General features: G+C 59.7%; 49 protein-coding genes. 16 read left to right on the top strand and 33 right to left on the bottom strand.

Going from position 1 to position 57,671, the window contains the following annotated elements; genetic code table 11:
• Positions 1 to 11 precede the first annotated feature (11 nt).
• From DTF_RS0112755 to DTF_RS0112730, 6 genes are all read left to right on the top strand, one after another.
• Positions 12 to 983 (top strand): hypothetical protein, encoded by a 972-nt coding sequence (locus DTF_RS0112755; RefSeq protein ID WP_035057273.1) that lies wholly within the window; start codon positions 12 to 14, stop codon positions 981 to 983.
• A 12-nt stretch (positions 984 to 995) separates the two neighbouring features.
• Positions 996 to 1,487, top strand: a complete 492-nt coding sequence (locus DTF_RS25545; protein ID WP_051361279.1) for a DUF11 domain-containing protein — start codon at positions 996 to 998, stop codon at positions 1,485 to 1,487.
• Positions 1,488 to 1,624: 137 nt separating this feature from the next.
• Entirely contained in the window at positions 1,625 to 2,701 is a 1,077-nt protein-coding gene (locus DTF_RS0112745) for a DUF11 domain-containing protein (RefSeq protein ID WP_027715628.1), read from the top strand.
• A 21-nt stretch (positions 2,702 to 2,722) separates the two neighbouring features.
• Complete coding sequence (locus tag DTF_RS0112740) at positions 2,723 to 8,719, top strand: OmpA family protein (protein ID WP_081702955.1); 5,997 nt, start codon at positions 2,723 to 2,725, stop codon at positions 8,717 to 8,719.
• A 190-nt stretch (positions 8,720 to 8,909) separates the two neighbouring features.
• The gene (locus tag DTF_RS0112735) at positions 8,910 to 10,337 is read left to right on the top strand and encodes a sigma-54 dependent transcriptional regulator (RefSeq protein WP_027715626.1); all 1,428 of its coding nucleotides are present in this window, start codon (positions 8,910 to 8,912) and stop codon (positions 10,335 to 10,337) included.
• A gap of 260 nt (positions 10,338 to 10,597) precedes the next feature.
• Entirely contained in the window at positions 10,598 to 11,647 is a 1,050-nt protein-coding gene (locus DTF_RS0112730) for an HAF repeat-containing protein (protein ID WP_027715625.1), read from the top strand.
• A 107-nt stretch (positions 11,648 to 11,754) separates the two neighbouring features.
• Here the strand turns inward: DTF_RS0112730 and DTF_RS0112725 are convergent, their stop codons facing one another.
• Both DTF_RS0112725 and xerC read right to left on the bottom strand, forming a co-directional pair.
• Positions 11,755 to 12,282 (bottom strand): peroxiredoxin, encoded by a 528-nt coding sequence (locus DTF_RS0112725; protein ID WP_027715624.1) that lies wholly within the window; start codon positions 12,280 to 12,282, stop codon positions 11,755 to 11,757.
• 80 nt (positions 12,283 to 12,362) lie between these two features.
• The gene (gene xerC, locus DTF_RS0112720; RefSeq protein ID WP_027715623.1) at positions 12,363 to 13,262 is read right to left on the bottom strand and encodes a tyrosine recombinase XerC; all 900 of its coding nucleotides are present in this window, start codon (positions 13,260 to 13,262) and stop codon (positions 12,363 to 12,365) included.
• 315 nt (positions 13,263 to 13,577) lie between these two features.
• Between xerC and DTF_RS0112715 the strand changes: the two genes are divergently transcribed.
• The 3 genes from DTF_RS0112715 to DTF_RS0112705 are packed head-to-tail and all read left to right on the top strand — an operon-like array spanning position 13,578 to position 15,971.
• On the top strand, positions 13,578 to 14,411 hold the full coding sequence (locus DTF_RS0112715; RefSeq protein ID WP_027715622.1) for a triacylglycerol lipase: 834 nt from the start codon (positions 13,578 to 13,580) through the stop codon (positions 14,409 to 14,411).
• A gap of 25 nt (positions 14,412 to 14,436) precedes the next feature.
• The gene (locus tag DTF_RS0112710; protein WP_027715621.1) at positions 14,437 to 14,832 is read left to right on the top strand and encodes a secondary thiamine-phosphate synthase enzyme YjbQ; all 396 of its coding nucleotides are present in this window, start codon (positions 14,437 to 14,439) and stop codon (positions 14,830 to 14,832) included.
• Entirely contained in the window at positions 14,829 to 15,971 is a 1,143-nt protein-coding gene (locus tag DTF_RS0112705) for a DUF362 domain-containing protein (protein ID WP_027715620.1), read from the top strand. The genes DTF_RS0112710 and DTF_RS0112705 overlap by 4 nt, the downstream gene beginning before the upstream one ends.
• A gap of 228 nt (positions 15,972 to 16,199) precedes the next feature.
• Here the strand turns inward: DTF_RS0112705 and treY are convergent, their stop codons facing one another.
• From treY to DTF_RS0112680, 5 genes are all read right to left on the bottom strand, one after another.
• Positions 16,200 to 18,989, bottom strand: a complete 2,790-nt coding sequence (gene treY, locus DTF_RS0112700; protein WP_027715619.1) for a malto-oligosyltrehalose synthase — start codon at positions 18,987 to 18,989, stop codon at positions 16,200 to 16,202.
• Positions 18,989 to 21,415, bottom strand: coding sequence for a DUF3536 domain-containing protein (locus DTF_RS0112695; protein ID WP_027715618.1), 2,427 nt, complete (start codon positions 21,413 to 21,415; stop codon positions 18,989 to 18,991). The genes treY and DTF_RS0112695 overlap by 1 nt, the downstream gene beginning before the upstream one ends.
• Before the next feature lie 117 nt (positions 21,416 to 21,532).
• Complete coding sequence (treZ, locus tag DTF_RS0112690; RefSeq protein ID WP_027715617.1) at positions 21,533 to 23,377, bottom strand: malto-oligosyltrehalose trehalohydrolase; 1,845 nt, start codon at positions 23,375 to 23,377, stop codon at positions 21,533 to 21,535.
• 13 nt (positions 23,378 to 23,390) lie between these two features.
• A complete protein-coding gene (gene treS / locus DTF_RS0112685; protein WP_027715616.1) occupies positions 23,391 to 26,732 on the bottom strand; it encodes a maltose alpha-D-glucosyltransferase in 3,342 nt (1,113 codons plus the stop codon).
• Between the two features lie 22 nt (positions 26,733 to 26,754).
• Positions 26,755 to 28,746: an alpha-1,4-glucan--maltose-1-phosphate maltosyltransferase gene (locus DTF_RS0112680; protein ID WP_027715615.1), complete on the bottom strand. Its 1,992-nt coding sequence runs from the start codon at positions 28,744 to 28,746 to the stop codon at positions 26,755 to 26,757.
• Positions 28,747 to 29,183: 437 nt separating this feature from the next.
• Between DTF_RS0112680 and DTF_RS0112675 the strand changes: the two genes are divergently transcribed.
• Positions 29,184 to 30,479: a cyclopropane-fatty-acyl-phospholipid synthase family protein gene (locus tag DTF_RS0112675; protein ID WP_027715614.1), complete on the top strand. Its 1,296-nt coding sequence runs from the start codon at positions 29,184 to 29,186 to the stop codon at positions 30,477 to 30,479.
• Positions 30,480 to 30,622: 143 nt separating this feature from the next.
• Here DTF_RS0112675 and DTF_RS0112670 read toward each other — a convergent pair whose 3' ends face one another.
• The 8 genes from DTF_RS0112670 to DTF_RS26160 form a co-directional block, all read right to left on the bottom strand.
• The gene (locus DTF_RS0112670) at positions 30,623 to 31,123 is read right to left on the bottom strand and encodes a peptidoglycan-binding domain-containing protein (RefSeq protein ID WP_027715613.1); all 501 of its coding nucleotides are present in this window, start codon (positions 31,121 to 31,123) and stop codon (positions 30,623 to 30,625) included.
• A gap of 242 nt (positions 31,124 to 31,365) precedes the next feature.
• The gene (locus tag DTF_RS0112665) at positions 31,366 to 31,560 is read right to left on the bottom strand and encodes a hypothetical protein (protein ID WP_027715612.1); all 195 of its coding nucleotides are present in this window, start codon (positions 31,558 to 31,560) and stop codon (positions 31,366 to 31,368) included.
• Positions 31,561 to 31,584: 24 nt separating this feature from the next.
• Positions 31,585 to 31,806, bottom strand: coding sequence for a NifU family protein (locus DTF_RS0112660; RefSeq protein ID WP_027715611.1), 222 nt, complete (start codon positions 31,804 to 31,806; stop codon positions 31,585 to 31,587).
• 299 nt (positions 31,807 to 32,105) lie between these two features.
• Complete coding sequence (locus tag DTF_RS23440; protein ID WP_035056999.1) at positions 32,106 to 33,281, bottom strand: class I SAM-dependent methyltransferase; 1,176 nt, start codon at positions 33,279 to 33,281, stop codon at positions 32,106 to 32,108.
• 128 nt (positions 33,282 to 33,409) lie between these two features.
• Entirely contained in the window at positions 33,410 to 34,054 is a 645-nt protein-coding gene (locus DTF_RS23435) for an HAD family hydrolase (RefSeq protein WP_051361278.1), read from the bottom strand.
• 235 nt (positions 34,055 to 34,289) lie between these two features.
• Positions 34,290 to 35,015, bottom strand: a complete 726-nt coding sequence (locus DTF_RS0112645) for a glycerophosphodiester phosphodiesterase family protein (RefSeq protein WP_027715610.1) — start codon at positions 35,013 to 35,015, stop codon at positions 34,290 to 34,292.
• Complete coding sequence (locus DTF_RS0112640) at positions 35,012 to 35,398, bottom strand: rhodanese-like domain-containing protein (protein ID WP_027715609.1); 387 nt, start codon at positions 35,396 to 35,398, stop codon at positions 35,012 to 35,014. Before DTF_RS0112640 ends, DTF_RS0112645 begins: the two co-directional genes overlap by 4 nt.
• A 252-nt stretch (positions 35,399 to 35,650) precedes the next feature.
• Complete coding sequence (locus DTF_RS26160) at positions 35,651 to 35,800, bottom strand: nucleotidyltransferase substrate binding protein (protein ID WP_369798567.1); 150 nt, start codon at positions 35,798 to 35,800, stop codon at positions 35,651 to 35,653.
• Positions 35,801 to 35,962: 162 nt separating this feature from the next.
• Here DTF_RS26160 and DTF_RS0112630 point away from each other — a divergent pair, with 162 nt between their 5' ends.
• Both DTF_RS0112630 and DTF_RS0112625 read left to right on the top strand, forming a co-directional pair.
• On the top strand, positions 35,963 to 37,609 hold the full coding sequence (locus DTF_RS0112630; RefSeq protein WP_027715608.1) for a putative manganese-dependent inorganic diphosphatase: 1,647 nt from the start codon (positions 35,963 to 35,965) through the stop codon (positions 37,607 to 37,609).
• A 97-nt stretch (positions 37,610 to 37,706) separates the two neighbouring features.
• Positions 37,707 to 38,402, top strand: a complete 696-nt coding sequence (locus DTF_RS0112625; protein WP_027715607.1) for a pirin family protein — start codon at positions 37,707 to 37,709, stop codon at positions 38,400 to 38,402.
• Between the two features lie 29 nt (positions 38,403 to 38,431).
• Here the strand turns inward: DTF_RS0112625 and DTF_RS0112620 are convergent, their stop codons facing one another.
• The 11 genes from DTF_RS0112620 to DTF_RS23405 all read right to left on the bottom strand — a co-directional run bounded on the left by DTF_RS0112620 (position 38,432) and on the right by DTF_RS23405 (position 45,699).
• Complete coding sequence (locus tag DTF_RS0112620) at positions 38,432 to 38,650, bottom strand: DUF3820 family protein (RefSeq protein ID WP_027715606.1); 219 nt, start codon at positions 38,648 to 38,650, stop codon at positions 38,432 to 38,434.
• 2 nt (positions 38,651 to 38,652) lie between these two features.
• Positions 38,653 to 39,657, bottom strand: coding sequence for a tRNA-dihydrouridine synthase (locus DTF_RS0112615; protein ID WP_226989330.1), 1,005 nt, complete (start codon positions 39,655 to 39,657; stop codon positions 38,653 to 38,655).
• A gap of 489 nt (positions 39,658 to 40,146) precedes the next feature.
• Positions 40,147 to 40,674, bottom strand: coding sequence for a hypothetical protein (locus DTF_RS0112610; protein WP_051361277.1), 528 nt, complete (start codon positions 40,672 to 40,674; stop codon positions 40,147 to 40,149).
• Positions 40,595 to 41,506: a hypothetical protein gene (locus DTF_RS23425; RefSeq protein ID WP_051361276.1), complete on the bottom strand. Its 912-nt coding sequence runs from the start codon at positions 41,504 to 41,506 to the stop codon at positions 40,595 to 40,597. The genes DTF_RS0112610 and DTF_RS23425 overlap by 80 nt, the downstream gene beginning before the upstream one ends.
• A 94-nt stretch (positions 41,507 to 41,600) precedes the next feature.
• Complete coding sequence (locus tag DTF_RS27265) at positions 41,601 to 42,188, bottom strand: hypothetical protein (RefSeq protein ID WP_226989328.1); 588 nt, start codon at positions 42,186 to 42,188, stop codon at positions 41,601 to 41,603.
• A 757-nt stretch (positions 42,189 to 42,945) separates the two neighbouring features.
• A complete protein-coding gene (locus tag DTF_RS23415) occupies positions 42,946 to 43,881 on the bottom strand; it encodes a 4Fe-4S dicluster domain-containing protein (RefSeq protein WP_035057256.1) in 936 nt (311 codons plus the stop codon).
• Positions 43,882 to 43,938: 57 nt separating this feature from the next.
• Positions 43,939 to 44,490: a cytochrome c3 family protein gene (locus DTF_RS0112590; RefSeq protein ID WP_155890807.1), complete on the bottom strand. Its 552-nt coding sequence runs from the start codon at positions 44,488 to 44,490 to the stop codon at positions 43,939 to 43,941.
• A 5-nt stretch (positions 44,491 to 44,495) separates the two neighbouring features.
• Positions 44,496 to 44,681: a hypothetical protein gene (locus DTF_RS23410; RefSeq protein WP_035056995.1), complete on the bottom strand. Its 186-nt coding sequence runs from the start codon at positions 44,679 to 44,681 to the stop codon at positions 44,496 to 44,498.
• Between the two features lie 43 nt (positions 44,682 to 44,724).
• On the bottom strand, positions 44,725 to 44,967 hold the full coding sequence (locus DTF_RS0112580; RefSeq protein ID WP_027715602.1) for a hypothetical protein: 243 nt from the start codon (positions 44,965 to 44,967) through the stop codon (positions 44,725 to 44,727).
• A 53-nt stretch (positions 44,968 to 45,020) separates the two neighbouring features.
• Positions 45,021 to 45,410 carry a response regulator gene (locus tag DTF_RS0112575; protein ID WP_027715601.1) on the bottom strand — a complete coding sequence of 130 codons (390 nt, stop codon included), beginning with the start codon at positions 45,408 to 45,410 and terminating at the stop codon, positions 45,021 to 45,023.
• Positions 45,411 to 45,456: 46 nt separating this feature from the next.
• The gene (locus tag DTF_RS23405; RefSeq protein WP_035056992.1) at positions 45,457 to 45,699 is read right to left on the bottom strand and encodes a hypothetical protein; all 243 of its coding nucleotides are present in this window, start codon (positions 45,697 to 45,699) and stop codon (positions 45,457 to 45,459) included.
• 380 nt (positions 45,700 to 46,079) lie between these two features.
• Between DTF_RS23405 and DTF_RS0112565 the strand changes: the two genes are divergently transcribed.
• Positions 46,080 to 47,501, top strand: coding sequence for a sigma-54 dependent transcriptional regulator (locus DTF_RS0112565; protein WP_027715600.1), 1,422 nt, complete (start codon positions 46,080 to 46,082; stop codon positions 47,499 to 47,501).
• Between the two features lie 98 nt (positions 47,502 to 47,599).
• Here DTF_RS0112565 and DTF_RS0112560 read toward each other — a convergent pair whose 3' ends face one another.
• Positions 47,600 to 49,186 carry a sensor histidine kinase gene (locus DTF_RS0112560; RefSeq protein ID WP_027715599.1) on the bottom strand — a complete coding sequence of 529 codons (1,587 nt, stop codon included), beginning with the start codon at positions 49,184 to 49,186 and terminating at the stop codon, positions 47,600 to 47,602.
• Positions 49,187 to 49,346: 160 nt separating this feature from the next.
• On the opposite strand from DTF_RS0112560, the gene DTF_RS0112555 reads away from it, so the two are divergent.
• Positions 49,347 to 50,549 carry an amylo-alpha-1,6-glucosidase gene (locus tag DTF_RS0112555; RefSeq protein ID WP_051361275.1) on the top strand — a complete coding sequence of 401 codons (1,203 nt, stop codon included), beginning with the start codon at positions 49,347 to 49,349 and terminating at the stop codon, positions 50,547 to 50,549.
• A gap of 77 nt (positions 50,550 to 50,626) precedes the next feature.
• On the opposite strand, the gene DTF_RS0112550 is transcribed toward DTF_RS0112555, so the two are convergent.
• The 4 genes from DTF_RS0112550 to DTF_RS0112535 all read right to left on the bottom strand — a co-directional run bounded on the left by DTF_RS0112550 (position 50,627) and on the right by DTF_RS0112535 (position 53,301).
• The gene (locus tag DTF_RS0112550) at positions 50,627 to 50,821 is read right to left on the bottom strand and encodes a CsbD family protein (protein WP_027715597.1); all 195 of its coding nucleotides are present in this window, start codon (positions 50,819 to 50,821) and stop codon (positions 50,627 to 50,629) included.
• Between the two features lie 89 nt (positions 50,822 to 50,910).
• Positions 50,911 to 52,083, bottom strand: coding sequence for a M20/M25/M40 family metallo-hydrolase (locus DTF_RS0112545; protein WP_027715596.1), 1,173 nt, complete (start codon positions 52,081 to 52,083; stop codon positions 50,911 to 50,913).
• Positions 52,083 to 52,601 carry a GNAT family N-acetyltransferase gene (locus DTF_RS0112540; RefSeq protein WP_081702951.1) on the bottom strand — a complete coding sequence of 173 codons (519 nt, stop codon included), beginning with the start codon at positions 52,599 to 52,601 and terminating at the stop codon, positions 52,083 to 52,085. Before DTF_RS0112540 ends, DTF_RS0112545 begins: the two co-directional genes overlap by 1 nt.
• A 220-nt stretch (positions 52,602 to 52,821) precedes the next feature.
• Entirely contained in the window at positions 52,822 to 53,301 is a 480-nt protein-coding gene (locus DTF_RS0112535) for a peptidylprolyl isomerase (RefSeq protein WP_027715594.1), read from the bottom strand.
• 217 nt (positions 53,302 to 53,518) lie between these two features.
• Here DTF_RS0112535 and DTF_RS23400 point away from each other — a divergent pair, with 217 nt between their 5' ends.
• The gene (locus DTF_RS23400; RefSeq protein WP_051361274.1) at positions 53,519 to 54,514 is read left to right on the top strand and encodes a HAMP domain-containing sensor histidine kinase; all 996 of its coding nucleotides are present in this window, start codon (positions 53,519 to 53,521) and stop codon (positions 54,512 to 54,514) included.
• Positions 54,515 to 54,529: 15 nt separating this feature from the next.
• Here the strand turns inward: DTF_RS23400 and DTF_RS23395 are convergent, their stop codons facing one another.
• Entirely contained in the window at positions 54,530 to 56,362 is a 1,833-nt protein-coding gene (locus DTF_RS23395) for an acyl-CoA dehydrogenase family protein (RefSeq protein WP_051361273.1), read from the bottom strand.
• A gap of 341 nt (positions 56,363 to 56,703) precedes the next feature.
• Between DTF_RS23395 and DTF_RS23390 the strand changes: the two genes are divergently transcribed.
• A complete protein-coding gene (locus tag DTF_RS23390; RefSeq protein ID WP_155890806.1) occupies positions 56,704 to 57,237 on the top strand; it encodes a M48 family metallopeptidase in 534 nt (177 codons plus the stop codon).
• A 7-nt stretch (positions 57,238 to 57,244) separates the two neighbouring features.
• On the opposite strand, the gene DTF_RS0112515 is transcribed toward DTF_RS23390, so the two are convergent.
• Positions 57,245 to 57,671: tetratricopeptide repeat protein (locus DTF_RS0112515; protein ID WP_369798566.1), on the bottom strand; the 427-nt coding region annotated here is incomplete at its 5' end.

Genomic DNA, 57,671 nt, shown 5'->3' with positions numbered 1-57,671 from the left:
AAAGGAATGAAATGAGACGGATACTTCTACTGCTGATCGTGGCCTCGGCCCTCTGGCTGCTGCCGGCACTGCCGGCGCTCGCCGCGGGGACGGCGGCCGGAACCAACATCACCAACAAGGCGAGCGTTTCCTTCGTCGTCGATACCACGACGGTCAACCAGGATAGCAACGAGGTCACCCTCCAGGTCGCCGAGGTCCTCGACGTCACCCTGGCATGGCAGGACTCGTCAAACATCCTGGGCAAGGCGGGGGAGACCGGCAAGGTGGCCACCTTCCTGCTGACCAACACCGGCAACGGCGGCGAGGCGTTCACCCTGACGGTCGACAACGGCCTCGGCGGAGACCATTTCGACCCGACCCTCTCCGGGGTCTACCTCGACGCCAACGACAACGGCCAGTATGACGCCGGAACCGACACCCTGTACGGCGCCGGAGTCAACGATCCCGCGCTGGCCGCCGACGCCTCGATCGCCCTCTTCGTGGTCAATAACATCCCCGCCGGCGTCAACGACTCCGATCTGGGCAAGTCCGGTCTCACCGCAGTCGCCAAGACCGGGACCGGCGCTCCCGGAACCGCCTTCGCCGGGGCGGGAGACGGGGGAGTCAACGCCGTGGTCGGCGCCACCGGCGCCGGCGCGAGCGATGAGGCAACTCTCCAGATCTCCGCCGTCGATGTCACGGTCGTCAAGTCCCAGTCGGTCGTCGACCCCTACGGGGGGAGCGAGCCAATGCCCGCGGCGGTCGTCACCTACTCCATCGAGCTCACCGCCACCGGCAGCGGCACGGCCAAAACCGTCACCCTCACCGATCCCATCCCGGCCAGCACGACCTACGTCGACGACTCGCTCAAGGTCGATGGAGGCGCTCTCACCGACGCCACGGACGGCGACGCCGGCGAGGTGGCCGGGGACACGGTCACCGTCCGCCTCGGCGACCTGCAGGATACGGCGAAAACAGTCACTTTTCAGGTCACCATCGATTAAAGGAGTACACCCGTGAAACGAACCATTCCGGCTCTAATAACAATCCTCTTCCTGACCGCTTTCGCCGGCCCGGCCGCGGCGCAGGATGCCCCCATCGAGATCCAGTCCTCGGCTCTCGTCGAGAAGTCAGTGATCAACGAGAAGGGGGAAAAGGAATTGGTGCGGCAGCCCGCAACCAAGGTCCTCCCGGGGGAAGAGGTCATCTTCATCAACACATACATCAACAAGGGGGAGGCGCCCGCCGACGATGTCGTCATCAACAACGCCATCCCCGAGCACATGATCTATGTCGGCGCCTCGGCCGAAGGGAATGACGCCGTTGTCACCTACTCCGTGGACGGCGGACAAACCTTCGGGCCCCTGCTCGAGCTCATGGTCACCGAGCCCGACGGGACCAAACGCCCCGCCGCCTCCGTCGACGTCACCCACATCCGCTGGACGCGGACCACTCCCCTGCCGCCGAACGAGACGGCGCAGGTCGAGTTCCGCGCCCGGTTGAAATAGTCCACAGCCTTCATCGGGGCCACCGGCCGCGATGAACCGGATCCGCAGAAAGCGAAACAGCAGAAAAGGAGAAGCACATGAAACAGGCAAGAGGCAAGAATCAATCCGTAAACACTCACCCCCAAAGGAGGAAGACCATGAAACATCGATTCACCACTCACCTGACCGCCCTCGCGGCGGTCGCCCTGCTGCTCTTCGGGGCTTCGCAGGCGTTTGCCGGCGGCACCGATTCCGGAGAGACCATCAGCAACAGTGCCACCATCGACTACAAGATCGGCACCGTATCCCCCCCATCGATTTCCAGCACCCCCGCTGAATTCGTGGTCGACTACAAGATCGATCCGGTGGTGGCGAACAACGGTGGTGCCACCGTAGTCCCCAACGGTACCGGCTATGCCCTCACGTTCACAGTGACCAACAACAGCAATACCAAGGCTGCGGAATCCCTGCAGCTCAAGCTGACCACCGAAGAAGGCGCGAACACTTTCAACATGGATACCCCCGTCCAGGTCTGGGAAGACGATGGGGACGGCATCTTTAGCAGCGGCTCTGACACCAATATCAGCGCTACGCCTTACATAAGCCTGGCCAAGGATGCTGATCAAGTCATCTTCATCGTTGCGGATGCCCCGGGTACGGCCGCTGACACCCAGACTGACGTATACCACCTGATCGCCACGGCTTGGGACGGCAACGGCGCCGGTGGAATCGCCCTCGCAGAGACCGGCGGCAATACTGTCGGCCTTGAGGATATCATTTTTGTCGACGCCGCCGGCACCGCCACCGTCGACGCCGACGCCGTCACCGATGGTAAGCACTCGGATTCCGGAACCTACACTGTCGGCACTGCCCAGCTTTCCATCTCAAAGTCCTCGGCCGTCATCGGTGGCACCGGTTACTACATCCCCGGCGAGACGGTGGAATATACCATCACCATCAGCAACGGCGGCGGCGCTTCGGCCACCGCCACAGGCATCACGGTCAGTGACAGCTTGGACACCGAAATTACCGCCGGCACTGTCGCTTTCTCCACCGGTACCATCAAGGTGGACGCGCCAAACCTTTATGGGGGGGCAGAAACGACCCTCACCGACGCAGATGGTGATGACGAAGGGAATTGGAACATCACCGGCACCAACACCGTGACGGTGAACGGCATCGAACTGGATGCCGGCGAATCAGCAACCGTCAAGTTCCAGGTCGAAATTCAATAAATACAACGAGATTGGCTTTTCATGTTCAATGCGCTCCCCCCCATCCCGGCCACCAAGCCGCACCCGAAACCCGGCAAACCCGCCGGGATGGGGGACCTTTGCGCTCTACGTCATGAGTCAACTGCAATCCGCATGGCGGGCCGGTCTGCAGACCGGTCCGCCCGTCTTTCCGTGTCGGCCGCGTCCTTTGTCGGGCGGGGCCGCTACGGAAAGGCGCTGCTCCTCTCCCTGGCCGTCCTCCTGTACCTCCTCGGAGCCATCCCCGCTTTCGCCCTCACCCCCGCCGGGACGGCGATCGAGAACACGGCGGCGGTCTCCTTCGGAACGGACGCGCACACCGTCATTCCCTCCAACACGGTCCGCCTCCTCTCCGTGGCGGCGCCGCGCACCCCCTCGACCCTCGAGTTCCTGAAATACGCCCCCACCTCCACCGAGATGAAATACGTCCCCGTGCCGACCACCTCCTACCGGACCGCCGCCGCGGCCGAGAGCGACTTCCAGGTCCTTTCCGCACCGGTCCAGCCCCCTTCGGGGAACGCCATCGCCCTGGAGCAGGGGGATATCCCCCTCGCCGCTTCGTCCATCTATCACCGCGGCGAAGCGGTCTTCCTCCGTCTGAGCGATCCGGACCAGAACGTGAACCGGCAGATGGCCGAAACGGTCCTGGTGACGGTCACCGCCACCGGAACGGGTGACGTGGAGGTCCTGCGCCTGACCGAGACGGGGCCGGATACGGGCGTCTTCATCGGCTACATCCAGTCCACCGGCCAGCCGGGGGCACCCTACGACGGCCGTCTGGAGGTCCTGGAGGCAGGAACGGTGGAGGGGCGCTACGTCGACATCATGGACGGCAGTGACTCCTCGGTATCCTCCTCCCTTTTCGACCCCTTCGGCATCGTCTTCGACAGCCGGACGGGCCTGCCGGTGGACGGAGTGGTCGTCACCCTGGTGAACGCGGAAACGGGAGAGCCGGCCACGGTCTTCGGCGATGACGGCATCAGTCTCTATCCCTCCGTCCTCACTTCGGGAGGGACCGCGACCGACAGCGTCGGCAACGTGTACACTTTCAGTCGCGGCGCCTATCGTTTCCCCTTCGTGGCTCCGGGGAACTACCGCCTGGACATCAATACCCCGCCCGGTTACACCGCGCCCTCCGCCGTCTCCGATGCGGACCTGCAGGACCTCCCCGGAGCCCCCTTCGCCCTCGTTGCCGGATCCCGGAACGAGCCGTTTTCCCTCAACCCGGGGCCGGCCCTGCGCATCGACATTCCCGTCGACCCCGTGGCCGCCGACGGGGTCTGGCTCAGGAAGACCGCCGGCAAGGACAGGGCGGCCGTCGGCGATTTCGTCCCCTACCGCGTGGAAGTCGAAAACCCCGACACCATCCCCACCGCCGCGGCCACCGTGACCGACCGCCTGCCGAAGGGCTTCCGCTACCGGAGCGGCTCCGCTCGCCTGGACGGAAACCGGATCGCCGACCCGGCCATTTCCGCCGATGGCCGGACCCTGAACTTCGCCTTGGGAGCCCTTCCCGCGGCGGGCAGAAGGGAGCTTCGCTACGTGGCGGAGATAACCGCCGGCGCCCGTCCCGGGGAGGCGATCAACACCGCCGAGGCAGTGACCGCCTCGGGGACCGTTTCCAATACCGCCAGGGCCACGGTGATCGTCGAAGAAGACTTCTTCCGAAGCACCACCTTCCTGATGGGGCGTGTCTTCACCGGCGGTTGCGGCGAACCGGAGCCGGAGGAGACGGACGGACTCGCCGGAGCGCGCATCTACCTGGAGGACGGCACCTACGTCGTCTCCGACGAGAACGGGATGTTCCACTTCGAGGGGGTCCGACCCGGCGTCCACGTGGTCCAGCTCGACCTCGACTCCCTGCCGGAAAAATACGAGGCGGTCGCCTGCGAGAAGAACAGCCGCTTCGCCGGAAGGACCTACTCCCAGTTCGTCGACCTGCAGGGCGGGTCCATGTGGCGCACAGACTTCCACGTAGCGCTAAAGCCCCGGGCGCAAGGAGAGGTGAGTCTCGAACTGAACGGCTCCCTGGACGGGGATAAGGCGTCTTTCCGGCTGCCGATCCGCACCGGCGGCGTCCCAGTGGACAACCTGCGTCTCTCCCTCATCCTTCCCGAGGGGCTTCGGTACGTCCCGGGGTCCGGCGCTCTGGACAGCGCGCCCCTCGACGATCCTAAGGCCGGGTTCGGAAACATTTCGACCTTCGGTCTCGGCGACTTTGCCGCAGGCAGGGTGGCGGAGGTGTCTTTCCGCTGCGAGGTCGACCTGAAGGCTCCGGCGGAACTGCCGGTTCGGGCGCTTCTGACCTTCGACTCCCCGCAGAAGAAGAACCAGCGCACTCCGATGGCCGAAAACCTCCTGCGGGCCCGTTCGGACTACAGCCGGGACCTCCTCCCCGAGTTCATCGTGCGCCCCCATTTCCCCACACGGGGGACCGAGCTTTCCGAGCAGGACAACGCCGAGTTGGACGCACTCGTCGAGAAGCTCAGGAAGCTGGATGTTTGTCGGCTCTACGTCGTGGGACATACCGACAACATCCCCATCGCACAGCATAACCTTCATCTCTACACCGATAATTTCGCCCTTTCAGACGCCCGGGCGAAGAGCGTCGGCCGCTATCTCGGCGACGCCCTGGGGCTGCCCCCCTCCCAAATCGTCCTGTCCGGCATGGGTGAGACCAGACCCATCGCGGACAATTCCACCGCGGAGGGACGCGCCCTGAACCGCAGGGTGGAGGTGCGGTTCCAGTGCGAAAAGGTTTCCGAGACGCGCAGCCTTCAGATGCTGAAGGACCGGAGCGGCGAGCAGAAGACCGAAACCGAGGGACTGCGTCCGGGCGAAGGCTCTCTCGAAAACCTGAATCAGCCCCCGGTTCTCCCCGGCGACCGCATGCCCGAGATCGACAAAACCTGGGTCGAAAAAGCCCAGCCCGGCCGGGAGTGGATCTGGCCTCAACCCTCTTACGGACCGCCTATCCCCAGCATCAAGGCGGCCGTCAAGCACCATCCGAAAGAGAAGGTGGAACTCCTCCTCGACGGCAAGCCGGTGCACGCCCTTTCCTTCGAGGGAACCCTCGCGAACGGCGCCGGCACGGTGGCGGTCAGCCAATGGCGGGGGATCGGGATTCACGACGGGGACAACGCCTTCGAGCTGGTCGTCCGCAACGCCGACGCCGCCGTCATCCATCGTCTGAAGCGCAACGTGCATTATTCCGGCCCCCCGGTGAAGGTCGTCCTTTCCCCGGAGCATTCCGCCCTCATCGCCGACGGCAAGAATCCCTCCGTCATCGCCGTGCGCCTGACCGACAAGGACGGATACCCAGCCCGGGAAGGGGTGGTCGGCGACTTCGCGGTGGACCTACCCTACGCGGCCTGGGACCGGAAGGAGACCGTCGCCCGCAATGTCGAGGCGGAGGAGCAGGACTTCCGGCCCCACTTCCAGGTCGGCCCGGACGGCGTCGCCCTGATCCAACTGGAGCCGACCAGCCGCTCGGGTGAGGTGGTCCTTCGCTTCAAGCTGGCCGACCGCGATCAGGAGATCCGGGCCTGGCTCCAGCCCCAGCTCCGCGACTGGATCCTGGTCGGCTTGGCAGAAGGAACCGTGGGGTACAACGATGTGTCCGGCAACATGGAAAACCTGCCTTCGAACGTGGAGGAGGACCTTTACGAGGACGGCCGGGTGGCCTTCTTCGGCAAGGGACGGATTCTCGGCAAGTGGCTGCTGACTCTGGCCTACGACTCGGACAAGCCGGACCGCAAGGACGAGGAATTGCTCCAGATCATCGATCCGGACACCTACTACACCCTCTACGGCGACGCCAGCCAGCAGGCCTACGACGCCGCCAGCGCCGAGAAGCTCTACGTCAAGCTGGAGCGGGAGCAGTTCTATGCCCTCTTCGGCGACTACGACACCGGGCTGACCCAGACCGAGCTCTCCCGCTACAGCCGAAGACTGACCGGCTTCAAATCGGAGTACAACGGCAAGTACGCGACCTTCAACCTCTTCGCCAGCGACACCGAGCAGGGCTTCGTCAAGGACGAGATCCGCGGCGACGGCACCTCGGGGCTCTACCGCCTCTCCCGCAGGGACATCGTCCTCAACTCGGAGGAGGTAACCATCGAGGTGCGCGACCGGCTGCGCAGCGAGGTGATCGTCTCCTCCCGGGAGCTCACCCGCCATATCGACTACAACATCGACTACTCCGACGGCACTCTCTTCTTCAAGGAGCCGATCCCCAGCCGCGACGAGAACTTCAATCCCGTCACCATCGTGGTCGATTACGAGGTCATAGGGAAGGGTGAAGCCTCCCTCAACTACGGCGGCCGCGCCGCGCTGCGCTGGCCGGAGAAGGGGATCGAGGTCGGGGCCACCGCCATCCACGAGGAACAGGACAACGCCGAAGGCGACCTCTACGGGCTGGACGCCACCTGGGACATCACGGAGGAGACCCGGCTGAAGGCGGAGGTCTCCACCAGCGATTCGGAATCGCCGGGCGTCTCCCGGAATGGGAGCGCCTGGCTGGCCGAGGTGGAGCACCGCGCCGAGAAGATGGACGGAAGGCTCTACGTCCGCGAACTAGAGAACGGCTTCGGTCTCGGCCAGCAGAGCGGAAGCGAGGAAGGGACGCGCAAGTTCGGAGGTGAAGGGGTCTATCGCCTCACGAACGAGCTGGAGCTCGGAGGACAGCTCTACCGCCAGGTGAACCTGGAGACGGACGCGGTGCGGGACGTGGCCCAGACCGATCTCACCTGGCAGGCCAGACGCTACAGCCTGACCACCGGCCTGCGAATGGCGGTGGACGATTTCGAAGGAGGCGAGACGGAGCGCTCCACCCAGGCCCTCTTCGGCGGAACCTGGCAGGCCCATGAGCGCCTCCTGCTGCGCGCCGTCCACGAGCAGTCCCTCGGAGGCAAGAACGAAAGCGGGGACTTCCCCACCCGCACCACCCTGGGCGCCGACTTCAAGCTCACCCAGTCCACCACCCTCTTCGCGGCCCAGGAATTCACCCGGGACGACGATACCGAAACACAGACCACCCGCGTCGGCGTCAAGACCACTCCCTGGACCGGCGGCACCGTGAGCAGCTCCCTCGAGCAGCAGACGGGGGAATACGGCCCCAGGATGTTCGCCCTCTTCGGCCTGGGGCAGACCTGGCAGGTGAGCGAGCGCTGGAGCCTGGACGGCAGCTTCGACCGCAGCCACACCATGAGGGAGGCGGACGCCGAGGACTTCGACACGGACGTGCCTCCCGCCTCGGGGGAAACCGAGGATTTCACCGCCGTCTCCCTGGGGGCGACCTACAAGCTGGAGAAGTGGTCCTGGGCCAACCGGATCGAATACCGCGACGGCGAGACCGAGGACAAATGGGGTTTCTTCAGCGCCATCGTGGGTGAGGTCCACCGGGGGCTGGGCCTTTCGGCCCGGGCCCAGATCTTCACCACCGAATCCCGGACGGCGGAGCGGACGGACGGCGAACTCCGCTTCGGCCTCGCCTACCGCCCCCTGTACACCCGCTGGATCGTCCTCAACCGGCTGGATTACCGCTTCGAACAGGAGTCCTCCGAGGACTTCGGCTTCAACAACTGGCGCCTGGTCAACAACCTGAACGCCAACTACAAGCCGAACCGCAGGACCCAGCTCTCCCTGCAGTACGGGGCCAAGTATGTGCAGGAGAACATCGATGGCGACTCCTACGACGGCTTCACCGACCTGATCGGAGTGGAAGGGCGCTACGACCTCGACGAACGATGGGACATCGGCCTTCGGGGGGGGATGCTCCACTCCTGGGAGAGCGGGCAGATCGACTTCGGCACCGGCGTGTCCATCGGCTGCAACGTGGCGACGAATGCCTGGGTCAGCCTCGGATACAATTTCCTCGGCTTTGAGGACGAGGACTTCTCGAAAGCCGACTTCACGGCCCAGGGCCCCTTCGTCGCCTTCCGGCTCAAGTTCGACCAGGAGAGCGTCCGGGAAGCCGCCCGCCAGATGCAGAACCTCTGATCGCCTTCAAGCTTTCAAAATCCCTGCAGGTACGTTATAAAGAGATATTCAAAACAGAATCAGTCAGATTCTTCCGCAGATGACGCAGATGAACGCAGATTTTAAAACAATGAAAATTCAGGGTTTTTTATCTGTGACATCTGCGAAATCTGCGGATAGGATTTTTTTATTGCCTAAAAAGGAAAATTCCATGGCCAGCATCCTGCGCAGCATCCTGCTCGTGGAGAAAGATCCCGCCGCCAGGGAGGAGCTGGCCATGGCGCTGCGCAAGAATATCGACTGCGTGGTTGCCGAGGCCGCCACGGCCCTGGAGGTGTTGGATATCCTGGCCCAGGAGGATATCTGCGTCCTGATTGCGGGCAATCTCCATACCTCGGACGAACAGATCGATCTTCTGAAAAACGTTCATCGGAAGTTTTCCCATGTCATCACCATTCCCTGCGTCCCCCTCGGAAATCAGGAGGCCATCGTGCAGGCGTTGAAGATGGGCTGTTTCACCTATCTCAATTATCCCTATCACACAGGAGAAGCCATTATTGCCTCCGCCAGGGGCCTTTCTCACCATGACCTCATCAACCACAAGGAGACGCGCGGCTTCAAGGTCCGCAAGAGCGACGGCTTCTACGGCATCATCGGAAACACCCAGAACATGCGGACACTGTTCGAAATGATCGAAAGAGTCGCCGAGGATGCCGACAGCACGGTTCTTGTCCGGGGAGAAAGCGGCACCGGCAAGGAGCTGGTGGCCCGAGCCATCCACGCGTTCAGCGGCCGCAAGGGCAGAAACTTCGTTCCCGTCAACTGCGCGGCGATTCCCGACGAGCTGCTGGAGAGCGAGCTTTTCGGCCACCTCAAGGGGGCTTTCACCGGCGCGGTGAGCGCCAAAATGGGGCGCTTTCAATTCGCCGACGGGGGCACCATCTTTCTGGACGAGATCGGCGACATGAAACCCTCCCTGCAGGCCAAGCTCCTTCGCGTCCTTCAGGAGAAGACCTTCGAACCGGTGGGAGGATTGAAGCCGATCCCCGTCGACGTGCGGATCGTCGCCGCAACCCACCGGGACCTCGAACAGATGGTTGCCGAGGGCCGCTTCCGCGAGGATCTCTTTTACCGCCTCAATGTCATTCCCCTGACCATCCCCCCCCTGCGCGAGCGGAAAGAAGACATTCCACTGCTCATCGAAAATTTCGTGCGGGTCTACAATCGAAACCGCAAGTACCGGCTGCGCGGCTTCGAACCCGGAGCGGTGGCGGCACTGAAGAAATACTCCTGGCCTGGCAACGTCCGGGAGCTGGAAAATCTCGTCCAGCGCCTGGTCATCCTGCACGGCGGCGGTTCCATCGACTTGTCGGACCTGCCCGAGAAGTATGCGCCGGATGCGGTCAATCCCGCCCCGACCAGCGAGGAGGAGTATCGAGACGGCGTGACCGAATCCGGCCCCTCGTGGTCTTCGGCCGGCATCGACTTCAACGCCCTGGTGGACGAATTCGAGTCCAGGCTGATCCGTCAGGCTCTGAATCTGTCCAGCGGCAACAAGAAGGAGGCGGCCCGCCTGTTGAACCTCAATCGGACCACCCTCCTCGATAAGATCAAGAAAAAAGGTCTGGAGCTGTCCTGATCCGGCTGTCGGAATACCGACTCGCCCCTTATCACCCCCTTTTCCATTTCCCATATCGCCGAAGCCGCTTTCCAGGCCTAGTTAGACGAATAAACCCCTTCTTCCGCCGAGTCAACTTTTCGTCACACGCTCCGCCCTCAACCTCCCAGCAATGAATTTATATTGTAATATAAAGTAGTTACACTCATGGCACGTCTCTGGCAATCTATTCAGACAAAGACAACGCTCTGTTCTGAATGGGAACCACCAGGAGGTAAGCCATGAAAAAGATTCTTTGGATTACAGGCGCTTTATCCGCTCTGCTGCTCTCCGTTACCTTGACCGGCTGCGGCGGTGGCGGAGGCGGTGGCGGTGGCGGTGGCGGTGGGAAGGGAGTCAGCACTTCCGAATCGACGGCCGTCAGCACCACGTCTCCTGCGCAGAGCACCATATCCAGCTCGGCTTATCAGATGCAGCTGCTCGGCACCCTCGGGGAAGAGAGCTATGCCATTGCTATCAGCGATTCCGGACAGGTCCTCGGCAATTATCTGACAGCCGGAGGTGCCCAGCACATCTTCCGCTGGACCGAAGGCACCATGAAGCATCTGGTCGATTCGGCCCAGGCCATGGATCTGAATGATGCCGGAGAGGTGGTCGGCTGGCTGTTCACGGATACGGGGACCGAAGCTTTCATTTATACCGACCAGGTTTACCTGTTCGATTTGCCCGAGGGGCCGAGCAGAGCCTACGCCCTTGATTCCCAAGGGCGGGTCGTGGGCCGTCACACAGGAGAGACGGAACAGAGCTTTCTCGATGAGGAGGGGTCCCCTCTTTTTCTCGCTCCGGACCTCAACGCCTATGCCGTCGAGATGAACGATGCCGGACAGGTCCTCATCAAAGAGCTTCGACAGAACGGATTCCACACCCTGCTGGCACAAAGCGACGGCTCCATGGTCGATCTTGGAACCCTCGGGGGGGCGAGCACCCAGGGTACGGATATCAACGAATCGGGTCAGATCGTCGGCTGGTCCCAGACGGCCGACGGGAGATACCAGGCCTTTTCCTGGGAAAACGGCCGCATGACGGCGCTTGCCGAACAGGAATGGACCTACAGCAGCGCCGTGGCCATCAACGATGCCGGTGACATCCTGATCAAGGCCAGCGTGGGAACGGAGAAAGCCATTTACCTCCTGAAGGATGGCGAACTGATCGATCTGGAGCAGCTCGGCGGGGGATACGTGGAGGTTTCGGATATGAATAACAGCGGGCAGATCGTCGGCTGGACGGAGACCGCCGGCTGTTTCCGGGCTTTCTTGGCGAATCCCCGGTAGGAAGGAGGGAGTCGAAAAACCGACACCCCTGAACTTGAAAAAAAGGACACCGAAAAAAAGCGGCCGAAAGGCCGCTTTTTTTGTGCGAGATTGCCCAACTGGAGAGTCTACCCCTTCCCCAGAGTTTTCACTCCCTTTTTCCAGTTGATGGGGCAGAGTTCGCCGGTCTGCAGGGCCTCGAGGACCCTGAGAGTCTCATCGACACTGCGGCCGACTCCGAGATCATGCACGAGCTCATAGCGCAGAAGACCGTTGGGATCGATGATATAGAGGCCGCGCAGACTGATACCCTGCTGCTCGATCAGGATGCCGTACTTGCGCGCCACATCCTTGGTGATATCGGAGAGGAGGGGGTAATGGAGGTCGCCCAGTTCCTGGCTGATCCAGGCCAGATGAGAAAACTTGGAGTCGACGCTGGCACCGAGGATTTCCGCGTTCAGCTTCTGGAATTCCTTATATCGGTCATTGAACCCGACGATTTCGGTTGGGCAGACGAAGGTGAAATCGAGAGGGTAGAAGAAGAGCACCACCCACCGTCCATGAAAATCGGAGAGGGAAAACTCCTTGAATTCCTTGCCGGAAACCCCTTCCATGGTAAAGTCGGGCGCCGGTTGGCCCACCTGAAGAACAGACATGACAAATCCTCCTTTGCTGAAGTGTTTCCGAGTAGTTTAGCCTGCAAAGAAACCCTGTCAAGCATTTATGACTATTTTGGTTATTTTTTCCTGCTGCGAGGATGAGCCTTGTCGTAAACGGCGGTGAGGTGATCGACGCTCACCTGTGTGTATTTTTGAGTTGTTGAGAGGGACGCGTGGCCGAGCAGCTCCTGGATGGCCCTCAGGTCGGCTCCGCCGTCCAGGAGATGCGTCGCGAAGGAATGACGCAGGCTGTGGGGGGTGGCCTCCTTGAGAATGCCGGCCATGAGCAGATACTTTTTCAGGTGACGCTGAATGCTGCGCGGGGTCAGCCTCCCTCCCCGATGGTTGAGAAAGAGGGGCTCTCCATCGGGAGGCGCATTCCTCTCGTCAAGATAGAGCCTCAGGACCTCCCTAGCCTGGCGGCCGACCGGCACGATGCGCTCCTTGCTCCCTTTGCCGAGGACTCGGACCAGGCCCTCCTCAAGAGAAACGCTGCCGACGTCCAGAGCGGTCAGTTCGCTGACTCGCAGGCCGCAGGAGTACAGCATTTCGACGATGGCCCTGTCGCGCATGGCGAGCAGACCGGAGCCCTCGCCGCTTTCCATCAGAGCGAACGCCTCGTCTACGGACAGGGTCTTGGGCAGATACTTTTCCTGCCGGGGGGTGCTCACCATCTCACCGGGATTGGCCTTGACGACCCCCTCCCTCACCAGATAGCGAAAGAAGGTCCTGATGGCGGCCAGCTTGCGGCCGATGGTGGTCTTACGGTTGGTCCTGTGAAGCTGGGCCATATAGCGCCGCAGCGTGAGGTGATCCACCCGTCGGAGGAGTTCTTCGCCGCTATCCTTTCCCGGCAGGTTTTCAGCCAGGAACGTCCGGAAACCTTCCAGATCACGGAGGTAGGCACGGCGCGTATGGTCGGAAACGTTTCTCTCGACGACAAGATGCCTTTCAAAACTGGACATCAGCTTTTTCACGAACTCCTCCTTCAAATACAGGTACTGACAAATCTACTTCATTAAACAGCAGAAAGTTTAAAATGTCATAAGAAGACAAAATGGTGTAGAAATAAATGACGGTTTCGGCTGAATTTCAATGGGTGATCAAATTTGTATTGATACTATGTCTATTAAAACATAATCTGCCTTTTTCAAAAGCAGGAATCGGGCCAAAAGGTTTCATTTCTATTTTTCTTTATACTCTTTCCGATGCCTTGTATTTCTTCATCTCTGCCCGTCCATAGTTGACGGCTTCCAGGCAGCATGCCATACTATTCGGGATCAGGAGGAAATATGTGTATTCTTTTCGCCATCTTAGAACTTCTATTCGGCATTGTGGCAGCGGTCGTCATTCTCAGCTACGCCATTGCCTGGTACGAATATGCCAATCGTGAACCGGTCTTGATGCAGGAGCGTTTCGTCCCCGGGCGTCTCTGGTTTGCCGCGAAACTGATCACGACGGAGACGCTGCTTCTCTTCGTAACCGTACTGCTTCATCCCCTGGGCTGGTTCAGCTTCAAGGAGAAACCGGCGACGGATGGCGGCGACACTCCGGTTCTCCTTCTGCACGGACTCTTCCACAACCGCGCCTGCTGGCTCTGGGCCAGGTTCCGCCTTCGCAACCGGGGATACAAGGCTCTTTACGCGATCAATCTCCCCCCGTGGTATGATGTGGAAAGGTTGACCGAACGGGTATCAAAAAAGGTGGATGAACTGCGGCACTCCTCCGGAGTCGACAAGATCCACCTGGTGGGGCATTCCATGGGAGGAATGATCGCCCGCAACTACATTCAGCTCCGCGGAGGAGAGCAGAAAGTCGAAGCCTGCGTTCTGCTCTCCTGCCCGAACGGAGGCTCCAAACTCGTCCCTTTTGCCCTGACCCCCCTGGGGAAACACCTTTTGCCGGGCTCGGAGTTTCTCCAACGCCTCGCTGCAGCCCCCCTGCCCACGGAGGTGCGTCTGACCGCCATCGTCAACCGACACGACAACATGATTCTACCCTTTGAAAATGGTCGTCTTGCGGGGGTGCGAAATATCGAATTGACCGGGATGGGACACGCCTCTGTTCTGTACCGAAGCCGGGCGATAGAGGCGATCGCCCAAAGCATAAGGGAGCCAGAACCATGATGGCATCGCCATCTTCTGAGTAGCCATGAAGACCATCGAGATTTCCAGCCGGATGCAGGTAGAGATGATCGACGTCACCGGGGAGGTGCGCCGGGCTATCCGCGACTCAGGGGTACGGGTCGGAGTGGTTTTTCTGTTCGTCCCACATACCACCGCGGCGTTGACCATCAACGAGAACGCCGATCCCGATGTGGTTCGGGATATGATCATGGAGCTGAACAAGATCGTCCCTATGAATGACGGCTATCGGCACGGCGAGGGGAACAGCGCCGCTCACATCAAAAGCACCCTGGTGGGGGCAAGTGAAACTGTCCTGATCGAGGATGGGGAACCGGTGCTTGGGACCTGGCAGGGGATCTACTTCTGTGAGTTCGACGGGCCGCGGCGGCGCAAGCTTCACCTGAAAGTGATGAAAGGATGACGTATCGGGTTTCGCTGGCAGCCTGCTCCAATTACGTCCGGGAGGGGGTGAGGAACGCCATGGCTGAGGTGCTCGATCCCCTGGGAGGAATGACCGCCTTCGTCCGCCCGGGGCAGAAGGTTCTGATCAAACCCAACATGCTGTCGGGCAAAACACCGGACAAGGCGGTGACCACCCACCCGGAAATCGTCCGCGAGGTGATCCGCCTGGCCCAGAGGGCCGGAGGAATCGTCAGGGTCGGAGACTCCCCGGGCATCGGCACACCCCGTCAGGTGGCCCGAAGCTGCGGCATCATGACGGTCGTCGAAGAAACCGGGGCTTCCTTCGCTCCCTTCAGTGAGTCGGTTAAAGTACATTCGGGGAGGAGCACTTTTCACGAGATGGAAATCGCCCGGGATGTGCTGGAGGCCGACATCGTCATCAACCTCCCCAAACTCAAGACCCATCAGATGATGGGCCTGACCTGCGGCGTGAAGAACCTCTTCGGTGCGGTGGTGGGTATGCGCAAGCCCCGCCTTCATCTGCAGGCGGGGACCGACAAATCTTTCTTCGCCCTCATGCTGCTCGACCTGGCCGAAACCATCCGTCCGGCTCTCACCATCGTCGATGCCGTCACCGCCATGGAGGGCGACGGCCCCGGCAGCGGCGATCCGGTGCACATCGGCGCCCTTATCTCCGGGGACAGCCCCCTGGCGGTGGATACGGTCGCAGCGGAACTGGTCGGCATGCCCCCCTCGGCGATCTGGACCCAGAGAGTCGCCAGGGAAATCGCCCGTCCCGGCAGCCGCCTGGAAGAAATCGAACTGCTCGGAGCCGCGCTGGCCTCCTTGCGCCCCCGCCGCTTCCGACCGGCAAAATCGACCGACGTCAATTTCGGCCTTCCCCCCTTCCTCAAAAGACCACTCAAGCAGGCCCTCACCGCCCGACCTGAGCCGGACATGTCCTGCTGCGAACTGTGCGGCCTGTGCACCAGGCATTGTCCGCCCGAAGTCATGAAGATCGCCGACGGCCGGCTGCACATCGACTATGATCGCTGCATCCGCTGTTTCTGCTGCCAGGAACTCTGCCCGAAAGGCGCCCTGATCACCCGCCAGGGCCTCCTCCTCCGGCTTTCACGCTTTCTGCACGGCGAGGGATAAGTCTACTATACTCAAGCACAGGGTCATGTAGGCCGGGATAAGGCGCCAGCCGTTCCCGGCACGGCTCGAGGCATTCCTGTCCCCGTCGGGTTGCCTTATAACGATTAGCTCCGAAATCTTTTTTCATCCGCAGATTACGCAGATTCACGCAGAGAAATCAGGATGCGGGGTTTTACCGAGCTTATCTGCGGCATCTGCGGATGAAAATGTTTTTCGGGGATGCATGACTCAATGGTTCGTCAAAAGGGCCACGGGCAGGCGCCGCCATACTTTTTCCATCGGCAGTCTCCCCACGGCGCTCAGCTTCTCTCCGGTCAGGGCATCCCGCCAGTCGGCGCTGCACTCGGGGGGAAGAATAATGTGCGTATCCTCCCAGACATATTCCCCCAGAGGAAGGTCTCCCTCCCCCACCAGCCCGGTCAGGAACCGGGGTACGGCCGTAATCGACCAGGTGTCTCCGAGCCGTCGTGCAAAGGCGAAGATATGTTCGCCATGGGTTCCGCCGCTCTCCAGGGGGAGATAGTCCCCTGAGCCGAAGAGCTGAGGGTGTTCCATGCGTGCTTGCAGTCCCCTGTGGATCACAAAAAGCTTGATCCGTCCATCTCTGGGATTCTCCAGCAGTTCCCTGAACAGATGCTCTCTTCCGCTCTTCCATCCTGCCTTTAAATTTTCCAAAGCCTTCCGCCGCCGTTCGTAGTCCACCGCTCGACGATTGTCGGGATCGACAAGAGAGAGATCCCAGAACTCCGTCCCCTGATAGAAGTCCGGAACACCCGGAGCGGTGATCTTGATCAGAGTCTGGGCAAGGGAATTGTAGACGCCGAAACAGGCGATCTTGCGCTGGAAGGGGAGAAACTCCCGAAGAAAGGCGTTGTCGCGGCCGGGCTTCAGAATCTGCTCGGCAAAGCCCAGGTAAGCCTCTTCATAGTCCGAATCGGGCTTGAGCCAGGCGGTGTGCTCCTTGGCTTCCCGCACCGCCTTGACCAGGTAATCGCGCAGGCGCTCCTTTAACTCCGGCAACTCCGCCTCATCCCATGGCCAGACTCCCAGCAGGGTCTGATACAAAAAATACTCGTCATTGCGATCGGGAGCGCGCCGCCGCCGGACCGTTCGCTTCCGACCGCGGTTGAGACGGCTCCAGAGCTGAATCTGCTGGCGCCATTCCTGGGGGATTTCCGACAGGATATTGAGGCGGGCCCGCACATCTTCGCCCCGCTTGGTGTCGTGGGTGGCCGTGGCATTCAGGGCATGCGGCCACTTAGTATGCCGCTCACCGAGGAAGGAATGGAAGTTCTCCCCGGTCAGGCCGAACTCTTCGGGATTTCCCCCCACCTCGTTGAGAGAGAGCAGTCGGTTATAGACGTACAGCAGCGTGTCCTCGAAACCCTTGGCCATCAGCGGGCCGGTGTACTGCTGGAAGCGCTGAACGAAATGAAGCCACAGAGCACGCTCCTCCTCGACCGGCGCCTCGCCCATGTCGGCCAGGAGAATTTTTTCCAGAAAATCGAGTTCGTGAAGGAGAGCGGGATTGTTCTCCCGGGCACTCTCCAGCACCTTGGCAATGACTTTCCGGTCGTGCTCCCTGTTTTCCTTCTTCTCCAGATAGGACCGATAAACGGGAAAGAGGGCCATGACCTCGATGAGGGTCCGCTTCAGGCTGTCCATGGTGATATCGCTGCCGTCGCGGTGACGGCTGGCAATACCCTTCAGCAGGTGGGCAAGATTATTGACGTCGCCGAACATATGCTTTTCGATGATCAGCCTCTTTTTGGCATAAATCAGTTCGCCGCACGTCGTATCCAGGCCGGTAAAGCGGCGATACAGAGCTGAAAATGCCTCTTTTCCGGAAGGGCGGCAGAAAAAGCCGTTGAGCCGGCTGAGAAAATCATAGCCGCTCGTTCCGGCGACGGGCCAGGAGGGCAACTCCTCGCCGGTACCGAGAATCTTTTCCACCACCACATAAATATCTCCCGCCTTCTCCCGCAGCCGTTCCAGGTAGTCGCGCGGACTGTAGAGGCCGTCGATATGGTCGACGCGCAGACCGGTGACCCGTCCCTCCCTGACCAGGCGAAGAACCAGTTCGTGTACCCGGTCGAAGACTTCCGTCTCTTCCATGCGCAGAGAGATGAGGTCGTTTATGCTGAAGAAGCGCCGGTAATTGATCTCCTCGGTGGCGACCTTCCAGTAGGAAAGGCGGAATCGCTGTTCGGCGAGCAGGCTTTCCAGAGGATTGAAGCTTTCCGGGTTGCCGGGCTTACCCTGAAAAAAGGCGGTTGCCGCGTCGATCGCCTTCCGGACGATATCGTTGCGCCGGTAAAGGGTCCACAGGGTCTGCTTGATGAACTTGACCTGATCGTGGCGGTCATGGTTGCTGGCGCCGGCCCAGAGAGTCTTGATGACATAAAGAACGCCGAGAAACTGGATGTAATCGGGGTGTTCGTCGCCGAGGGCCTTACGCAGGCGGGACGCGACTTGACCGAGGACGCTCAGGTACGATTCGATGGCCAGAGGAAAGCGCAGGGCATAATAGAAGACGGCGAAACCCTCGCCATCAAAACTCAGCTTCAGTTCGCCGTTTTCCAGCGCGGTCCCGAAGAAACTGCCTAGAAAAGGAGCCAGGACCTTGCCGCGAATGCCTTCATAATAATGTTCCCAGTCGATATCGAAGAAGTGGAAGGCATCACCAGCGGGACCGTTCTCCAGGAGGTCGACCAGGAGCGGGTTCTGGCTGTCGAAGGCCATGTGGTTGGGAACGATATCCTGCAGCCACCCCATAGACCTTTTCCCTACTTCATCGGTGAGCGCCGTGAAATCATCCGCGGAGCCGAGCTCCGGATTGAGCTCGCCGTGATTCACGACATCGTAGCCGTGAGTGCTTCCCGTCCGAGAACGGAAAACAGGCGAAGCGTAAATGTCGGATATCCCCAGCTCCTGAAGATAGGGAAGGAGGACGCGGGCCTGTCGGAAACCGAATTCGGGCGTAAACTGAAGTCGATAACTGGAATTTGGAATACGCATCAGGTAATTCTCACCTCCAGCAGATCGCCGAGCCGTCGAAAGGCATCGTCCCACTCGGCGAAGGGCTTCTCCCCTTTTACTGCATCGCTTTCCGCCCGGCGGTTGCGATGGATTTCCCAATAGAGATTCTGCGCCTGCCATAGATCGAGGCGGATCGGCAGGGAGTGGAGCACCTCGAGGGTCTCGATCAGAGACAGCAGCAAGGCAAGATTGCCGGTGGGAAGGCCGAGCTTTTTCAACTGCCGGGCGATCTGTCGCCCGGCGGCCATTCCGAGCATGGGATCATCCAGCGAGAGTTCGAGAAGCTCGATCTCGTCGGCCAGTTGCCGGAGTTCCTCGGTCGGAGGCTGTCTTTTTTCCAGAAGGTCGCGGAGACGGGAAACCAGAACCACCTCCGCCGGAAGGGCGAGAGGCTTGGGGATCGGCATGCGGATCTCCCGCAGGAACCGCAGGAGGGTGAACTGGTTCTCGTAGAGGTTCCGGAACGTGCTCTCGATCTCTTCCAGGTTCTGGGCGATCACCTGGCCGACCACCCGGCGCCGTTCATCCCGGAAGAGATGCCACAGCGTATAGTTATGACTGCCGAAATGCCGGTCCATCTCCCGGATCACCGCCGGGATGTCGCTTCTTTCAAAAGCGTTGCTGACCGCTTCCTGCATGTCGGCAAAAGCCGCGTCACTTTCGAAAGGTCGAATCCCGGCGTTGAGATGGTGTCCGCCGAGGTGCAGGACGGCAAAGGTGAATTCCTCTTCGTTCCAGGTAATGGCGGAACGGATGTGGGCTCGGCCGACGGCCAGCTTCATCCTTCCTCCGGGGTAGACGGTGTGTTCGGACCTCTCGACCGCATAGCAGTAGATCGAATGGCCGCCCTCATCCGTTTCGCCACCTTCGTCGAATTCCGACGCAATGGCATGGTGGGCGGCCACCCGGATCAGGTCGAGCTCTTCCGGCTTTACCTCTCGCTCGAAAATGCGGGCGGCGTTTCCCACCCGGGGAAGGTTGCTGGGAGCCGACTCCAGCCGGTTCAGAAACGGCGTCTCCAGATCGATGCCGCAAGCCTCGCGGGCCAGTTGCACGACGCGGCCGGCATAGAAGAGGACCTGAGTGGACTCGATGCCTGAGATTTCGTCGAAGAACCAGCCGCAGCTCGTGTACATCAGCATGGCGTGCCGCTGCATCTCCAGCAGCCGCAGAGCCCGGGTCTGTTCCCCGGCCGAGAGATCCCGACCGGCTTGGCGGGCCAGGAAATCCTTCACCTTCTCCGGCGAACGGTCGAGAATCACCTCGATATAGGCATCCCGGGCGTCCCAGGGATCGCCGGCGAGAAGGGACATTTCCTTCTCATAGGGAGAGACAATTTCATCCCGCAGCCAGTCGAGGGCCTTCCGAAGGGGACCCCGCCATGCCTGGTTCCAGTCGTTGTCTCCGCCGATTCGGCACCCGCAGTCGGAACGCCAGCGCTCCACCCCGTGGGCGCAGCTCCAGGAAGTGTTTTCGATGATCTCGACCTCATGGGTCGGCGGATGCTTTGCGAGATATTCCGGGTATATGGTCAGTTGCGCCCGTTCTTCGTTCTCGATATGCCGAAGGCAATAGGCCAGGGCCATCTCGCCGAAGCGGTGATGGTGTCCGTAAGTTTCTCCGTCGGTGGCGATATGGAACATCTGCGGCTGACCGCCGCTGAAGCCGGCGAGGAGCCTCTCGGCAAAGCCGGCGCCGTCGCGGAGCAGCCCGCTGAAGGCCACGTCCCGGGAGGTCGGCCCGTCGTAGAAAAAGAGGACCATCCGTCGGCCCGAAGGAAGTTTGCAGAGATAGGGCATCCTGGGATCGATTCTGGAGCCGCTCACATCCCGCCAGTTTTCCTCGTCGATCCGGCGCACCTTCTCCGCCTGGCTGGGAGCCAGGATGGTGAAGCGGATGCCCTGCTCCGCCATGACATCGAGAGTCTCCAGATCGACCGCGGTCTCGGGGAGCCACATCCCCTCCGGCTCACGGCCGAAGCGGTGCCGGAAGTCGGCCACTCCCCAGAGAACCTGAGTCAGCTTGTCGCGCTGATTGGCCAGAGGCATGATGATGTGGTTGTACGCCTGTGCCAGGGCCGAACCGTGCCCGGAGAACCGCTTCCGGCTTCGCCGGTCGGCCTCGATGATCGCCTGATAAACTGTCGGTTGGGCCCGTTCCATCCAGGACAGCAGGGTCGGTCCGAAGTTGAAACTGATGCGGCCGTAATTGTTGATGATCTCGCAAATGCGCTTTTCGGAATCGAGGATGCGCGCCGCGGAATTGGGTGCATAGCATTCGGCGGAAATCCGCTCATTCCAGTCATGGAACGGGTAGGCCGAATCCTGCAGTTCGATCTCTTCCAGCCAGGGGTTTTCCCGGGGAGGCTGATAAAAATGACCGTGGATGCAGACATATTTATTCATACTTGATGCTCCAATAAAAATACAAATTTACCGCAGAGAACGCGGAGGTCGCGGAGGCAACCTATTTAAACAAGGGTTTCTCCGCGACCTCCGCGACCTCTGCGGTGAAAAAAGCCGCTATTGGACTTTATCATGCTTGGGCTCCAGCCGGTAAAGGGCACAACTCAGTGGCGGCAGAACGACCGCTTCGGAGCCGGTCAGGTGTTGGGGCAGAAGCGAGCCGGGTCCCTGCCATAGCTCTTCCGCTGAATCGAGAAGCTTTTTCCAGCTGCCGGAGGCTGCCGGGAAATTCAGGGAGACCTTTTCCCCTCCGAGATTGAACAGGGCGATTACCCGATCGACGCCTTTCCAGCGGCTCAGCCACAATACCGACGTACCCGCCTGGGTTCCCGCCTCGAGATTTTCCTTGTCCGGATGGCGCAGCGCCGGAAGTTCCTTGCGCAGGCGCAGCAATTGCCGATAGAAATCGAACATCGTCCGGTTGCGACCGTGATGGCGCTGTTCCCGCTTCAATCGGGAGCGGCGGAAGGTTTCGGGATCCTGCGGATCGGGAGGCTCGCCTTTCCATGAGAAGGCCCTGAATTCCTCCCGGCGGCCGCTCCGCACCGCCTCGGCAAGGTCCGGATCGGGGAAACTTACGAAAAAAAGGAAAGGAGCTTCCTCCCCATATTCCTCGCCCATGAAAAGGAGCGGGATATAGGGAGATAAGAGGACTGCCGCGGCTGCTGTTTTAGCGGCCGCGAAACCGGCCACCGTAATCAGCCGCTCCCCCTGCATCCGGTTTCCGATCTGATCATGGTTCTGCGAACAGACCACGAACTGCCTTGCGGGCTGCTCCCGCGAGGAGCTGCCGTGGCGCCTCTGCCGGTACGGTGAATAGCGCCAGTCATAGACGAAGCCTTCGCGAAAGGCCTTGCAGAGGTCCGCGGTCGACCCGAAATCCTGATAATAGGCTTCCCTGTCCTCGGTCAGAAGAGTGTGCAGGGCATGATGAAAATCGTCATGCCACTGGGCATGAAGGCCGTATCCGCCCTGCTCCGCCGTGCGGATGAGACGCACATCGTCAAGATCGCTTTCGGCGATCAGGAGATGCGGCCGTCCCGCTTCCTGCGAGTACTCACCGGTTCTCTCCGCCAACTCCTGCAGAAAATTTCTGGCGGAAAAATCGAAGATCGCATGGACGGCATCGAGACGCAGGGCATCGACATGGTAATCCCGGAACCAGGCAAGGGCGTTCTCGATGAAATAGGCGCGAACCTCGTCGCTGCCGGGTCCGTCGAAGTTGATCGCCTCCCCCCAGGGGGTGCGGTATCGGTCGGTGAAGTAGGGAGCGAATTCCCGCAGGTAATTCCCCTCGGGCCCCAGATGGTTGTAAACGACATCGAGAATGAGAGAGAGGCCTTCCCGGTGGCAGGCATCCACCAGGGCCTTGAATCCGGACGGGCCGCCGTAGCTCGTCTGTACGGCGAAAGGGTAAGCTCCGTCGTACCCCCAGTTGCGCTCGCCGGGGAACTGGGCGACAGGCATGATTTCAATGGCGGTCACTCCCATTTCGTGCAGTTCCGGCAGATGGGGGATGACGGCTGCGAAGGTCCCCTCCGGGGTGAATGTCCCGACGTGCAGCTCGTAGATGACGAAATCTTCAAGGGGGATGCCGCCCCAGTTGTGATCCGACCAGGGAAAGGCACTCTGGTCGATAATTTCCGAAGGGCCGTGAACTCCTTCAGGCTGATACCGGGAAGCCGGATCGGGTCGGTCGTGTTCACCATTCAGGCGGAAGAAATACCGGCTTCCGGGGCTCACCCCGGTAACGACATCCTCCCAGTATCCCAGCTCCCCGGCCTTCAGCGGTACCAGCCGCTCGGGAGATCCCGGGAGATGAACCTCCACCGAATCCGCCCTGGGAGCCCAGACGGTGAACCGGCAGCTTCCGTTTCCGAGATAGCTTGCACCGACTTCCATGATCACATCCCGATCATTTCTCCGACGCACCGGTCGAGGCGCCGAGAATTATTTCGATCCCGTTCATGGGAATCGCCACCCAGTCGGGACGGTTGTTGAGTTCATAGCCGAGTTCGTAGACCGCTTTTTCCAGAAGGTAAGCATTCAGCATCAGCTCCACATCCGCGCTCTCCGCCGGCAGCAGCTCGGTCTCTCCCAGCTGCTGCCGGTAGGCGTCCAGAAAAGCCCCGGCGACATAAGTGTACCAGGTCTTCAGCCAGGGCTCGAGAATCATCTGATCGTTCGAATGATTCCGGACATGCCGATGCAAGGCGGTGAAGGCGGCATAATGGAACGAGCGGATCATCCCGGCCACATCCCTCAGGGGCGAACGCTTCAGGCGCCGCTCGCTCAGGGTGCGCGCCGGCTCCCCCTCGAAGTCGATGATGATGAAATCCTTGCCGGTGAACAGGACCTGACCCAGATGGTAATCCCCATGGATGCGAATCTTGCTTGCCGAAAGCTTGCGTTCGCGGATCCTTCCAAAGCGCAGGAGGATCTCCTTTTCCATCGTCAGAATGCCCTCGGCCGCCGCCCGATTCTTCTCCGTCAGCCGGTCAAGATTCTGGGCCAGAGCCTGGAAAGAGCGCCGGCAAAGGCTGCGCATCGACTGGTAGACGGAGCGCTGGTAGAGAAGCGAGAACTCCTCCGGCCGCCAGACCGGGCCGGCGGTGTTTACCGCCAGGGCCCGATGCATTTCCGCGGTCCTGCGGCCCAGCAGCGCCGCCATCTCCAGGTAAAACGTCCCGATCAGTTCATGCATCTTCTCCGGCAGTTCGGCATAATCGCAGTCGAAAAGGGAAGGACAGGGCTCAGGTGAAGACGGCATAGTGTGATGGAGGGTCAATACCCGTTCGATATAACGGGAGAGAACATCGAGGGTGAACCCCCAGGCATCCCCCTGATTGGAGACATACCCCTGCAGCAGTCCGATGGTCATGGGATCTTTTCCCGGGAGGTGGTACTCGAGCAGACCGGCAAAGGGAGGAATTCGGGGGAATCGAGCTTTTTCGGTAAGAAAGCGCGTGATTTCCGGGTCGGGGTTGATGCCGGTGTCAGGCTGCCTGTAGAGCTTGAGGAAAAAGCGGTCGCCGTACTGCACCGAGCTGTTGCTCTGTTCGGTCTTCAACACGCGGGAAGGAAGGAGGGTTCCCGCTCCTCCTCTCAGTTCGCGAAAGCGGCTTCCTGGAGCCGCGGCAAGCTCACCCCGTTCTCCTTTCAGCTTCCGGCGGCGGGCGATCAGTTGCAGCAGACTGTCCCGGAAATTTTCGTCATGGACTGCATCGAAGAGCATCCCCTCTTCGTCTCCCAGGTTCAGGAAAGCGATGCGGGCCCGGGGCTCTTCCTCCAGAAGGCGTTCGGCCTGCTCCCGGGGCAGCCAGGCCAGGGGAAGAAGGTAGGTTTCCGCCAGGCCTTCCGTATAGCTCACCTTGAAAAGAACCAGCCGGCTGGCTCTTGATTCGGTCCCGAGGGGAAGGCTGTCCACCAGTTCGACCTGGCTGACGAGGCGGGCTTTGCTCCGGAACCAGCGGCAGCGGGGAAGATAATCGGCGATCAGGTCGGCGAAGCGCTCTCCCGTCTTCCCCTTAAGGACAGCCTCCCAGGGGCTACCGCTCCTGAGGGAGAGTCGCGGCAGTTCGGTCTCCAGCATCTGTTCCCGGGTCGGGCGCAGATGGAACCAGTAGTAGTCATGAACGCCAAGGGTCAGGATATAGGGCTCCTTGCGAATGACCGGATAGAGGTTGCGGCTGAACACCTCTTCCGGAACCAGTCCGGCATAACCGGAGAGATCGAGCCGGGCCACCTGAGCGAAGCGGGAGAGATTGACCACCACCAGAAGGATTTCGTCGCCCTGGCTGCGAATGAACGCCAGAACCTTGGGGTTGTCCGGGAGCAGCATCTCCATGGTGCCGCTGCCGAGAGCCTTGAGCCGTTTGCGCATGGAGATGACGCGCCGCATCCACCAGAGGAGGGAGGTGGTATTGCTGACCTGGTTTTCCACATTCACCGACTCGTAATGATACTCCGGCTCGATGACCACCGGCATATAAAGTCTCTGAGGATTGACGCGGGAGAAGCCGGCGTTGCGGTCCGGGCTCCATTGCATCGGAGTGCGCACCCCGTCCCGGTCCCCGAGGTAATAATTGTCTCCCATTCCGATCTCGTCGCCGTAATAAATAATGGGCGTTCCCGGCAGACTGAAGAGAAGGAAATTCATCAATTCGATCCGCCGCCGGCTGTTTGCCAGCAGGGGCGCCAGCCGCCGGCGGATCCCCAGATTGATGCGGGCCCGCGGATCGCTGGCGTAGACCCGGTACATATAGTCGCGCTCCTCATCGGTGACCATCTCCAGGGTCAGCTCGTCATGATTGCGAAGAAAGATGGCCCACTGACAGGAGTCAGGAATGGCGGGAGTCTGTTCCAGAATGTCGATGAGGGGAAACCGGTCTTCCATCTGCAGCGCCATGTACATACGGGGCATGATCGGAAAATGAAAAGCCATGTGGCACTCATCCCCCTCCCCGAAGTACGCGACGGCGTCTTCGGGCCACTGGTTGGCCTCAGCCAGCAGCATGCGGTCCTTGAAACCGGCATCGACATGGGCGCGCAGCTTCTTGAGAAAAGCATGGGTTTCCGGAAGGTTCTCGCAGTTGGTCCCCTCCCGTTCAAACAGATAGGGGACGGCGTCGAGGCGGACTCCGTCCACCCCCATCCCGAACCAGAAATCGATGACGCGAAACATCTCCCTTTGCACCGCCGGGCTCTCGAAGTTGAGATCGGGCTGATGGGCGTAGAAACGGTGCCAGTAATAGGCTTTTGCCACCGGATCCCAGCTCCAGTTGGAGGTTTCGAAATCCTGAAAGATGATCCGAGCGTCGCGGTACTTCTCCGGCGTGTCGCTCCAGACATAGTAATTGCGGTGGACCGAACCGGGGCGCGCCCGGCGGGCCCGCTGGAACCAGGGGTGCTGATCCGACGTGTGGTTGAGAACGAGCTCGGTGATCACCCGGATGCCGCGAGCGTGGGCCGCCTTGAGAAAACGCTTGAAATCGGCAAGTGTGTTGTAGCTGGGATTGACCCTGTAGTAATCGGCGATGTCGTAGCCGTCGTCCCGCAGGGGCGATGGATAGAAAGGCAGAAGCCAGACCGCGGTGATGCCGAGGTCATGCAGATAATCCAGCTTCTCCATCAGCCCGCGGAAATCGCCGATTCCGTTGCCGTCCGAATCGTGAAAGGCCTTGACGTGGAGCTGATAGATCAGCGCGTCGCGGTACCACTGCGGATTGTCGTCGGGCAGGGCATCCTTTGAGGGCATGTCCAGGTCCATCTCCTCATTTTCACATAAAATAATCGAAATCCTGCTCCCGCCGCAGACGGCGGTGCAGACGGAAAATTTTCGCCGGAATCGCCCCGGGATCGAGCTCCACTTCGTTCCAGTCCCTGTGCCAGATGCCCCGGCTGTCGCTGAGCAGTTCATGGACCAGGTAAGGTTGACCGGCTGGGATGGCGAGATCTTCCAGTGGGACCTTGATTTTGGCCGAACGCCGGCTGAAGGGATCGAGGCTGACCGTGATCAGCAGCAGGTTCGTTCCGTCTTCGCTTGCTTTGGTATAGCAGAGGACTTCGTCGCTGTCCGTTTCGCAGAAGCGGACATTCCAGGTGGTCTGCAGGGCGGCATTCTCGCGGCGGATGCGGTTGACCTGGGCAATCAGCTCACGCATGTGCCTCGGATTGCTCCAGTCCCAACATTTGATTTCGTATTTTTCCGAATCGAAATACTCCTCTTTGCCGGGCAGCGCCTCGTTGACGAAGAGTTCGAAAGGTGGACCGTATATTCCGTAATTGCTGGAAAGGGTGGCCGCCAAGATGTAGCGGATGATGAAAGCCGGCCGCCCCCCGTACTGGAGAAACTCGGGGAGGATGTCCGGAGTATTGGGCCAGAAATTCGGCCGGAAAAACTCTCGCACAGGGGGGCGGCACAGCTCGGTGAGATACTGCTCCAGCTCCCATTTGGTATTGCGCCAGGAGAAATAGGTATAAGACTGGCTGAATCCGCCCTTTGCCAGACGGTACATGACTTTGGGCCGGGTGAACGCCTCGGAGAGGAAGATGGCCTCGGGCCTGTCCCGCTTGATCTCCGCGATCACCCATTCCCAGAAAGGAAAGGGCTTGGTATGGGGGTTGTCGACCCGGAAGATGGTGACGCCCCGCTCAATCCAGAAGTCAAAGACGCTCTTCAGCTCCCGCCACAAGTCCTGCCAGGCATCGGTCTCGAAATCGAAGGGAATGATGTCCTCATATCTCTTCGGCGGGTTTTCCGCAAACTGCACGGTCCCGTCCGGCCGCCATCGGAACCAGGCCGGATGCTCCCGCACATAGGGATGGTCGGGGGAGCACTGAAAAGCGACATCCAGAGCGATCCGGATCCCCAGTTCCCGGGCCCGGAGGACGAACCGCTCGAAATCCTCCAAGGGACCTAATTGCGGATGGACCTCCAGGTGGCCTCCATCCGCGGCGCCAATGGCCCATGGGGAGCCGGGATCTTCCTCACCAGCGACCACGGCATTGTTTTTCCCCTTGCGGTTTGTTCGTCCGATCGGGTGAATAGGCGGGAAATAGACGACATCGAACCCCATCCGAGCGATCTCCGGCAGGAGCCGTTCGCATTCCCGGAATGTCCCGTGGCCGTTTTCTTCGGCGCAGCAGGAACGGGGAAAGATTTCGTACCAGGCGCTGAACAGGGCTTCGACGGGCTCTACCGTCACCGCCAGGGTTTTTTCGTAAAAAGCGGCGAGCTCCGGATCGTAATGGATATCCATCAACTCGGCCAGTTCTTCCCTGCCGGCCAGGGCCAGCACCTGGGAATCATCCTCGGCCTGACGTATTCGAACGGCCCAGGATTTGAGCATCTGCGCATCCTCGCTGCCGGCCCGTTCAACTGCCGCGTCGATAAGTTCACCGCCGATGATCCGGTCGATTTCGAGATCCTGCCCCGCCTCGAATTTTTTTGTCAGGTCCTTTCGCCAGGTGCGGAAATGGTCGATGCGGCCCTCGATGGTATAATGCCATGTTCCCAATTCCTCTGCCGTAAAGCTTGCTTCCCAGCGATCGTTGACCAGAGGAACCATGGGAATCTTATGCCACTGGTATTCCTTCCGGCTTCGGTAAAGGAGAAAGGCGCTCACCGAATCATGACCGTCTCCGAACAGGTCGGCCTGGACGACGACTTTCTCCCCGACGACTCTCTTGATGGGGAAGCGGCCGCCATCGATTTCGGGCGCAACCCCTTCGATAACCACCCGGCGGCGGCCGTCGCCGTCTGCTTTCATGCCGTCTTCTTCAGTTCGAACGAGTTGGATAGGTTCTTCCTTGCCGAAGGCCATTGGTAATCCTTTTCAATGCACTGATTCACATAGGGGGAAACCGGTTCCGGAAGTTTCCGGATTCCCGGACATTCAATGAATTCCAAGGAGGGTGTCGGACTATACGGGCCGAAGCGAAAATTTGGAAGCTTGAGACCAGATATTGGCTCGTTTGAGAGCTCATAGCCATAGCTATGGGCCGAAAAAGAGCTGAAATATGGGCCAAGCAGCCGAATTTGCAGCCGGCTCAATGGATAGTCCGACAGCCTCCTAGAGATTACTCTATCAAGGATCGGCGTCCAGGCAAGTCGAGGGAGATTTGAAACAAGCGGCAGTTCCGGCAGTTGCGAAAAGAGGAAAACCTTTTATATATAATTAACAAACAACAAAGGGGGAAGATGAACATGCTGGTTCATGCAATAAGGCATCAGGAGCGCGCCGCAATAGGCGCCTTATCCTTTCTCCAGAACCTGCTGGAGAAGCACAGGAAATGCCCTTTTGCCGTTCGCCTCTGGGAAGGGACAACCTGGAGTCCGACTCCGGAACTCCGTCCGCGGTTCACCCTGGTTCTCAAGCACCCGGGCGCCCTGCGGCGGATGTTTCTGCCGCCGAATCAGCTCACCCTGGGGGAAGCCTATATCTATGACGATTTCGATCTCGAGGGAGATCTCGAAGCGGCCTTCAGCCTGGTCGATTATATTCTTGAGCAGCGCCCTTCCCTGTTCGAAAATCTGCGCCGGGCGCTCTATCTGCTGAGTCTCCCGGCGCAGGAACGGCCAGGGTCCCTGCGTCGGCCGGCCAGGCTCAGGGGCGCTGTCCACTCCGCGGGGCGGGATTCGCTGGCCGTCACCTATCATTACAACGTCTCCAACGATTTCTACCGCTTGTGGCTGGACCAGCAGATGGTCTACTCCTGTGCCTACTTCTCCGCTCCCGATGAAACTCTGGAGGCGGCGCAGGAGCGCAAGCTCGACTACCTCTGCCGGAAACTGCGTCTGAAGAAGGGCGACCGTCTCCTCGATATCGGCTGCGGCTGGGGCGGCCTGATCATCCATGCCGCCAGGCATTACGGGGTGGAGGCGCACGGGATCACTCTAAGCCGGCCGCAAGCTGAACTGGCGAACCAGCGTATCAGGGAGCTGGGGCTGGGGGACCGATGCCGGGCTGAGGTCTGCGATTATCGGGAAGTGGCTGAAACAAGTCGATACGACAAGCTGGTCAGCGTGGGAATGTTCGAGCACGTGGGCGAATCGCGGTTGGGAGATTATTTTGCCAAAGCCTGGCGCCTGTTGCGCCCCGGCGGGGCCTTTCTCAATCATGGCATCGCCTCCACCCTTGCTCAACCTCTTCAGGAAGGCCCTTCCTTCATCAATCGATACGTCTTTCCCGACGGCGAATGCCTTCCGATCGCTACCACTCTGCGCACGGCGGAGGGCTGCGGATTCGAGATTCGCGACGTGGAGAGCCTGCGCGAACATTACGCCATGACCCTGCGCCGCTGGGTGCGGCGATTGGAGGGACGCCGCGAACAGATTCTCCGATTCACTGACGAAGTGACTTATCGGGTCTGGAGGATCTACATGGCCGGGTCGGCCTATGGATTCGGCGTAGGTCGTCTCAATCTTTACCAGACGCTGCTGGTCCGACCGGAGAACGGCGACAGCGGGCTGCCGCTGAGCCGCGCGGACTGGTACGCCTGAGCCCTGAGTGAGGGCCGGAACGAAACGGCGGCATGCATGATGCTAGGATAGAAAGGGTAATCAGATAATCAGAGTACGGAATGGAAAAAGCCGGGAGATGGCTCCCGGCCGGAACGTGGGTGGTGGTTATGGGACGACCTCGGTCAGTCGATGGCCCTTGGGGTTTCCTGAATCCGCTCTTCCATCGGTGCCTGTTCCAATGTTTCACCTTCTTCCAACGACTCTACTCCTTCGCTCGTGCTCTCCTCCTCGCCGAATTCCGGCGACAGTCCGAAGAACTCCTGCTCCTCGGCGGTGGGCGCCAGAGCCCTCAGGGTATTCTCGTCCGGCTCGCCGGTAACGACCAGACCTTCGGAACGTTGGAACTCTTCAAGAGCACTGATTGTATCCGAGTCGAGCTCGCCGCTGATCGCTACATCATACCCTTCGTCCTGCAGGATCTGCTGCACTTCACTGATCTGCTCTTCGTTCAACTGGAAGGATGTTACACTTCCCGTAATGCCCGTTTCGGGAACGTCAGTATGCCGTTCTTCCACTGTCCCCCTCTCACTGCCTGAATATGACTCCCCGGCCGCGAGGGCCAGCCCGGACGAGAACAGTCCGGCGATGAATGCTGTCGCTGTATATAGAACGATTCGTTTCATCTTCTATTCTCCTTCGGCAGTCCACCCACGGTGCCGAAAAAATTCCATCAGGTCCCCTTGAATTCATTTTTAAACACGTTCCCATGGAGTGTCAATGGGGGTAGCTGAGTCTTTGATGCGTGAGGAGTGATCCGGCCCTTATCCTCCTGCTGACGCGGCATTCAAGTCTGCCTCCGGCACCAAAAAAGGAGCCCGCAGGCTCCTTTTTTTCTCTTTACGATGTGTCGTCCCGGTCAGGGGGGTTAATCCTCATAAACAAGCACCCGGATCAGCCCAATGGTCGACCCTTCCTCCATGGTGGTCGAGTCGCTGACCGAAACCACCCTGGTAACCTTGTTTTCCCTGATGAAAGAGTTGATCCGCTCGTCGAGTTCATGCAACTCCCTCTGGGCCTTGAAGGGGGCGAGGGGTTCACCGAAGGTCTTGACCTTGATCATGACAACCTCCCTGAACTGGCTGGTTTACACCTGGACGACCTCTTTGACTTCGGGAACCTTTTCCTTGAGAGTTCTTTCGATTCCCATCTTAAGCGTCATGGTGGACATGGGGCAGGACCCGCAGGCGCCGGTCAGGCGAACGCTGACCACTCCGTCGTCGGAGACGTCCACCAGCTCGACATCGCCGCCGTCAGCCTGCAGAGCGGGACGGACCATATTCAGAACTTCCTGAACTCGCGTTTTCATGAGTAACCTCCTCTATTGTGGTTAAGTATAGCCGCCCCTGCAGTTGAGTGCAACCCGGGCGGCCGTGACAAATCCTATAATTCCCAAAACTCTCCGTATGGTCCGGAGTCCGGAAAATCCCAGCAGGGAAATTCCAGGGCTGATCAAAAATGATGGCGTCGCAAAAACTCAGAGGATGGCTAAGCAAAAATTTCGTCCTACAAGGCCTGGTGGTTTTTCAGGGGCGCAGGCATACATCAGGTATGTCGAGATCCTGAAAAAACGCCGTAACGCCGTAGGGCGGACTTTTTGCGACGCCATCAAACGAAACCGGCCAAGGGCAGGTGAATGTCCCGTATGCGCCGCGCGCACATCAGCTCCGGCCTTCCAATCCCCTTGCCCTGCACCAGAACCTTGAAGGTTTCTCCCATTCCCCCCTCGGGAAGAATAAGGTTCTTGAGGGTCAGGCGAAGAGCACGGGCCCGGTTCTCATCCGCCTCACGGGCCTGCAGCTCGATCAGCCCCTCGACAAAGCCGAGTCCCATGAGGAAGCGATACTGCTCGCCGAAGTAGAGAGGGGTCAGACCCGTCTTTTCACCGGAAATCTGCAGAGAAGAAAAGTCGACATGGGCGGTAATATCCTGACAGCCGAGGTTTCGATAAGGATTGTCGCTGGAGGTGTGCCGATGATAGCACATCAGAGTTCCCTGCCGGCGGAAGGGAGCATACAGCTCTGCGGCCGGATAACCGTAGTCAATAGTGATGACGAAGCCGCGGTTGAGCAGACGACCGACCTGCTCCATCCATCTTCCCGCGTCCAGGTTGACTTCAGCGCGATTCCCTTCGACGGGAGCCACCCCGAGTTCGCGAAAGTGCAGGTCGATTTCCTCCGTGGAAAGGGCTCTCAGTTCTTCGGCAAACTCGTCGCCGCGAGTCACCACAAAAACTTCTCGCAGCTCCCCGCCGCGCTTCTCCACCAGATGAACGGGAAAGGCATCCACCAGTTCATTGCTGAGGAAACAACCTTCCATCCCGGCCAGCTCTTCCAGGGAGCACCAGTCGATGCGATCCAGGTGTCTTTCCAGCAGCTTCCGCTGACGGTGGCGGTTGTCGGGACTGAGTTCCACCAAGCGGTAGCGCAGAGCACGGTAAAAATCAGGATTCTCGTCGCGGACCGCATTGAGAATGTCCAGACAGAGGTGACCTTCTCCGGCGCCCTGCTCGGCCGCCGTAAAAGTCCCTTTCCCCATCAGCTCCCACATCTGACCCATCTGGCGGGCGACCAGACGGCCGAAGAGGGAATGGACGCTGGAGGAGGTGAAAAAGTCTCCCTGCTTGCCGATGCGGGTACGAGGAGCCATATAATAGCCGTACTCCTCATGGTAGAGACAGAGTCTCATGTATTCGGCAAAGGAGATTCCTCCCGCTTCCGCGATGCGGTGACGGACGAATTGTTCAAGTTCCGGTTTGGATTCCGGATGCGGCTGTTCGGTCATAGCTGATCCAGGCGATATCGGCGGACGAGAACCCGTAAAATGAAGCGGCGATTTTAACTCAGCGGAGGCGGGATAGCAAGAACTACATGACAGAACTACATGGACCCATGAAGTGCAGAGGACTGATTTCAGGGGATCAGCCCAAGGACTTTATGTATCTGCAGCAGGTCCTCGGGATCGCTGATAAAGATGGTTGGAATTTGGAGGGATTCGGCGATTTTCAGGTCCACCTGCGGGCGATCCCCGACGAAAAGAAAGCTTTCCGGAGGCCCTCCGATATCCTCGAGCACGTGATGGAAAGACTCCGGATCGGGTTTGGGAGACCAAGTGAACTCGATGGTGTAGAGACGCCTGAAAAGCTCCTCGATGCCGAGCAGCGCCAGAATCTTCTGAGCCAGCGGGAGGCTGTTATTCGTATAAAGATAGAGATCGTAACGGTCTTGGAGGGAATCGAGCAGAGCGTACAGAATGGGGTCCGCCTCGAGATAACGCTCGGGACGCACCTTCTTCAGCAAGGCATGGTGAAACGAGCGGATGTCGATTCCTAGTTCCTGGCAGGTGTGGGTCAGGGTGGGCGTCTCTTCCAGAGTTTCGGTCAGTCGCTGCCGAGCCCGGCGCAGCATCTGCTTCGCCTCCGTTATCGAGATGCCCCTGCTTTCGGAAACAAGCCCTGCGGCAGCCGTGAAGATTTCCTCGCCCACCTCCGGGCGAAGATACAAAGTGCCGTCGAGATCGAAGACAATGGAACGGATATCGTTTGGGCTGTGCAGCATGGCAGGGTCCACATCCGGTGTTTTCTTAGCAAGACGACGTTCCGAAGCCTATGGCGACTTGATGACTTCAAGACAGTCTAACACCGAACGGATGGATGTCAAAGTCGTTTCGGAAATTTTCAACGCAATTCTAGCCACTTATGCCGATTGACGAATCCCGGAGCTATGATAAATTGGATGGCCAGTCGAACTTGATGCCTCCGCAAAATTCAGAGGAATGGCTAAGCATCAAACCTCACCGATGCCGGCGAGCAACGATTTCATAGGGCAGGTTGCTGAAAACTCCGTTCACACCCAGACGAAGGAGATCATCCAATCGGCCCGGATCGTCTACTGTGTATGGCGTGACGGCCAGACCGAGGCGGTGACTGGCCGCAATCATCGCTCGGGAGACTCGGTCCTGTCGAGGGTTGAGGCTCTCGGCCCCGCATTCCGCGGCCTTCTTCAGAGGCAGGCGCCAGAAGGGGGAATCGAGCAGAAAAGCCAGGGGCAGGAGGGGATCGGCCCGGCGCAGCCGGAACAGGATTTCATGGTCGAAAGAAGAAATCAGCGCCCTGGAACGGGGATAGGACCGGAGCAGTTCAAGGACTGGGGCTCCGGCATCGGGATCCTTGATCTCCAAGTTCAGACGCAGGCCTTCCCCCGCCCAGAGCAGCACTTCTTCCACTGTCGGCAGGCGCTCGCCGGTAAAACCGGAACCGAACCACCTCCCCGCATCCAGGCTCTGCAGTTCACTGACCGACATCCGGTTCACCCGCCCCTGTCCGTCGGTGGTCCGGTCCACCGTGTCATCGTGAATGACAACAGGCACACCATCCCGGCTTAACCGCACATCGAATTCAATGCCGTCCGCGCCGGCGGACTCCGCCGCCCGGAAGGCGGCCATGGTATTCTCTGGAGCCGACGCAGAAGCTCCCCGATGGGCCCAGAGGAAAAAAATATCCATAAATCCAGCACTCATGGGCTTCCCTTGAGAACCGGGAACCCGCGCAGCTGCCAACCCCAGATGCCACCTTCCATATTGTAGACTTCGGAATAGCCCTGCCGAACAAGATAGGCTGCCACCTGGGAACTGCGTGAGCCCACCGCGCAGTAGACCAGAATCGGACGGTCCCCGGGGACTTCAGACAGACGACGCAAGAACTGATCGGTCGGGATTAGGCGTGCTCCCTCGATCCGGACCTGCAGGTACTCTTCGGGACTCCGTACGTCCAGCAGAAAAATCCGACCATTCTCTTGCAGAAGAGCTCGGGATTCGGCTGCCGAAATATTTCGGGATCCCGCGGCAGCAGGGAGAACGGAAAGAAACACCAGGATAAAAACAAAGAGGGAACGTCTGAACATGAATTTTTCCGCCTTCTTTTATCGGTTTTTTTAATATCATAGTCTTTTCCATATATAGTTTCCAGCACTTTTGCTTCACGAGAAAACAAATGATCTCATTTCACAAGGGGCAGCCCCCCTGAGATTGCCCGGAAGGGACTAGGAGGGTGTCGGACTATACGGGCCGAAGCGCGCCCGCCTCCTTCGGACACTTCCCTCGCGCCAAAACGGAACGGATGCTCTCGACAGTCTTTTCTTTAAATCCGTAACGCATCAATGATTCCCGGCATTTTCCGCCAGATCGTCGAACGTCCTGATCATCTGCTCAAAGGCCGGATGGAACCGGCTGCGAATATCTTCGACTATTTTTTCGGCGGTTTCGGGATTGTAGGTGTGAGAACTGAGGTTTCGTGCTCTGATCATCTCCATCCAGGTTTCGCCATCTTCGATCAGGCCGTTTCTGAAGCAGGAATATAAGAGAAAAACAATCGGAGCAGCGGTAATATGACTTTAGCTCCGCGAGGCATCTGTGTTAAAAAGACCGCTGAAAACCGGACTTAATTGATCCCCTTTGGAGAATATACGATGCGCAACGAAATCATCTACGTCGTCGGACATCGCAACCCCGATACCGACTCCGTCTGCAGCGCCATGGCCTACGCCGAGTTGCGCCGGCGGCAGGGAATGACCGACGTACGCCCCGCCCGGGCGGGGAACCTGAACCGGCAGACGGAATTCGTACTCAACGAGCTCTCCCTGCCCTTGCCGGAACTGATCAACGACGTGCACCCCCGGGTACGCGACGTGATCGCCGAGCAGGTAGTCACGATAACGGCCGATACGCCCCTGTCCCAGGCGATGGAACTCTTTCACCGGCACGACATCCGTCAGGTGCCGGTGGTCGATGCCGACCGGCGGCCTCTGGGACTGCTGGTCCTCAAGCGCCTCACCGAGCATATTCTGATTCCGCGCCGCGAAGCAGAGATCCGCCGCGTGCTCGCCTCCCCGCGGTCGGTGCAGGCCTGCCTGCAGGCCAGGGTCCTGACCGAACACCAGGCCGACAGCGTGGAGGAGCTCAAACTCTATGTCGGGGCGATGGCCTCGGGGACGTTTCGTGACAAGATCCAGGGGCTCGACCCCCGCACCATGGTCCTGCTCACCGGCAACCGGGAGAATATTCAGAGCGAAGCGGTGGACATCGGCGTGCGCGTCCTCGTGGTCACCGGAGGCCTGCCGGTTTCCGCTGCCATTCTGGAGAGGGCCCGGGAGAAAAGGGTGACGGTCCTGTCGACTCCCTTCGACACGGCCACCAGCGCCTGGCTGACCCGGCTGGCGACGCCGGTGGGCAAACTGGTCGTCGATTCGTTCCCCCGCATCGGCCTGGGAGATCGGGTGGACGATCTGCGGTTCAAGCTACTCCACAGCAGCGACCCCGGAGCCATCGTTCTAGATCGGGACGGCCGGGTCGCCGGCATGGCCACCAAGAGCAATCTGCTGGCGCCGTCGCCGGTCAAGTTGATCCTGGTCGATCACAACGAACTCTCCCAGGCCGTTTCCGGCGCCGAGAAGGTCGAGATCCTCGAAATCGTCGATCACCACCGCCTCGGCAACTTTCATACCGATCAGCCGATCCGCTTCATCAATCAGCCTCTCGGCAGCACCTGCACCGTCGTCGCCACCCTCTACCGGCAGTCCGGCATCGTCCCGGAGCCTTCGTGCGCCGCCCTGATGCTTGCCGGTCTCCTCTCCGATACGGTCATCCTCAAGTCGCCGACCACCACCGATATCGACCGGGAGATCGCCGTCTGGCTGGGGAGTCTCGCCGCGCTCGACCCCGAGGAGTTCGGCCGCCGCATTTTTCAGGCCGGCAGCGCCCTGGCCGCCTACCCTTCCCGCAGAGAACTGGTCCTTTCCGACTTCAAAGAGTTTTCCGCCGGCGACAAGAAATTCGGCATCGGTCAGGTCGAAGTGGTCAGTTTTCAGGAATTCCATGAGCTGAGAGAGGAAATCGAAGCGGCCCTGGAAGCGGTGAAGGAGGAGAAGAGGCTCGGCACCGTCGGGCTTCTGGTCACCGACATCGTCCAGGAAACCAGTCTGCTGCTGGCGCTCGGCAGCAGAGAACTCCCCTACATCATCGGCTATCCCCAGGCCGGGGAAAATCTCTACGAGCTCAAGGGCGTCCTCTCCCGCAAGAAACAGCTGGTGCCGCATCTGCTGAAGGTCCTCAAGTAAGATGGCGCCATCCTCCCCAATTACCTTCTCACTTGCCTATTTGAAATCCCTATCGGCGGCGATATCATTAAACGCAACCCGAACAGGGAGCTTCGTCATGATCACTGTACGCAAATCGCAGGAGCGCGGCCATGTTCAGGAAGACTGGCTGGACAGCCGCCATACCTTTTCCTTCGGCGAATATCACGATCCCGGCCACATGGGTTTCCGCGCCCTGCGGGTCATCAACGAGGATCGGGTGCAGCCCGGCAGGGGCTTCCCCCTGCATCCCCACCACGACATGGAGATCATCACCTTCATCATCGAAGGGGCGCTGGAACACCGGGACGACATGGGAAACCGTGAGATCATCCGCGCCGGGGAAATCCAGCGCATCACCGCCGGCGCCGGCATCCGCCACAGCGAGGCGAACCCTTCCGACCACGAGCCCGTCCATCTGCTGCAGATCTGGATCTTTCCGGAGAAGAAAGGTCTTCCCCCCGGCTATGAGATGAAGCGCTTCGCCTCGGCCCCAGCCAACGAGCTGAGCCTCCTCATTTCCCGGGACGGGCGGAAAGGGTCGGCCCTCCTTCATCAGGATGCCGCCGTTTACTTCGCGAAACTGGAGGCCGGCAGGAACCTGGAATGGTCTCTACCCACCGGCCGCCATGCCTGGCTGCAGGTGATCGACGGGGCACTCGATCTGAACGGGACGAGGCTGGAGAGCGGCGACGGCGCCGCCGTGAGTGATGAGGAGATGCTGAAGCTGGCGGGACGGGAGGCTTCCCGGTTCATCCTTTTCGACCTGCAGTAGAGACGTGAGCGGGAAAGTTTCCAGGGTTTTCAGCGCAGCGGATCGAACAGGAACTCCAGCCCGTTGACCTTGATTTCGTAGACCGCCCGCAGCATCGTACCGAGTTTCCCCTCGGGGAAACCTTGCTGGGCGAACCAGACGACATAAGGTTCAGGCAGATCGATGAGAAGCCATCCCTGATGCTTGCCGAAAGGCATGCGCGCCCCCGCCAGCTCCAGCAGCGCCGCGTGATCCAAGGAAAATTCCATTTTTACGCCAGTTCCTCGATCAGAGCGGCAAAGGTGTCCACCCTCCTGGCCTTCTTCATCTGTCTGATCTCCCCGCCGAAGTCGGGATCGTCCATGAAGGCCAGAACTTCCTTGACCTTGCCCAGCACCTGGGCCTCGCCGCAGAACAGCTCGCCGTAGCGCTCCAGGGTCTGCCCCAGATACCTCCTCAGCATTGCCGCCCGCTCCCGCCGCTCAGGCTCGGCGGGCTCCCGCCCGCGCAGGCGCTCGAACAGCAGAGGATCGGCGACGGCGCCGCGGCCGAGCATGAGCCCGGCGGCGCCGGTTTCCCGCAAGATCCGCAGACCCTCGACCGCGCTGCGGATGTCGCCGTTGGCGATCACCGGCAGGCGCGTCCGGCGCACCACCTCTGCAGTCACGGCATGGTCCGCCCGCCCGGTATACTGCTGGATCACCGTGCGGGGATGCAGCACCAGGAAATCGACCCCGGCGCCCTCGAGCAGAGGAATAAGAGAGTGCACCAGCGCGGAGTCCTCGTAGCCGGCCCGCATCTTCACCGAAAAGGTCCCTGAAATCGCCCCGCGGAGAGCGGGGATGATTTCCGCCAGTTTCTCCGGTTCGCGCAGCATCCCGCCGCCGGTGAGGCCTTTGGTCATGCGTCCGTAAGGACATCCCATATTGAGGTTGATATGCCGGGCTCCGGCCGCCTCGGCGGCCCGCGCCGCTGAGACCAGGGCCTCGCGGCCATGGCCGATCAGCTGTACCACCAGGGGAACGCCCCCTTCAGCGGCAGCGGCCTCGCGCAGATCGCCGGCGGAGAGGCGGCGCCGGGCACTCTCCGAGTGAACCCGCATGAACTCGGTGAAGACGACATCGGGGCGCACCCACTCGATAAAGAGGGAGCGCAAGGCACGATTAGTCACCCCCTGCATGGGAGCCAGCATCAGGGGGGAGAGCCCCGAGGGCCAGGGGAGCTCCCGGAGTGCTTCGGCTGTTCCATTTTTGACCCGTTCGAAACGGTCAGACATCCTGTCCATCTCTCTCTATAAGTATGGCAAAGCCGGACCAATGGGGGTCCGGCGGAGGTGATAAACATGGTGAGGCGATCGTTGTTCCTTTACGCCCATTATGTACTAATCCCCCTCTGATTGCCTCAGAAAAATTTCCTTCTCCCATGGACGAAGCAGGAGTTGGAGTTCTCGCGGCCGATCATCCCGCCCTGTCGGGAGCCCTAAATTAAAGAGCCCCGGCGGCAACCGGGGCTCTTTCGTTATCACTGATGTCGAATCTTTCAGTATCCCCTTTGGGGATTTCATCTGGATCTACCAGATATTTTTTCAGTGTTATTGATTATGGGGGGTGGTTCCTACGCGGCCCGGCGGCTCGGAGACGGTCATGCTGTCTTCCTCCTTTATGAGGGGTAATATCAGCTTACCATGCAGCGGCATGCTGTAAAGCCCCACCGGAAGAGAAAAGCCGTGGACTCATGGAGAAGGTCTGCGGATCTGTGGTTTTTGTCATTCAGGAGTCAGCCTGTTCCTGATGCGCCGATCCAGGTCTTGAAGCATCTCTTCTTCCTGGCGGATCTGCGAAGTGCAGTAGGACCAGCCCTGGAAAGCCGCCAGCCCCAGAACGGTTCCTCCGGCAACCAGCACAGCCCAGAAATTGTCGCTGAGGGCTTGGGCGTAGTGAAAAAATCCATAAAATGCCGTCAGATACAGGACATGGGTGTAATTCCTTCCATGCGGCTCCCCCCTGGCCATCCGCGACAGGATCAGGACCGAGGCGCTGAAGGCATAGATGACCAGCGCCAGCTGAATCATGCGCACCGGAGGCGCCGCGCCGAGCCATTGCCGGGCTCCGGCGGAAAGCTCGGGGAGCAGATCGAAACCTCGCGAGGCGGCAATACTGAGCGCCAGGAAAGCGGCGATCAGCCAGATCCCCCGGTTGGCTCGGGCTTGCAGACTATGGATTCTGTCCAGGATCTCCTGCCGAAGCCGGTCGGAATTCTGGTTCGATATCCCTTGGATAGGCTTTTGAATCATAGTCCTTCTCAGGCTCTGCGCCGTGACCTGCAGCACTTTCCGAAGACTCGTTCCGGGCGACCGCGATCCTGTGCAGGTGGCCGGCAAGTCGCTCAAGTTCCCCGCAGCCCCGGGGAAATTCCTCGTCTAAAATACCATTAGAAAGATTTTCAGTAAAGTCCGTCAGGCGCCGGATCGGAAGAAATACCTGATGGTTCAGCAGCGCCGCGACTCCACCGACGGTCAGCACCAGGATCATCAGGCTGAACAGGATCATTCGCAAACGTAAGGTGGCCAGGGCCGCCTTCTGCGGCGCCTGGTCGAGACCGATATCGAGCATGCCGAGCACCTTGCGCCGGCTGAGAGCCTCATGGCAGGCGCCGCCGACGCACGCCGGCTCGTTGTAGACGGGCGCCGTCACCGCCAGGATCTCCACTCCGCCGCCGTTGACGAAGCGCCGGGTCATCCGCGACAGTTCGGGATTGGCAACGGGAATCGGCCCGGAATGGCATCCGACACATCCTTCAGCGTTTTTGTCAAGGGTATGGGCCACTTCCTCGCTGTGCGCGGAAAACATCACCCGACCTTCCTTGTTGAAGATCCGGGCATGTTCGACGCCGCCTTGCGACCCGATATTCTGCAGAATATTGCGCAGGGTTTCACGATCGTCCCGCAGCATGGCGTAGCGGGTCGACTTCAGGACCGTCCCCGCCAGAGCCGCGGACTGCTCGGCGGCATGGTCGGCGAGATCTGATTTGACGACGGTATAGAAGAGAATGCAGCACATGACGACGAAGCCTGTAACCGCCAGGGCGACAGGCAAGATGGCCCTGGTACAAAGATTCTTTAACATGGCGACCTCTCTTGACGGAACTTCCCCCGACCCTTCCGTCCTCGCCGGCCCATCGCCGGCCCGCCCCCACGGCGAGCCGGCTCATCGGCCCCGGTCATTCGACATCAGCAATGCGATAAGCGCCCGAGGGGGCGGCAATCCCTTCCCGCAAGCCGCCAGGTTCCTCGGCCAGTTCGGTTTCGGTGGCCACCTCCTTGAGATCCTTAAGGCGATACAGGATCGGCAGCCGATAGAGGATGAAGCGGTAAGTCACGATGTACAGGGCAAAGATGGTAACGCTGACCATCACTTCCTTCCAGTGGGGAATCTCCTGGTAAAGATTCCAGTTGAAGGAGATCAGCGCGGTGTTCAGACGGTTCAGAACAATGCCGAAGACCGTCATAAAGGCCGCGAACCGCGCCAATCCTACCCGGTTATGATGGATGGCCCTGGCGAACAGGATCAGCGGAAGGATAACCCCGATACCAATTTCCAGCATGAACCACTGCCCCCAGCCGGTAGCCAGGTACGCCCATTCGTTGTCGTGGGCAACGCCGACCAGCTTGATGACCAGGTAGGTTATCAGCCCCATGCTCGCTCCCTTGGCCAGGGCGATGGTCAGGCGGTCGAGGTTCTCCTGAAAGGCCTCTCCGCAGCGCCAGCCCATGGTCTTCCTGGCGATGGTGCTGACCGCGATCACCATGCACAGGCCGCCGGGAATCGACGAGCAGAAAAAGAAGATCCACTGGAAGGACGACGAGTACCACAGGGGATGGACCTTGCCCGGTGCATAGGTGAAGAGCGCCCCCAGGGCTCCCTGGTGAAGAGTGGAAAGGATGATGGCCGGACACCGTCAGGCCAAGAGTGATGCGCCGGATGAAGCGCTTGCCCCACAGCCACCCCATCCACTCGAAAAAGGAGGAGGAAACCTCCGCGACCTGAACCGACAGATAGGTTGCCACATGCCAGCCGACCAGGAACAGGACGGCCGCTGGTCCGAAGGCGACCGTCATCGGGTACGGCAGGCGCCAGGGCTGGCCGAGGTCGACCAGCAGGTAGACGACGGCAAAGAGATAACCGAGCAGGCCGTTGAGCAGGGCCAGCCGCTCTATCGGCTCGAAATCGTGCCGGCCGAAAACCTCCACCGTGGTGCCGAGCATGAAGCCGGAGGCCGAGAGGGGCACCATGCGTTAAGAGGCCGAAACCGAGGAACAGCCCCCAGGGATAATCGTTTGAGCTGTGGGTCACCCAACCGAGACCGAAAAAGAAACGGCCGGCGATCAGCGGCAGCCCGACGACGAAGATCAGCCCCAGGATCCAGTTGAAGGGATTGCGCACGGCCTGTGCGAGATAGTCCCGCGGCGACAGGCCGAGCAGAAGTTTGCTTATCAGGCCTTCACGGCCGGAACCGAGTTCCTTGACCGACTCGGCTGGCGACCAGCCTCTTGCGAGCAGATGTTTCATTGTCTCGTCTCCTCCTGTTCCGGATGTTCATGATCTTCACCATGGTTCCCCTTGCGTGAAGAGAGCAGGTGGAAGCCGCTGAACAGGGCCGGCCAGATGGCCAGAACCATCGGCACCATGCTCAAAAAGTCCTTGACGTTATTGATGATCGGCTCCTTCTGCAAGGTGGTGTTGAAGCCGACCTGGTCGAACGGCACATTGGAGAGATACATCCAGGCCGTGCCGCCGACTTCCTTCTCACCGTAGATGTGATCCACATAAGTTCCCGGGTACATCTTGATCCGCTCCCTGGCGATCTTCAGCAGGTCGTTGCGATAACCGAAAGTGAGGGCTTCCTGGGGGCAGATCTCGACGCAGGCCGGGGGCTTGCCGTTTTTCAGCCGGGTCTCGTGGCAGAAGATGCACTTCTTGACCATCGGGTTAAGCACGCTCGAGTAGGAGTACGCCGGGATGTTGAATGGGCAGGCGACCATGCAGTTGCGGCAGCCGACGCAAACCTTGGAATTGTAAACGACCGCCCCTTCACTGGTTTTAGTATAGGCATTGACGAAGCAGGAGGTCAGGCACGCCGGTTCGTTGCAATGGTTGCATTGGACCTTTCGGTAAACAGGCTCCTGCTGCCCCTCCGGCTGGTAACGATTGACCACCGTGAGGTGATTTTCATCGGGGCGCCGCTTCTGGGTGCCGCCATGAAAAGTTCGGTCGAACACCGACGGATCATCGAAAGGCTCGCTGGGAGCTGGGAGCTGCTGCTCCTTGTTGCAGGCCGCTTCACAGCTGCGACAGCCGATGCAGCGGGTCAGGTCGACCAGGACCCCCATGCCGTCCGGGTAGCCCTCGAAGGTTGCCGCACCCATCGCCTTGCGGGCCGGGGCCAGGGCAGCGGCCGTGCCTCCGGCCAGGCTGGCCGCCAGAAAACGTCTACGATTTATCTTCATCTCTCATCTCCTTCATTCCCGAATGGATGGGTTAAACCACACAGCCAGGGATCAGTGACCCGCACCGTTTGCCGGAGCGGAAGACGGTGAGTAACTCCCCGAATGGAAAAAGGCATCTCCGGCATCGGTTCGTGCGTGGCAATCCTCGCAGCCGACAGGTCCACCCATCTCCTTGTGGCAGCCCATGCAGGAAAGATGGTAGGCCGCCTTGAGCCCCACCTGGTCCGTGTGATAAAGCTGGACATTCTGATCCTTGTCGCGCAGCACCTGTGCGGAAAAAGGCTCGGCCAGATGGCAATCCCGGCAGGAAACCGTCGCCGCCTGCTGGCCGGCATAGTGGCAGCCCTGGCATTCCTGGGGCTGAGGAATATCGCCGGTGGTGTGGTGATGGCAGGTGGCGCAATCGTCCGCCACCGCTTCATGCATGGCATGGTCGAAGTCGACCGCTTCGTAAAGGGAGGCCAGAGAGTCCAGGGCGACCTGGTCCGGCCCCTCTCCGGCCAGGGCGAATCCGGCCGGCAGAAAGGCAAGGGCTATTCCGGTGAAGGCAACGAGCAGGCATTTCCTGATGAGCATGACGACGTCCTCCTTTCTGGTTCGCATCACGCTCACCGTCCATCCCGCCCGGGAGCGTCAGTGTGATGGATATAACGATAGAACATCGGGAAAGAGATGAAGAACGCGACACAGATCAGGTACTCCACCCCTTTGATGTACTGATAGAAATCGACGAGGGTGACCACGGATCTCACCTCCCCGATCGACTGGAAAAAGTTCTGCAGCATCTCAATCATGGTTCATCTCCTTTGTCGTCGTCCAAAGTTACCGAAGAGTGGGTCAATGGGATTTGGCGCTTTTTTTCTCCCCGGCCGTCGCGGCCCCCTTGAAAAGCCCCTTGATCCAGCCGCACAGCATCATCAGCGCCGGGAAGAGTTGCACCATCAGGATCAGGGCGCAAAATCCGAGGAACCCCAAGACCAGAATGCCGCTGTTATAGGTCTGGGAGGTATCCACCGCGAAAGCCGGTGTGGCGACGAACAAAGACAGCAGTGCCGGTAACCCTTTCCCTGTTACTTTCATGTCATCCTCCTCTTGGTTGGTTGAATTATCGTACGGTCCACCGATTCGGTGGATCACCTCGGTTCCTGCTGGACCAGGCTGGCGAAGGCACAGCTTACCGCCTGGCGTATCTCTTCACTGTCTTCCGGCTGAACAGGGCGGAGGGCGTGATAGAAGATCCCTTCGCGCCGCAGCCTGCGAACCAGCGGCAGCGGCAGTTCTCCCGTAACCAGGATGACGGTCAGGTTGCGGTTGCATCGCTTGAGCAGCGGGATCAGATCCGCTGCCCGGACTTCGTCGAACTCGCTGCTCAGGATCACCACCTGCGCCGTCTTTTTCAGGACATCGTAGAGGGCACTTGCCGCCGAATCGGTCACCGTGACGTGATACCCCGCCTCGATAAAGAGATTCGCCATGCGTTTCCTGGATTCCAGATCTTGGTCGGCAATGAGTATTCCGCGCATCACATGCGCCTCCATGGCTGCCGTTCGGGCTTCATCCTGCGATCGGCTACTTGGCCTCGTCCTGCTTCACGATCTCAGAGACCTTGGTCTGCCGGGGCGCGAAGATTTCCTTGACGACAGAGAAAAAGACCATCAGGCTTGGAATGAGCTGGAACACGACAATGACCGCAAAGAAGCCGAGAAAGAGGGCGATCAGGAACCCGCCTCCCCCGCTTTCGGCCGCACCGGATGCCAGGGCTGAACCGGCAACTCCAAACAGCAGCAATCCTTGCACTACGAGCTTTTTCATGGCTTTCTCCTTTCCCCCAGGGGGCTGTGTTCCGTTACCCATGTCTAGTGCATTGGCCGTGCCTAATTTAAAATATTTTTAATTTTTACGTAACTTGCTGGTAATAAAGGCTTTTTAAATAACAATATCCGGGACAGCGGTTAGGGAGAAGGCAGCGACTGTATGAAGGAAATATGCACAGGAACCCGACCAGTCCCGGAGCGGTTCGCCATTTAAACATCTATCCTGTTGAATTAATTGAATTAACAATCACCTGTCCGGGATGTATAATGGTTTTGTACAACTGGATATAATATTAAATATTATTCACGTAATACTTGACTCGCCGGGTGGTTTGCCGGACAATTATGGGTGTGTTTTAATTTAAAGGGGGTTTACCGATGAACCAGGCCCAGATTCTTGTTATCGACGACGATGAGGTGATCAGGGAAGGTCTGCGCAGGGTCCTTGAGTCGAGAGGTTATGCCGTGGCCGTCTCACCGAGCGGACTTCTCGGGCTGGAGCGCATGAATCAGCATGATTTTTCCCTCGTCATCACCGATCTCAAAATGCCGGGAATGGGAGGGCTGGAGGTATTACGACAGATCCGGATTCTCCATCCCGGAGTGCCGATCATCATGATGACCGGTTATTCGACCGTGGAGACGGCCGTAGAGGCGATGAAAAACGGAGCGATCGACTATATCGCCAAGCCTTTCACCCCCGAGATCATCAGTGAAAAGGTGCGCAGCGCACTGGATCAGAAGCCCGTCCTGGTGGATGACATGCACCGGCAGTGTGAACTGCAGGAGATTCAGGCATTCGAAGACTTTATTGGCGGTAGCGGGGAAATGCAGCGGGTCTACCGGCGGATCATGCAGGTGGCGCCGACGGACAGTACGGTGCTTGTGACGGGCGAGAGCGGTACCGGCAAGGAGCTGGTTGCCCGGGCCATCCATCGCAAGAGCCCACGCCGCAATGCTCCCTTTGTCGCCGTCGATTGCACGTCCCTTGCGGAAAATCTTCTCGAAAGCGAGCTGTTCGGCCACATCAAGGGTTCTTTCACCGGTGCCAGCCAGACCAAGACCGGCCTGTTCAAGGTCGCGGATTCAGGAACTCTGTTCCTGGATGAAATCGCCAACATCAGCCTCACGACGCAGGCAAAGCTGTTGCGAGTCCTTCAGGAGCGGGCCGTACTGCCGATCGGTGGAACCCAGCCGGTTTCCATGGACATCCGGCTGGTGGCGGCGACCAACGCCAACCTGCCCGAGATGGTCGCCGCGGGCCGCTTCCGGGAAGACCTCTTTTTCCGCCTCAATATCATCCCCATCGAATTGCCGCCCCTGCGGGAAAGAAAAGGGGACCTTCGCCAACTGGTCGGTCATTTTCTGAACCGCTTTGCCGAAGAGCTCGGCAAGGACATGCGGGGGCTGGCTCCCGACGCCATGGCCCTCCTCGAGAACTACCATTTCCCCGGCAACGTCCGGGAGCTGGAAAATCTCATCGAGAGGGCAGTGGTCCTGGCGGAGGGAGATCTGGTTCAGCGCGTCGATCTGGAATTACAGGTTTCCGCAGAAAAAGACGGGGCGGGGCTGACGGAGGCGCCGCAGACCGTGGAAGAGCTGAAGGAACGCAAACGGCTGTTGCGGGAGCAGGCCGTCGACACCATCGAGAGGGCCTTCGTTTTGGATGCCATGCGCCGGAACAAATGGAATGTGACCCGGGCGGCCGAGGAAGTGGGCATGCTTCGTCCCAATTTCCAGGCACTTCTCAAGAAACAGGGCCTTTCGGCCCGCAACCGGCCCACGGGACTGGATGCATAGATGACGAGATGAGCCCCGCATGACGGCAAAAACAGACCGCCCGGTTACCCCAGCCCGGACGGAGGCCGATTCGCTCGGCGCGTGCGCATAACCGTCATCTATACTCGATCCTCTTCCTCTTCCGGCCATCTCAACGGCAGCAGCACCGTAAAAGTGGTTCCCGTCCCCACTAGGCTGTCCACCGTTATTTTTCCCCCATGATTTTCGACGATTCCGTAAGAAACAGACAGTCCGAGCCCCGTCCCGCCTTCCTCCTTGGTGGTGAAGAATGGGTCGAAGATCCGCTTGAGGTCGTTCTCCGGTATGCCGCTCCCGGTGTCGCTGAACCGGACGGCCAGATACTCTCCATCTTCAGAGAGCTCCGTTGCGAGGGCCAGGGATCCCCCCCCAGGCATGGCTTGGGCGGCATTGAGCAGAATATTCATGCATACTTGGCAGATCTGATTGCCGTCGACCAGGATCGGCGGCAGATCGGAAGCATAATGACGGGCGATATCGATATTGTGAAAGGTCGCCTGGTTCTCCAGCAGATGCAGAGTGTTGTCAAGCAGATGGTTGATCAATTCCGGCGCCTTGTGCGGGAGGGTCTCCCGAGAGAATTCCAGCAGGCGTCGAACTATCCCGGAACAGCGCTCCGTCTCCCGGTTAATGACCTCCATATCCTTCCGCATGTCCTGCGGCAAGCGGTCGTCTTCCAGAATCATGGAGGAGAAAACCATGATTCCCGTCAGCGGATTGTTGATTTCGTGGGCGATACCGGCCACCAGTTCCCCAAGTGACGCCAGCTTCTCCGAACGCGCCAGGTGGCCTTGTATATCCCGGATCTCGCGGGTGCGTTGCTCGACTTTGGTTTCCAGTGAACTGGCCAGTTCCCGCAATTCCCACTGCGCTTGACGCAGACTCCCGGTCATCTCGTTGAATGCCACTTCCAACTCCCCGAGTTCATCCCGGGCCAGCGGCTCGATGCGTCCCTCCAGGTCGCCGCTGGTCAGGCGCCGCGTATGAGCCAGCAGGTCGCGCACCGGCCGATGAACAAACCGGCCGGTGACGAAAGCCAGACTCAGAGCCAGGGCAAACAGCAGCCCAAAGGTGGACAGTATCATCTGCAGCCTGAAGCCGCTGATCTGGCTGGTCATTTCCTTCATAGAGACCGTGACATCCAGAACGCCGAGCAACTGGGCGCCAGGGGGATGAATATGACAGGCCGCAATGCTGCAGGTCGGCTGGTTGTAGATCCCCCTCGCCATCCCGATCACTTCTTCGCCGTCACTATCGATGAAATTACGGCTCCGTCTCATGGACGAAACGGCCACCAGGGGCGAATCACCATGCTTGCCATGGCACATATTGCAGGAGGCTCCGCTCTTGTCGACCTCGGTCCCGATTTCCCGCTCAAGCGTGGAGTAGCGGATCACGCCGTCCTTGTCGATCAGACGGATCTGCCTGACTCCTTTCTGGAACCCGACCTCTTCAATCGCCTGATATACTAGTTCCCGGTCATCCTCCAGCATCTGATGGTAGGTTGTCCGCAGGATCGTTTCACTGAGATTGTCGATATCCTTGACCGCCTCATCCTGAATGATCCGCTCCAGGGATCCGATACCAAAATAGGTGAACAAAACCATGGCCGTAACCAGAACGGCACTGGTGACCAGGGTGAATTTTGTGGTAAGGCGCAGACGCATGGGCTCACTCGACAGCATATAAAATTAATAGAATTTAACCGCATATCGAAGGGATTGCAAGCCTGTTCGCCCCGCATAGCCTGAGCAAGAGGCTTGCCAGCGATCGGGCGGACAGCGTACAATGCCGCTCGAAAAGCATTTTCTCAGGCGGAGATCAACGATGGAGACGGCCCCTTTTTCGGCCATCGGCGCCACAACCCTGATCGACGAATGTCGGCAGCGGTCGATCGAACTGCTGCGCGGCAACACGATCGCCGCCGGAATACTGGCCGCCTCCCCGTCGGCGCGGGCCGAGGGGCGCAATTACACCTGCATCTTCGGCCGCGACGCCGCGATCTGCTCCCTCGGCATGGCCGCTTCCGGAGAGCAGGAACTGATTTCCGGAGCGCGCGCCAGCCTGCTCACCCTGGCCGCCTTTCAGGCGGGAAACGGTCAGATCTCCAAGTTCGTGCGGCCGGAGACCGGAGAGGCCGACTTCTGGTATGCCGGCTGCATCGACGCCACCCTGTGGTGGCTGATCGCAGTTCGCCTCTTCGACCGCCTGGCTCCCGGCGAGGGACTTGAAAGACAGCTTGAGTCACAAATCAAACACGCTCTGCAGTGGCTCGGATGTCAGGAGCATCCGGTCTGGCACCTGCTGCAGCAGAACGAGGCCAGCGACTGGGCCGACATCATGCCCCGCTCGGGCTTCGTCCTCTACACCAATGCCCTGTGGTACTGGGTCAAGGGGCTCTACGGGCTGCCCGGCGCCGAATCCACGGCTCATCTTGCCAATCAGCTTCTCTCTCCCTTCGACGGGCCTGCGCCGGAGCATCGCCGCGTCGCCCTGATGGTCGACTACATCCGCAGGGAGGCGAAGCTGACCCCCTTCTACCTGAGCTTCGTCAATTTCTCTTTCTGGGGAGAAGAGGTCGACGTCTTCGGCAACCTGCTCGCCGCCCTCACGGGCCTGTCCTCGGCCGCCAAAGGGGAGAGGATCGTCGAGGGGCTTCTTTCCCTGGAAGCCAACCGCCCCTATCCCATCCGGGTGGTCGGCACGCCCATCGAGCCGGAGCACTCTCTATGGCGGGCCTACATGGAGCGCCACGGCCAGAATCTCCCCTTTCAGTACCACAACGGAGGCATCTGGCCCTTCGTCGGCGCCTTCTGGGCGCTCCTCCTCATCCGGCAGGGCCGCGGCGATGAAGCCCTTGCCGAGATGGAGCGCCTGGCCGCTCTCAATCGGATCAACGCCTGGGAGTTCAACGAATGGTTTCACGGCCGCACCGGTGTCCCCGGCGGGATGCCGGGACAATCCTGGAACGCCGCCCTCTTCCTCCTCGCCGCCGCCGCTCTCGAGAACGATCTGCCGCTGTTCGGATAAAAAATCCGGATCTGTTTCAGCAAAAAAGGACCGGCGAAGCGCCGGCCCTTTTTTTGATCGAAAGCTGAGGACAAGTCCTAGTGCATTCGGAAATCTCTGACCTGTCTTTCGGCTTCTTCCTTGGTTATTCCGTATTTTTCCTGCAGTTTGCCGACCAGCTTGTCTCTCTCGCCGGCGATCCTGTCCAGCTCGTCGTCGGTGAGCTTGCCCCACTGCTTCTTGATCTCACCCTTGACCTGCATCCATTGACCTTTCATTTGCTCGGTATTCATGAGTGATCTCCTTTCATTCAGGGGTTACAAGATCATTGTACCATATCATCAAATCCGTCAAATCGTCCGCCTTCTCCTGACGGATCTCATTAAACAGAACGGCCTCGGCTCTCCTCTGGCTGGATTCCTGCCTGCCCCGCGCCAAGGCAGAGCGCGGCATAGATCCTGGCGGCGGCTTCCACCTCCGACAATGAGGTCTGCTCGTCGGGGGTATGGGCGGTCTCCAGAGACCCGGGGCCGAGAACGAGGGGTTTGACCCCTGCTTCGAAAAAGAGGTTGCCGTCCGAGTGGGAGCGGAAAGGAACGAACTGCAGCGGCAGGTTCAGCCGGGGGAAGATGCTCTCCAGGATTTCCCCCAGCCGGTTGTCCCCCCCCAGATGGTAGCCCTGGGAGGCAAAATCGAAGGAGATCTCCAGGTTCAGCCCGGGGATGAACCGTTCGGCGCCGGACAGCCGTTCCTCCATCGCCCCGCGGATCTCTTTCGGATCGGTTTCGGGGGGAAGATGCAGATCGATCAACGCCTCGCAGCGGTCGGGGACGACGAATCCGGCCCGCGACGAGCTCATCTCCCGGATGGAGTAGACGATCTGGGAACTTTCGCGGTCGAACAGGGGGGCCTTGCCCAGATGCAGCAACACTCGCAGCATCGATTCGACGGCGTTGTGCCCCAACTCCGGCAGCGACGAATGGATGCGCCGCCCCTGGGTGACCAGAGACGCTTCCAGATAGCCGAAATGGCTGAAACAGGGTGCCAGGGAAGTCGGCTCGCCGATCACGACCCATGGGGGTCGGTGGCTCTGGAGAAAGGCGGCGCTGCCGTCGCCGTTCTCCTCCTCTCCCACAACCAGCAGCAGTCCCACCGGCGGCCGCTCCTCCTCCGGCAGTGTGGCCAGGGCCAGCCAGGCCTCCAGCATGGCGGCGCACCCCCCCTTCATATCGGCCGTACCCAGTCCGCGAACGATTCCCCATTCCTCCACGGGCCCGTATTCCTCGAGATCCCAAGCCGGCACCGTATCGACATGGCCGACCAGATAAAGGAGCGGCTCCCCCTGTCCCATGACCGCGTGCAGATTGTAGCGCTCCTCCTCCTCGACCTGCTGGCGCTCCACGGCAAGTCCCGCATCCCGGAGGATCTTTTCAAGGTAGAGCTGGACGTCCTCCTCCTTCCCCGAGGGGGAGTAGATGTCGACCATCTCCAGGAGGGTCCGGCGCAGGCGCTCAGGATCGACGGCCCCCCATACGCTGTCCAGCCGTTTGTCCATCATTCCGGCCTTTCCCCCTTGCGGCGACGCGGTCGGCGGCTCAGGTTCAATGTCATGTAGACATGCTGCTGAATGTTGCCGAACCCCTGCTTTTTGAAGAAGCGGATGCCGGCCTGATTGTCGGCATCGGTGTCGATGATCATCATGCGCACCCCTTGATCGACCATGCGCCGCTTGAGTTCACGGAAGAGCCTCTCTCCCGTCCCCCCCTTCTGCAGCCCCCGACGTACCCCGAGCCAGACAAGATAACCGTATTTCCAGGCCGAATGCTGTTTTTCCACGGTTGTCCCCAGAGCGAAGCCGAGGATCTCTTCATCGGCTTCGGCGACCAGGCAGAGCTCGCTGTCCGAGTTGAAAAGAGTGGTGATCTCATACTCATCCCAGGAGCGATACAGAACGGGGCTGTATTCGGAAGTGAATATTTCCTCGCCGATATGAAAGACCTCGGAGAGGTCATCGATGGTCATTTCGCGGATCCGAACAACCCGCTCCTTTTCGGCATCCATTTCGTTGATCATGCAGCCTTGCCTCCCAAAAGATAATGAATGACCAAAGTATAGCAGGCGAAAGAATCTTTGCCCTTTCCCCTCAAGTAAGAATCTGTAAACATAGGGGAAATCGGGAAACGGATTCCGAACGCACGAAAGGCCTCCATGGGGATGGAGGCCTTTCGCAATGCAAAAAAATTACAGGATGATGCACCCCATGTCATTGTCACGGAGACAGTGTAGCGAGTCTCTAAAGGATCTCCACCAGTTCGACCTCAAAGGAAAGGTCTTCTCCGGCCAGGGGATGGTTGGCGTCCAGGGTGATCTCCTCGTCGGTCACTTCGACCACGGTCACAATGACGCTCTCGTCGTCCTCTCCGGTGAGTTCAAGCTCCTGCCCTTCCTCGGGATGGATATGGTCCGGAACCTCGCTGCGTTTTATCGAGAAGACCTGCTCTTCGTCATATTCACCGAAAGCCTCCTCGGAGGGAATGACGACGGTCTTTTTCTCTCCCGGCGCCATTCCGATCAGCGCCTCCTCGACCAGAGGAAAAAATTCCTCTTCACCGATGATCAGCTCCATGGGCCCGGTTTCGCAGCCGCAATCATCGGTCCCGCATTCATCCGAACTGCAATCGTCATCTGCAAAGGTGGTGTCAAAAACGGTTCCGTCCTCGAGGGTTCCGGTAAAGTTGATTGCAACTCGGTCGCCCTTTTTCGCCTGTGCCATTTTGAATTTCCTTCCTGTTCGTGGTAATTGGTTTGCGCCCATAGTACGGGTAACTGTATCAGGAATCCATCAAAAAGAGATGAACGGGAAGCGGCGTCAAAGGAATCCGGAGTCCGGCGCCTCCGGGGCGGTGGTTTGAATCACGCCCTCAAAAAACCATCTCGGATCTGATACAATTTGCCTGAAGAAAGCAACCCAAATGGAATACGAGACAGGTATGGCGAATCGGCGTTCATTCAGGGAGATCTTTCCTGTACTGGCGACAGTCGCCCTTGCCGTGCTTCTGGTTCTGCTCCTGAGCTTCATCGACATCCTGACCGGAGAAATCTCCTTCTCCATTTTTTACCTGCTGCCGATCTATCTGGTCACCTGGCGGCTGGGCCGCTGGCCGGGCTTTGCCTTCTCGCTGTTCAGCGCCATCGCCTGGCTGATCGCCGACAATATCGAAGATTACACATTTACCCTGGCCCATTACTGGAACATGCTGGTGAGGCTGGCGTTTTTCCTCCTGACGGTCTACCTGGTCTCGGCGTTGAAGGTCACGGAACAGCGACGCCGGTCCCTGGAGAAGATCTTTTATCACGACATCCTTAATGTGGCAGGCAGCATCCGCGGCTTTGCGGAACTGCTCCAGGCCCACCCCGATATCGACAAAAAGGAAATTTATCACTGGCTGCAAGCCGCGGCGGAACAAAGCATCGATCAGATCGAAACCCAGCGCGCCCTCGCAGCCGCCGAGCACGACGAACTCCCGATTGAACCTTCGATTCTGAATTCTCTGGAGATCATCCGCCAGACCGTTCAATTCTACCAGTATCATCCCGCCGGCAAAAACCGCCATATTCGGATTGCACGCGATGCCGAAGGGATAACCTTCACCGGCGACCAGGTCCTGATCAACCGGATACTCGGCAACATGGTGAAAAATGCCCTGGAGGCTTCCCGTTCGGGAGAACCGGTCACCATCGGCTGCAGAGCGACAGACGGCGGGGTCGAATTCAGCGTTCACAATTCGGGAGCTGTCCCCAGGGATGTGAGGGACCGGATTTTCACAAGGTCCGTCAGCACCAAGGGAGCCGGACGGGGACTGGGGACCTACAGCATTCACGTGCTGAGCAGATACCTGAAGGGCAAGGCCTCTTTCACCAGCTCGGAAGAGGAGGGAACCACTTTCCGAGTGTGGTTTCCCGGGGAATATCAAAAAAACGGATGAGTACGTAACGGAACGTCACCCGATCCCGTCATCCCCCTTCCAGGTGCAGAGGATGTTCTCTTCCAGCCAGGGGAATTCCCCCTCCAGGACCTTGCGGGACAGGTCGTAAACTCTCCTGTCGTCATTGCAATATGCCTCTCGGCGCAGGCTGCCGATGCGCCGACGCGCCTGCCGGCAGAACAGATCGGCCAATTCTTCAGCGCCTGAGGGAGCCTGCGGGCTCCCCGCCCGCGAAAGCACCGCCCCCATGGCGAAGAGTTCCACCCCCACATCCACCAGCCGCGCCAGCACCATCTGCTTTCTCTGCAGACCCTGCCCGTGGCGCACCATCATGTGGAAAAGATCCCGTGCCAGGCGGCGGGAGGCATTTTCGACATATCGCAGATGCCTCCTCAGCCCCGGAGGGAGCGAGACGTTCCGTGAGGCACTGCAACCTGGTCGGAGCAGCCCCGGATACCAGCGGATGTAGAACCTGAAAGCCTTTTTGAAGTCCACCGGATCACCAATGGAGGTGATGCCGGTCGCCTTGAGATGGGGGTCGAGAGCCTCGCGGGCGATGAAGAGGTGCAGGATCTCGCTCGTCCCCTCGCCGATGAGATAGAGGCGGGCGTCCCGCAGCATTCGCTCGACGGGAATACCCGCCTCGCCGCGGCCCCGCAGGCTGTCAGCGGTCTCATAGCCGCGCCCGCCGCGCACCTGCAGGGTCTCGTCGAGGGCGCGCCACATCGCCTTGGTGCAGAAGAGCTTGTCGGCCGCCGCCTCCAGGCGGAGGTCCGGCTCCCCCCGGTCTGCGAAGGTCGCCCCAAGCCAGGCCAGACTGTCGACGGCGAAGGCATCGGCGGCGATGCGGGCGATCTTGGCCGCCACCGCCTCATGGCGCCCTACCGGCACGCCCCACTGACGCCGCTCGTTCCCCCAAATGCGGCAGATGGTCAGGGCGTGCTTCATGACCCCCCCGCAAAAGGCCGGAATGGAGAGCCGCCCTATGTTGAGGGTGCGCAGAGCCAGCTTCAGTCCCTCGCCGACACCGGTGAGAATATCTTCTCCTGAGACCCGGACGTTGTGAAAGGAGAGAAGGCCGTTGCGGATCCCCTTAAGTCCCATGAAATCGCAGCGGTGCTCTGTGACAAGACCCTCTGATTTCCCCTCCACAATAAAGGCAGTGATCTCGGGGCGGTCCGCCTCGGGGTCGTTGGTGCGCGCCGTCACCACCAGCAGTTCGGCAATCGGTCCGTTGGTCGTCCACAGCTTACGGCCGTTGATGAGCCAGGCCGAGCCGTCTTCGCTGGGGACGGCGGTCGTGGTCATATGCGAGGGGTCCGAGCCGACCCCCGGCTCGGTCAGGGCGAAGGCGCTGATCGCGCCGGCGGCCAAACGCGGAAGATACCTGCGCCTCTGTTCCTCGGTGCCGAACATCATCACCGGCTGGGAAACGCCGATGCTCTGGTGCACCGAAAGAAGCAGCGCCGTCGATCCGCAATGGCTGGCGACCAGATGAAGGATGCGGTTGTAGTTGATCTGGGACAATCCGAGGCCCCCGTACTCGCGAGGGATCTTGATGCCGAAGAGACCCATCTCCCGCAGCCCCTCGATCACGCTCCGGGGCACCTCCTTCTCCCGGTCGATGCGGTCCGCATCCACGTGTTCTTCCAGGAAGGATTTCAGCTTTTCCAGAACCGCATCTCCGGCGGCCTTTTCCCCGGGATCCTGCGCCGGCCAGGGAAAGATCATCCCGGTTCTCAGGCGGCCCATGAACAGCTCGCCCAGAAAGCTTGGATTCGTTCCTCCGGCTTCTCGGGCCGCCTCCGCAGTAGCCAGGGATTTCTTCTCTTCCGCACCATGTTCCATATTCTAAAAAATAGCAGGTATTCAGCGGTTTGCTTCTCATTGCAAACCGCTTAGGCCTTCCCGGAACGAATCTGACAAAAAGAGACAGCGGGCTTCCGTCCTTTCCCCGGATCATTCTCCGCCTTCTTTTTCCAGCCCCGAATTAAACGGCTTCCAGTCTTCGCCATACTGGCTTGCCCTTTGCAGAGGCATCTGATCAGGGATGTGGGGAGATGGCCATAGCTTCGGCATCAAAGCAGCGGCCTTCCATGCTATGAAGGAGGGTAATCTGGCGTGGCGTCCGGGCAATGCCGCAAATCGGGGAAAGGGCAAGGGCAAAAACAAAAGGGGATAGAAAAGACATGGCTTGGCTGAATGCGGCAAACAGAAAAAACGCTGGAAGAAGGCAAAAGATCCTCCATAACAACCAGACCGTTCTGATCCGGAGAGGTCTTATCGCCCTCGAAAATGGAAACACCCGGTTGGCCCGTTTTCATTTTGAGGAAGCCTCCGGATATGAGCGCACACCCGTCGTCCTCTCCTGTCTCGGCTATTGCCTGGCCAGGGAAGAGAAGGATATGGAGAAGGCTTTCGCCCTTTGCCGCGAAGCGGTCCGCAGGGAACCGGGAAATCCTCTCCATCATCTCCATCTCGGTCGGGTCTTTCTCATCGCCGGGGAGAAGGAGCTGGCCGTCACGGCTTTTCGCACGGGCTTGAACTTCGGCGAACACCCTGAACTGCTGGCAGAACTGAAAAGAATGGGGATGCGGCGTCCGCCCCTTTTCACTTTCCTGAGCCGCCGACATCGCCTCAACAAATGCTGCGGCTTTCTTCTCACCCGCCTGGGACTGCGCTTCCTTCTCCATCCGACGGAGACCACCCAGGGGCAAAGCTGATTCCCTCTTATTCCTTGGATAGGCTCAGGGGCCGGCCATTGATCTGACGGCTCTTCCGGAGCATACTCATCCAGGTTGACGAAGGATGGATTTCCCCGGAACTCCCCCCTCCTTCGAGAAGGTCGACGCCTATCTGATAGACCAGGGTGGCGGGAAGCTCTTTCTGCCCTACCCGGGTCATCGGCGATCCCTCGCCCGAAGCGCCGTTCTTTTCGAAGTCACCGAGTCGCGCCAGAAATGCTTTCGCCTTCTTGTGCCCGAGCCGAGCCGCAAGCCTCCACCATCTTACCGCTTGATCAAAATCTTTTTCGAAGCCATCACCGCGCCAGTAAAATGAACCAACTCCGAACATGGCATCCACATCACCCAGGGCCGCCCCCTTGAATGTTTCCACCATTTTGGAGAATCTCTCCAGACGCTCCCCCGCATAACGG

The sequence above is a fragment of the Desulfuromonas sp. TF genome, from assembly GCF_000472285.1.
Taxonomy (GTDB): Bacteria; Desulfobacterota; Desulfuromonadia; order Desulfuromonadales; family ATBO01; genus ATBO01.
This window is presented reverse-complemented; position numbering and strand designations above follow the sequence as displayed.

Bases quoted from the DNA above. Each gene is read 5' to 3' on its own strand.
- DTF_RS0112755 (WP_035057273.1), top strand. From the start codon at position 12: ATGAGACGGATACTTCTACTGCTGATCGTGGCCTCGGCCCTCTGGCTG.
- DTF_RS0112745 (WP_027715628.1), top strand. From the start codon at position 1,625: ATGAAACATCGATTCACCACTCACCTGACCGCCCTCGCGGCGGTCGCC.
- DTF_RS0112740 (WP_081702955.1), top strand. From the start codon at position 2,723: ATGTTCAATGCGCTCCCCCCCATCCCGGCCACCAAGCCGCACCCGAAA.
- DTF_RS0112735 (WP_027715626.1), top strand. From the start codon at position 8,910: ATGGCCAGCATCCTGCGCAGCATCCTGCTCGTGGAGAAAGATCCCGCC.
- DTF_RS0112730 (WP_027715625.1), top strand. From the start codon at position 10,598: ATGAAAAAGATTCTTTGGATTACAGGCGCTTTATCCGCTCTGCTGCTC.
- DTF_RS0112725 (WP_027715624.1), bottom strand. From the start codon at position 12,282: ATGTCTGTTCTTCAGGTGGGCCAACCGGCGCCCGACTTTACCATGGAA.
- DTF_RS0112715 (WP_027715622.1), top strand. From the start codon at position 13,578: ATGTGTATTCTTTTCGCCATCTTAGAACTTCTATTCGGCATTGTGGCA.
- DTF_RS0112710 (WP_027715621.1), top strand. From the start codon at position 14,437: ATGAAGACCATCGAGATTTCCAGCCGGATGCAGGTAGAGATGATCGAC.
- DTF_RS0112705 (WP_027715620.1), top strand. From the start codon at position 14,829: ATGACGTATCGGGTTTCGCTGGCAGCCTGCTCCAATTACGTCCGGGAG.
- treY (WP_027715619.1), bottom strand. From the start codon at position 18,989: ATGCGTATTCCAAATTCCAGTTATCGACTTCAGTTTACGCCCGAATTC.
- DTF_RS0112695 (WP_027715618.1), bottom strand. From the start codon at position 21,415: ATGAATAAATATGTCTGCATCCACGGTCATTTTTATCAGCCTCCCCGG.
- treZ (WP_027715617.1), bottom strand. From the start codon at position 23,377: ATGGAAGTCGGTGCAAGCTATCTCGGAAACGGAAGCTGCCGGTTCACC.
- treS (WP_027715616.1), bottom strand. From the start codon at position 26,732: ATGCCCTCAAAGGATGCCCTGCCCGACGACAATCCGCAGTGGTACCGC.
- DTF_RS0112680 (WP_027715615.1), bottom strand. From the start codon at position 28,746: ATGAAAGCAGACGGCGACGGCCGCCGCCGGGTGGTTATCGAAGGGGTT.
- DTF_RS0112675 (WP_027715614.1), top strand. From the start codon at position 29,184: ATGCTGGTTCATGCAATAAGGCATCAGGAGCGCGCCGCAATAGGCGCC.
- DTF_RS0112670 (WP_027715613.1), bottom strand. From the start codon at position 31,123: ATGAAACGAATCGTTCTATATACAGCGACAGCATTCATCGCCGGACTG.
- DTF_RS0112665 (WP_027715612.1), bottom strand. From the start codon at position 31,560: ATGATCAAGGTCAAGACCTTCGGTGAACCCCTCGCCCCCTTCAAGGCC.
- DTF_RS0112660 (WP_027715611.1), bottom strand. From the start codon at position 31,806: ATGAAAACGCGAGTTCAGGAAGTTCTGAATATGGTCCGTCCCGCTCTG.
- DTF_RS23440 (WP_035056999.1), bottom strand. From the start codon at position 33,281: ATGACCGAACAGCCGCATCCGGAATCCAAACCGGAACTTGAACAATTC.
- DTF_RS23435 (WP_051361278.1), bottom strand. From the start codon at position 34,054: ATGCTGCACAGCCCAAACGATATCCGTTCCATTGTCTTCGATCTCGAC.
- DTF_RS0112645 (WP_027715610.1), bottom strand. From the start codon at position 35,015: ATGAGTGCTGGATTTATGGATATTTTTTTCCTCTGGGCCCATCGGGGA.
- DTF_RS0112640 (WP_027715609.1), bottom strand. From the start codon at position 35,398: ATGTTCAGACGTTCCCTCTTTGTTTTTATCCTGGTGTTTCTTTCCGTT.
- DTF_RS26160 (WP_369798567.1), bottom strand. From the start codon at position 35,800: ATGATCAGAGCACGAAACCTCAGTTCTCACACCTACAATCCCGAAACC.
- DTF_RS0112630 (WP_027715608.1), top strand. From the start codon at position 35,963: ATGCGCAACGAAATCATCTACGTCGTCGGACATCGCAACCCCGATACC.
- DTF_RS0112625 (WP_027715607.1), top strand. From the start codon at position 37,707: ATGATCACTGTACGCAAATCGCAGGAGCGCGGCCATGTTCAGGAAGAC.
- DTF_RS0112620 (WP_027715606.1), bottom strand. From the start codon at position 38,650: ATGGAATTTTCCTTGGATCACGCGGCGCTGCTGGAGCTGGCGGGGGCG.
- DTF_RS0112615 (WP_226989330.1), bottom strand. From the start codon at position 39,657: ATGTCTGACCGTTTCGAACGGGTCAAAAATGGAACAGCCGAAGCACTC.
- DTF_RS0112610 (WP_051361277.1), bottom strand. From the start codon at position 40,674: ATGATTCAAAAGCCTATCCAAGGGATATCGAACCAGAATTCCGACCGG.
- DTF_RS23425 (WP_051361276.1), bottom strand. From the start codon at position 41,506: ATGTTAAAGAATCTTTGTACCAGGGCCATCTTGCCTGTCGCCCTGGCG.
- DTF_RS27265 (WP_226989328.1), bottom strand. From the start codon at position 42,188: ATGGTGATCGCGGTCAGCACCATCGCCAGGAAGACCATGGGCTGGCGC.
- DTF_RS0112590 (WP_155890807.1), bottom strand. From the start codon at position 44,490: ATGCGAACCAGAAAGGAGGACGTCGTCATGCTCATCAGGAAATGCCTG.
- DTF_RS23410 (WP_035056995.1), bottom strand. From the start codon at position 44,681: ATGATTGAGATGCTGCAGAACTTTTTCCAGTCGATCGGGGAGGTGAGA.
- DTF_RS0112580 (WP_027715602.1), bottom strand. From the start codon at position 44,967: ATGAAAGTAACAGGGAAAGGGTTACCGGCACTGCTGTCTTTGTTCGTC.
- DTF_RS0112575 (WP_027715601.1), bottom strand. From the start codon at position 45,410: ATGCGCGGAATACTCATTGCCGACCAAGATCTGGAATCCAGGAAACGC.
- DTF_RS23405 (WP_035056992.1), bottom strand. From the start codon at position 45,699: ATGAAAAAGCTCGTAGTGCAAGGATTGCTGCTGTTTGGAGTTGCCGGT.
- DTF_RS0112565 (WP_027715600.1), top strand. From the start codon at position 46,080: ATGAACCAGGCCCAGATTCTTGTTATCGACGACGATGAGGTGATCAGG.
- DTF_RS0112560 (WP_027715599.1), bottom strand. From the start codon at position 49,186: ATGCGTCTGCGCCTTACCACAAAATTCACCCTGGTCACCAGTGCCGTT.
- DTF_RS0112555 (WP_051361275.1), top strand. From the start codon at position 49,347: ATGGAGACGGCCCCTTTTTCGGCCATCGGCGCCACAACCCTGATCGAC.
- DTF_RS0112550 (WP_027715597.1), bottom strand. From the start codon at position 50,821: ATGAATACCGAGCAAATGAAAGGTCAATGGATGCAGGTCAAGGGTGAG.
- DTF_RS0112545 (WP_027715596.1), bottom strand. From the start codon at position 52,083: ATGGACAAACGGCTGGACAGCGTATGGGGGGCCGTCGATCCTGAGCGC.
- DTF_RS0112540 (WP_081702951.1), bottom strand. From the start codon at position 52,601: ATGATCAACGAAATGGATGCCGAAAAGGAGCGGGTTGTTCGGATCCGC.
- DTF_RS0112535 (WP_027715594.1), bottom strand. From the start codon at position 53,301: ATGGCACAGGCGAAAAAGGGCGACCGAGTTGCAATCAACTTTACCGGA.
- DTF_RS23400 (WP_051361274.1), top strand. From the start codon at position 53,519: ATGGCGAATCGGCGTTCATTCAGGGAGATCTTTCCTGTACTGGCGACA.
- DTF_RS23395 (WP_051361273.1), bottom strand. From the start codon at position 56,362: ATGGAACATGGTGCGGAAGAGAAGAAATCCCTGGCTACTGCGGAGGCG.
- DTF_RS23390 (WP_155890806.1), top strand. From the start codon at position 56,704: ATGGCTTGGCTGAATGCGGCAAACAGAAAAAACGCTGGAAGAAGGCAA.